Consider the following 57,671-nt stretch of genomic DNA (forward strand, 5'->3'; position numbering starts at 1 on the left):
CAGTTAAATAAATTGACTGATGATGATCAGTTAAGCTAATTTAAAAACGGCTCTACAAAATGATAAATCAAGTGATCAAAGCTGATGAGAATCGGTGATCAAAGTCATGAGAATGCGCACCTTGCGCAAAGGAAACGCACTCACTGTGTTCGCCATCGTTAACCCTTTGCACGATAAGTCCCTCTGCGATTGTTAAAATAACTCATTGCACCTTGCGCAAATGGAATGTAAGCGCTGCGCGCTTTGTCATTAGACATTTGCACTATATGCACCTTGCGCAAATGGAATATAAACGCTGCGCGTTTTGTCATTAGACATTTGCACTATATTCTCTTTGCTCGTGTCTTAACCTTTTACACTTAGAAGTATGCTTAACGCATTCGTGAATTTTTTATAACTAACTTGCATACAAAAAAGTGGTTTTGGTCATGTCGTTAGTTACCATTATGTGCAATATTGAGTATTTATCGTTACTATTGGGGCAGGTAAATAAAATAAGGGTTCTTGTGTCGTTTTACTTAATCTATTTATTGGTAATATTCTCTTTATTCGGTACGTCAGCGAGTTATTTTCTGCGCTTTTTATATTTTTATTTAGTAAAGAGACGTATAGAGATCCAGTATATATGGTATGCGGGGGGGTGTGCCCTATCGGTTGTAGTTATTTCGGTAATAGGGCAATGGTTTTTAACTAAATAGGCTATGGTCTATAGGTTTGGCACTGCTGCTTTATACATAGAGGTGTAACAGGAATGACTGGTTTGCACATTTTTTGCGCAGATGGTTTTTTGTTATTAAGGCGTTCTTGGGTTGTTATTTTTGTAGCTATATCGTCCAATGCTTGCTTATCACTATGTTTCGTTGAGTAAATTACGTATTGGCTAGGGCCTTCACAAGCAGGTCGCTCACCCAGCGCTAGTACTTTGCATTGATAGCTGGCATCACACTGTTTATTAGCAATAAGACTATTTAGAGTCTCAGCATGAGATGTTGCGAGTGTACTTTGCTGTGGTGTCCATGTTGTTTGACAGCCATTAAGTAATAATCCGCATAAAATGATAGATATAAGGCGCAGTTGCTGGGTCATGGTTGCTCTTTAGAACGTTTCTTGAGACGAATTTTCTAATTTAACACATTTACTTGCAACGCACTGTGCTGCTGGGCGTGTTAAATGCTGGCAAATACTAACCATATTGTTCTTGGCATTATAAGTGCTTTCGTATTGTGTGATTTTAGTTGTCACTTGCTTAACCGTTTCTGTCGCTGCTGACTTGCTTGAATATACCAAGTAGCTGCTTGGTCCACCACATGCGCGACTGCCAACTGCTTCCACTTGACACTGTGTACTGTTATCACAGCTTAAATCTTGGGTAAGTGTTTTCAGCTGGTCGTGCAATTTCTGAATGTCCAGCTGTGATACTTCACTGATAATTGATTTAGGTAGCTTTTCTGCTGGGGCAACCGGGTTACTCTGCTTTTTGTTTTCTTGTTTATTGATAACCGTAGTTTGATGAGAGTCTGTTTTACTGTTGTTTTTGGGACTTTCTTCACTACCGTTAGTAACTTGGTTACAGCTTATCAAAAGTATGGACATTGATAGTAGTAGTGTGTGTGTTAATTTGAACATATTTACTCCTTTCTTTTCGATTATTTTGCCCGTTAACTATACATGTTACAAGTGTTAACCTACATAACTTAAAAACAGTCATATTATGACAGGCCGCCTCGAGTGAGCTTTTCTGGGTCTAACAAAGTTTTTAATTCTTCTTCACTTAATTGTGTGTGCTCCTTTGCAACCTCTATAATTGGCCTGCCTTGTTGATACGCAAGTTTAGCAATTTTCGCCGCCTCTTCATAACCAATAATTGGGTTTAGTGCAGTGACCAAAATAGGGTTTTTGGCTAATGCTTTTTTGAGATTTTGCTCATTAATTTTGAAATTGGAAATGGCTTTATCAGCAAGTAAGTGGCTAATATTAGAGAGGATTTCAATGCTTTGTAATATATTATATGCAATGATAGGTAGCATCACGTTGAGTTCAAAGTTACCCGATTGACCTGCGATGGTAATTGTTGCGTCATTGCCGATAACTTGTGCACTCACCATAGCTGCAGCTTCTGGAACAACGGGGTTAACTTTACCAGGCATGATGGACGATCCTGGTTGTAATGCTTGCAGTTCTATTTCACCAAGACCAGCTAAGGGGCCTGAGTTCATCCACCTTAAGTCATTCGCTATTTTCATAATTGCGACTGCGAGTGTTTTTAATGTGCCTGATAAGTTAACTATACTGTCTTGACTGCCAATACTAAAAAAGAAGTTGCTTGACGGGCTAAATTCAATTCCCACACTATTACTTAACTCTTTGCTAAAAAGTTTAGCAAAATTAGGGTCGGCATTAATGCCTGTACCTACAGCTGTTCCCCCTTGAGCAAGCTTGCATACGCTTTTTAACTGTAATTGAATATTATGATATGCATGGTCTATTTGAGCCTGCCAACTACCAAGAGTTTGAGAAAATGTTATAGGCATTGCATCCATCAAATGTGTTCTCCCCGTTTTTACATGCTTACCTACAGCGTCACTTTTATCACTAATTGATTGAGATAAATGCTTAAGCGCAGGAAGTAGTTGATAAGTGATTTGCATTGCGCAACTGGCGTGTATTGCTGTTGGTATAACGTCATTGGAGCTTTGCCCCATATTGACATCATCATTAGCATGTATTGTTAAGTTACTTATTTGGCTTGCTAATGAGGCAATTACTTCATTGGTATTCATATTGGTACTAGTACCAGATCCTGTTTGAAAAACGTCTACAGGAAATTGATCTAGATGATTTCCATCAATAATCAGATGTGAGGCTTTTATGATTGCGTCTGCTTTATCAGCAGGTAAATGACCTAAGCTGCTGTTTGTTTGCGCTGCTGCCTGCTTGATATATGCCAGTGCATGAATAAATGAAGTTGGCAGTGTAAGGTTACTTATGGGGAAGTTGTTTATTGCACGTTGTGTTTGTGCTTTGTATAACGCATCTTTAGGTACTTCAAGTGTGCCCATACTGTCTTTTTCTAGACGTGTTTGTGACATTATTGCTCCTAGTTATTTTCTCAAAGTGCATGCTAAGGTAGCACAGTTGTATTGGGGTATTAATGAATTACGTCGCTAATTTTTGAGTTGACAGGCGCTTTTTTATGATGAAAAAAAGGTGTGTTTAATTGGTAAGTAATTTAATTTTCGCTAACTATGTAATGATAACGCATTACATAGTTAGCCACTAAGTAGGATAAAAACTTAGTGAAAAGTACACACTTGATTAGTTGTAACCAAGGACAAAAACTTGTGCCGTCTTCGGCGCATCTTCTTGCTCATTAGGAGTGAGAATATCTTGTACTTCTTTACGGTAATCATCGCTTTGTACGAATAAGTTATCATCATGGGCTTCAATAAGACCACTTTCACGAATAGGCATGTGAGTGATGGTAGAAATAAACATTATTAGGTCCTCGTGTGGCTATATGTCACTATAAATATAGCAGATGTCATGCCATCATAAAAAAGCTACACAAAAACAATGAACTAATATTTTTGTGTAGCTCTTTCTCGGTATGTTTTTAATGAGTTGCGTCAATATTGGGCAATAATGAGCAAAATAAGTGCAAGGAATTTAATGTGAGTAAACCCTTTTCTCAAGCATGCGAAAATAATAAGGCCCCTATACTGTCGAGGTTAAAGCCTTATCTACTGGATTATGACCATGTGTTAGAAGTTGGGTCAGGCACTGGACAGCATGCCGTTTACTTTGCGCAGCAGTTGTCGCATTTAATATGGCAAACGAGCGACAGAGCTCAAAATCATGCAGGTATTCAAAAGTGGTTGGATGATAGCCAAGTGAATAATGTAATAGCACCATTGCCACTTGACTTGAACGAGGGTTGGCCCATAGAGCAAGTACCAGTAATTTATACTGCAAATACCATGCATATAGTGAGTGTAGAATTAGTTAAAATGTTCTTTAAAGGGGTGGCAAAACACTTAGCTGTAGAGGGGCTTTTGTGTATTTATGGGCCATTTAATTATGAGGGTGAATTTACGAGTGATAGTAATGCACACTTTGATGCGCATTTAAAAATGAATGACCCACAAAGCGGTATTAGAGATTTTGAGTGGATTTGCTCACTGGCACAACATGTAGGACTCCGCTTACTTGAAGACTTTACAATGCCCGCAAATAATCGTTTATTGTTGTTTAAACGGTAATACAGATAAGCATTGTGCTTTGTATTGCTTTATGTGCATATGTTCGCGTTGCAAAAAATCTGCAATGGCATCGCGGAACATTGAGTTTGAAATATGATGAATAGAGTGAGTTGTGACAGGCTTAAAACCTCTCATTAGTTTATGTTCACCCTGTGCCCCTGCATCAAACTTTTCTATTTCAAACTCAATTGCATGTTCAATTCCTTGATAATAGCAAAGTTCAAAATGTAGTGATTGGTAATCCTCTAAAGCTCCCCAGTAACGGCCATACAAGGTGTGTTTATCGCATAAATAAAGACTGGCTGCGACCAATTGTTGGGCATTGAATGCACAACAAAGGTGAACCGCTTTTGGTAGTGCTAAAAGTAGCTGCTGAAAAAATGCTAGATTAAGATATCCTTGGTGACCTGAACGTTTGAGGTAGGTTGCTTGATAGCATTGGTAGAAACTGACTAGTGTATCGGTATCAATTTCATCAGCGGTTAACCATTTTATTGTTAGTGCATTACTTTGCGCTTGTTGACGTTCTTTCTTTATCATTTTGCGCCGTCTTGAGGTGAGTGTATTTAAAAAGTCGTTAAAGTTTAGATAGCTATTGTTATGCCAATGAAATTGCACCCCTTGGCGCGAGAGAAAGTCATCATTAGCGGGGAGGTGTTCTGTAAAAAAGTTGATATGTGCGCCAGACCAATTATTGATATTACAGCTATGCTTGAGCGTTTGAAAAATATACTCAGCTAACGGTTCAGTAAGCGCTTTACATAGTATGCGGTTGCCCGTAATAGGTGAAAAAGGCACTCCACAGAGCCATTTAGGATAATAGTCCAGCCCGTATCGCTGGTATGCGTCAGCCCAAGCCCAATCAAAAACATATTCACCATACGAGTGGCTTTTAAGATACCCGGGTAAAATTGCTACGAGAACTTTCTCAGTATAAATCAGTAAATGCTGGGGCTGCCATCCGGTTTCACTATTTACACAGCCACTTTCTTCCAGTGTATGCATCCATGGGTAACTACAAAATAAGTTATCTCCTGCAAGCTCTTGCCAAGTTTGCAAAGAAATAGCGTTGATAGATGAGATAAATTTATGGCTGAACATAGTTTGACATTGTGCTATTTAAAAAAGTGCTAAGTTGGCGTGTAAAGTCATCATAAGCAGGGTTAAATGTTAGTCTCTGCAAGGGAGCCGTATGGCGGGTGTTTTGTTCAGTGCGCTCGCCAAGCAAAGGTGCCGGGTGTTGTTTGCATGCTAAATACTTTGGAATGTCAGATAAATATCCGCTGCAGCTACGATATAAACCTTGCCATCCATAATAAGGATGCGAAGCTGGTTGCAAGATACCAATATGTGACATGTCTATGACTTTGTCACATGTGTGATGTGTGCACTGTGGTGTGATCAACGTATAGTCTTTTGGTAATTTGGCTGTTGCATTGTTGGCGTTGCCATAATAGTACAGTATATGTGTTTGAGGCTGTTTGCTGACAGAGTTAAAGCGACTTAGCATTGCTAAGTTAGCTATGCTATCAATCGTAGTATCTACCTCACTAAAAGCAGAAAATAGTGGCAAATGTGCAGGTAGTGAGTGCAACTTTAGTTCAGCCATAGCGTCATTAGCTAAAGCTGCCGCTTGCCATGGAAATGATTCATATTTGGCAAAGTCTAAGTCGGCATCCTTATCAACCCAATTGAAGAACGGTATTTTGGCGATCCATTTTGCTAACCAGCCGTGTTTATTGTGAGGTTCACTGGCAGGAGAGATTAACGCAAGCCCTTTTAAGTTGCTTGGTGCGTGTTGTGCAACGTGTGCAATGGCTAAAGCAGCGCCTGTGGAATAGCCAAGTATAGCGAATTGTTCAAAGTCTTTTGCCGTTCGTGTGATGGCGTATTCAACGGTGTCTTGCCAATCTTTTAGTGTGACATACTGTAAATCACTGGGTGCCGTTGCATGACCTGGTAGCAGCAGTGTACGTACGCTATATCCTTGTTGAAATAAGTCCTTAGCTAAGTAATGGAAAGTAAAAGGTGAATCTGTTAGGCCGTGAATAAGTAAAATGGCACGTTTTTGGTTATTTTGTTTTAGCTCAAACGGTGCAATAAGGTCAGAAACGGTGAGCTGTTCGGCATTATACCCAAGTTCTTTAGCCACTGGTGTGAGGATAGGGCAAGGCTGCCGTGCTCGGATATTACGATTTGCTATGAGCGACTTGGTTTGCGCTAGGTAATCGCGAAATGGAACATCGGCGTTGTTAGGTATGATGATTGGGTCTTGCTCGTGCGCGAAACGATATAACCCTTGTTGTTGTGTGTGTGGTATTTGTTGCCAATTTTGTACCACATCTAAACAAGTTTGTGTCATAACCTTATCTGACGAGGTCAGAATGCTAGCGCTGGCACACCAGCATATTAAAAGCAGAACAAATAATACTTTCATCGAGTTAACAGTAATTGGCTAAACATATTGCTAGCTTATCCCGCTCTAATGGTTTTGCAAGGTGTCTATTAAAACCAATGGCTAAAGCATGGGCTTTATCTTCAGGCATCACATCTGCAGTGAGCGCAATAATAGGGAGTTCGTCAGCATTTTTAAACTGACGTATTGCAGCTGTGGCTTGGTATCCATCCATAATCGGCATTTGGCAATCCATTAGAATAATATCGAAGTGGTGATGTTTAACAGCTTCGATGGCTTCTTGACCATTGGCGACAACGGTATGTTGAATATCAAATGATGATAACATCGCTTTGATCACTAATTGGTTCACTGGGTTATCTTCAGCCACTAAGACTTGCAGGCAATGTATTTTCGACGTATCAACGTGTTCTAACTGTGTACTTTGAGCACTTGAATTTAACAGTTTAATGGTTAAAGTGAATGTACTTCCTTGGCCAACTTGGCTTTTGAGACTAAGAGTCCCTTGCATAAGCTCTGAGAGCTCTTTTGCAATGGCTAAGCCCAATCCTGTACCGCCATATTTACGTGATGTTGAATTGTCAGCTTGGCTAAAGGCGTTGAATATAGCAAGCTGTTTATCTGCCTCTATTCCGATACCTGTGTCTGTCACATGAATAATCAAGGCCACTTGCTTTGTGCCATATTCAACTTCAACGTCAAGCATCACACTGCCTCGTTGAGTAAATTTAATCGCATTACTGCATAAATTGATCAACACCTGCTCTAGGCGCATTTCATCACCGATGACCCAAGTTGGGCCGGGCAAGTTGTGGATGATTTGCCATGCAATACCTTTTTGCTGGGCATTAGATGAAAACATCGTGTCTATTCGCGAAAATAGTGCTTGTAGGTCAAATGGATGAGCGTCTATTTGCAAATGGTTTGATTCAATTTTAGCAATATCAAGAATATCATTGACTAAATTGAGTAGTGTCTTTGAAGCTGAACCTATTTTCTCTATGTAGTCGCGAAGCTCCCAGCTATTTTGCGTAGCACTGGCCAATGAAGCAAAACCAATAACAGCATTCAGTGGTGTGCGTATTTCGTGGCTCATGTTGGCTAGAAAACGGCTTTTAGCCTGATTGGCGCGATCCGATTGCGACTTTGCTTGAGCGAGTGAGCGGGTACGTTGTTCAACAAGCGCATTTAAGGCGTGATGTTGGTAATTAAACAGTAGCAATATATAAACAATTAAAGCGGTAATACTGAGCTGTAATATTAGTAGCATGAGCGTTAGTTTGTGGTTCTGGCGTGAGGTGTACTCGTCTTTGGCGGAAAGTTCCATACGCCATTTTTTCCCTGCAAAAAATAAAGTGATGATTTTTTTATTGTGCTCATCTATGAGTTGATCTGAGCTAAAATTTTTATAAAACACATCATTGTTACTAATATCATAAAAGGCAATATTGAATAACTGTGCTTGAGCTTGTCTAAGTGCCTCGCCAAGCAGGGTCTCAACTTGCACAACGGCTGTGGCATAGCCTTTTATTTCATATTTGTCTGAGGAAGAACTAGGTTTAAAGACTGGTGAAAATAGCAAATATGCAGGTGAAGGACGGCTATCTTGTACTAAGTAAATAATATCACTGGCTTGTGGCTCGGTGGTTTTATCCGCTTTAATAATTGCTTGCTTACGATTGTTTTTAGAGAAAACATTAAAGCCTAATGCTCCTAAATTGCCATTCAGTGGTGTAATATATTTAACTACGACTAATGGATCGGATTGAATAAGAGGCTCTCCTTTAATATCAATATCGTCTCCATAGAGTTCTGCAAGTTGCTTGTTCAATTGAGCCCGTTGACTCAGATCAATGCGCTCATTCCACGACAATGCGCGTAAAAAGGTGTACTGAGTTTTGAGTGACTTTGCGATTTGTTCAAACTCTAGTCTCGAAAACTGTTCTCGAGCTTGCAGTTGATGCGCTAGAGCTTGTATTGCTAACATACTTTGATTTACATAGCGGTAAATTATATTTTCAATAATTTGTACTTCACGCTGAGCGTTGATGTGAGCGCTTTTAAGGTTATTTTGGTTATATAAAAATGTTGTTAGTGCAACCGACAAGCAAAGCACCGAGCACGCAGCAAAGGTGCTGGCTACATTGTGTAATTTTTTAGTTTTCGTAAGCCAAGGTTGTAACGCTATAAGCAGAACTGGTGTTGCTATCAATACACCCAAAGAGTCACCAAGCCACCAAGCAAGCATATTGTTCCAGTGGTTAGCAAAACTATATTCAGGGTGGTAAAAACTTAATGCAAATACCCCAACATTGGCAGATATCAAGTTAATCGCAATACCAATTAAGCCAATAAAATAACCAATATGTAAACGGCTTTGTAGGTGTAACGGGTGGCCAAGCCATGCTCGTAGTAAGTATCCTCCTACTAGCGCTTGTAAAACGGCGCCAAAAGCAATCACGCATACTTCAATGGCATTTGGTAAAGACAGAGCAACTACACTCCAGCCATGAGCGGTAGTCCAATTAAATGCTGCTGATGCTAGCGCTAAGCCGGGCACAAAGCGCCAACCCCAAATAAACACGCCGACCAATGCGGCACCTGCTGGTAGCCAAATGGGTAAAACTTGATCTTGAAAAGCAAATACGGTTAGTAATTTGCCAAATATAAAGTAACTCGATGCGAGCAATAAGTAACAGAGCTGAGATTGCCATTTTTGCTTAAAATTCATAATCCACTTACTCAGTTAATCTATGTGGTTGCAAGCAATTATCATAGTCTAGATTGTATACGAAATGTGAGTGTATTGTTTCTAGCATGGGCAAAGAGCTTTTTTAACTTATATTTAAGTCGATGATCTAATGTGAATTATTTGAATTAAGAAGTAAAGAGTTGGTGGCTATATTTTAGTGATGGGCGAAAAAATAGCTATAAAAAAACCGCTCATAAGAGCGGTTTCTCAAAAGAAATGGCGGAGAAGGAGGGATTCGAACCCTCGATAGGGCTACAAACCCTATACTCCCTTAGCAGGGGAGCGCCTTCAGCCACTCGGCCACCTCTCCGGCGCAAAACTGTAAAATATGGCGGAGAGATAGGGATTTGAACCCTAGAAGGGCTATAAACCCTTGCCGGTTTTCAAGACCGGTGCTTTCGACCACTCAGCCATCTCTCCATGGGCCAAGATAATACTTAGCGAAATTGCTGCTGTAAACTGTTTTTCTACTGATCGGCTAAAATTTAAACTAAAATCATTGAATTTATTAGTTAAGGGCTAAAAGTGAAGTAAATTTAAACAGTTGGAAGGGGCCATTGAATTAAAAAGGCAAAGCGCTGCAGGTTGGGAGGTGCAGCACTTTTAGTAAGGTTTTACTTATAAAGCGTTACATGACTTAACGCGAGCAATTTACCAAGTCGGTTTAAAAACGACATCCAGTCAAAAGATTTTTTTGCTGGTACGGTATGTGTGGTGTTGACTTGCGTGTTGCTGCACGCAGCAGCTGAATTAAGCATGTTGACTCCTGCTTTATAATGTTGACTGAAAACAAGGCTATTTTGCGCGCTAATTGGATAAAAATAAAACGATATTTTTTGTCTCTTTCGGATAAGATTATCTAATGTATTTTTAATTTGCGAGATGGTTTTTTACATGCTTAATGTGGTTTTATTCACTTATTTAAAGTTGTAATTTATTTTTTGTTATTATTTTTCAGTGTGTTGATGGTTTTTTTCTTGGTCTCTTTGTTTTTTGTTGAATAGTTATTCAGGTTAATTAATTTTATTTTTAAAGGGTTTCTATGCTGGTGGTGGTCAAGCCTAGTCGTGCAAAAAGCACGTCGGCACATATTGCGTGGTTAAAAACGCAAATAGCATGTAAAAAAATATCATGTGATTGGTTTTACACAAGCGGTCATTATGAACTGGATGTCGAAAAGCTGCGAACTTTGATGTGTCGGCATGACTTGCTTGTGGCGATCGGGGGTGATGGTACAATTAACATAGCTGTGAATGCCATTGTAGGTTTAGATTGTCAGCTTGCTATTTTGCCTGCAGGCACAGGCAATGACTTTACTCGACAGTTTAAACGCACCACAAAGCAGTGGCGACAGAGCCTATTTCTAGATAGAACAAGGTCAATTGATGTAGGGCAGGTAAATCAGCGTTACTTCATAAACGTGATGGGGCTGGGTTATAGTGCTTATGTTGTTAAAAAAATTGAGCGCAATGAGACGAGGCATCGCTTTCGTTATTTATGGGCTGGTTTAAGCGCATTATTGTCTTATGAGGGTATAATCGTGCAATCTGCGATTGATAAAACACCACAAGCTTTGATGATGTTATTGTTTGCTAATGGGCAATACTTTGCTGCGGGAGTGTGTTGCTCTTCGAATGCGAGCCCTGATGATGGTTTATTGAGATGCATACAGTTTTCACCAAAAACACGTTGGGAAAGAGTTAAAGTTTTCTTATCGATGTTGTTTGCAAGGCATAAAAAGCAGCCAAGTGTATACAGCCGTAATTTGACACGTTTTGATATCATCACACCAGGCTTAGATATTGAAGCTGATGGAGAGATTATAGGAAAAACGCCTGCACAAGTGAGTATTCTCCATAGTGCTATTTCTTTAAGAGTATGAAAATGCCACGAATGTGGCATTTTAGTTTGACGCTGGTTAGCTATTTACTGGGGAAGGGACTAGCCAGGTTCGAAGCTTGTCAAAAGGAGTTAACACGATGGCATTACCTAACAGCACCAATAAGAACCCGATGAAAGTATTATTTTGCCATACGAACCCTTCAAAATATGTACTCAACATAACAGCAACTAACGGAAATAGTACAATGATATAACTCGCTCGCTCAGGTCCTATCCGTTTAAGTAATGAAAAATAGCTGGCAAAAGCGATTACAGTGCCAAAAATAGCTAGATATACCAAAGAAGCCCAGTATTGCCAGTTTGCAGTAATCCACACTGACAGCCCTGTTAGTTGAATATATATAAATAACAGTAATGCGCTGTATAACATGCCCCACGCATTACCCTGTAATACACCTATCTGGCGATTAGAGTTACGGACACTGATCATATTGCCAAATGAGGCAATCAAAGTACCGAGTAAGGCGAGTATTAATCCGCTGATCACTACATTTTCTAAATCAAAGTGGGCTAAATCTTGCCAAAACAGTGAAACAATCCCCATTAAACCCAGTGCGGCACCAAAGTAGATGCGTTTGGCGATTGGTTTGCCAAAAAACAAACGAGTATTGATGATATTGAATACTAATAGCAGCGAAAATGCGATTGAGGCCATAGCTGAGTTGAGGCTATTTTGCGCCCAGTATAAAAAGAGGTAATTTGCGCCAAAATTACAGATTGCTAATAAAATAAAAAAACCATGCTCTTTTAGGCTGTAGCGCATTGGCAACTTTTTAATTAAAACATAAATCCACATACAAATTGCCGCAAGTGCAAATCGTAAGTATAACGACACAACCTCATTCACATCACCAAGCTGAAATTCAATGGCTAACCATGTTGAACCCCATATCATTACCGTTATTATATAAAGTAATATGTCTTTCATTGTTTTGCCTGTAGAGTTTGTAAGTATAAACTTACAATTATTTTAAGGTTGGAATAGTTGCTATTTTAGAGTTATATTTTGTATATGCCATATACAGAATATAAAAAAATCAACCTATACAGATGGAGGGGGAGTGAGCGTTGTGATATCAAAACAGCAAAACGCATATTTATACCAGCAGGTAGTACAATTGGTATCAGATATGGCTGAACAAGGCGTGATTCGAGCGGGTGAAAAATTACCCTCTTTGCGAATGATGGCTCAAAAACTTGATGTCAGTATTCCAACTGTAAAGCAAGCTTACCAAGCGCTAGAAGCGCAGGGTAAAGTCACCGCTCGAGAAAAGTCTGGATACTTTTTACAAGCTGTACAGTTATCACATGCTATGCCAAAGCGTGTACGCTTATCGGCACAACCGATGGCAGTTAATAAACAGTATTTAATTGAGCAGGTATATCATGCGATTCATCAACCGAATGTTATACCGTTTGGTATTGCAAATCCTGTTGCAGTGGCCAGCACTGATAAGGTGCTTGCCAAGCTCATGCGCAGTGCTATGAATAAAGCAGGGCAAAGCATGGTTAACTATGGCGCAATGGATGGCTTGGCCGAGTTGAAACGGCAAATAGTCAAAAGATATCTTGATATTGGCCTTGTTGTTAGCCCTGAAGAGATTGTGATTACCAATGGCGCGCAAGAGGCATTAGCAATCGCCTTGCAATGCACGACGTCAGTTGGGGATGTTGTGGCCATTGAGTCACCATGTTATTTTGGAATTGTGGAGCTAATTGAGAGTTTGGGGCTTAAAGTTGTAGAGATCCCCTTGTGTCCTGAGGGTGGTTTATGGCTTGCGGACTTAGAGCGTGTTTTGAGCAAGCATGATATAAAAGCGTGCGTCTTTTCAACCAGTATAAATAATCCGCTTGGTTCATTTATGGGTGACCAAAAGCGAGCAACATTAGTACGACTGTTAGAAAGCCAGCAAGTGACATTAATTGAAGATGATGTGTATGGCGATTTACATTTTACAGAACATAGAGGAAAGCCCGCCCAGTGCTTTTCTCAAACCGGTAATGTAATCACTTGTTCATCATTTTCTAAAACAGCCGCCCCGAGCTACCGAATTGGGTGGTTGATTACACCAAAGCTAATAGGCCGAGCCAAGCGCTTAAAAAGAGCCTTGAGTTGCTCATCATCGTTAATGAACCAGTGGGTGTTAGCTGATTATTTGGCTGGTGGTGAATATGACCGCCATTTGAAGCTAATGCGCAAGCGCTTATTAGTGGCGAAAGATTATATGGTTATGGCATTGCGCAGATACTTCCCTCCATTTGTACGGGTAAGTGAACCAAGAGGTGGGTGTGTTTTATGGCTTGATTTAGGGCCGCAATACGATGGTACAAAACTATTTCAATTGGCTTTAGCTCAAGGAATAAGCATAGCACCAGGTATGCTATTTAGTGCCAGCAATAAGTTTAGCAGTTGTATTCGCTTGAGCTATGGTGTGCAGTGGAATGAACACACAGAGCAAGCAATCGCGACTCTTGGAAAGCTGGTGGAGCAAGCAAAAAAATAGTCGGCAGATGCCGACTATTTCAGGGAGATAGAATTAGTTTTTGTAGGTAAATAGTTGATAATCAGCGAACTGAGGGATCTGCTGTTGTAGTTGATTTTCAGTTTGAGCGATCACTTCAAACTGACCGCACAATGCATTTGCTTGTTGCTCAATATTTTTAGCTTGTATTTTCACTTTGTCTTCAATTTGTTGGCCCATGTTTTTCATGCGTTCTTCAAAGGCTGCCATATCGCCGCCAGAGCTGACCATTTTTGAGCCAACAGCCATGAGAATACTGCCAATTGATTCCATCATAGCGCCCTCTACTGCAGACTCAATACGAGTTTCAAATTGCTGTTCAAAGTTATGACCAAACTCATTAAAAGTTTGCTCTCCCATAACAAATGCACCTTGTTGATAAAAAGTCTCATTCACCTCAGTTTCTATTTCGCCAAGCAAAGTGTTTAATGAACTAAATTCTTTAAGCTCAAATGCTGCTGCGACTTCTTCCAGAGCAACACCCGCTATTTTTATCCCATCAAGTGCGATGTTTGCCACTTGTGGTAATTTTACCCTGAGTTCATCTGCATAGTTCACAACTGCCTGTTGTTGTTGGGGGCTTAATGAAATGGGCGTGCTATCTAAAAAAACTAAACCAGTGTCAGTGATGCGTAACTTACGATTGTTCTCACTATTAGTAATGAATAGTTCATCAGGTGTGATGCGAACATCATTTTTAAAGTTCACCGCACATTCATCTGAGCTAAATTGGAAATGAGAGCCATCTATTTGCGAGTGTGCAAAAGAAGCGGAACTGAATGTAATTGTTGCTGCCAAGATTAATTTTTTCATGTGATAAAGCCTTGCTGATGAATGATATGTATATAACTATTCAAAACTAATGCCAAAAAAATAAATATATAAATATTAGTGCTTTACGGATTTTCTCTGTTGTTGCATGCGGAAGTTACATTATGTTTTTGACCATTATTTAGCTTCTTTGACCAAAATAAAAACAATGATAAAAATTATTTATTAAAACGATAAAAAACTCTCACTTTTCAGATTCGCATTTTCCAGCTAAATAATCATTTAGGTGAAGAATTAATGCTAGTGATTGGCGCTTCACCAAGTAACTAATATTAACACTTATTTGGAGTGGGTTGTGGGTAAGACATTTTCTTATGATGCGCTTGATGATGATTTTGTAGATGACGAGTATGAGAACCTCGGTCGTAATCAGCATGATAAGCAAAAGCGAAAGGTGAAGAGAAAGCTTGATGATTATCTTGAGCAAAAACGTTTGCGCAAAAATTTAGGTGAAGATGATTTTGATTATCTTGACTAATTAAAAAGGAGGCAGCAGCCTCCTTTTTAATTCGGTAATTTTAAGTGTGCTTAAGGGCATTTTCAATTGCAGTAGTTAGTTTACTTGGTTTTGTGGTTGGCGCAAAGCGCTGCAATGGTGTACCGTCACGACCAACCAAGAACTTGGTAAAGTTCCACTTAACACGATTGCCAAATAGTCCTGGTAAGGCACTTTTGAGAAAGTGGAAAATTGGATGAGTGTGTTCGCCATTGACCTCAATTTTTTCCATTATAGTAAAGTCAACTCCGTAGTTAATTAAGCATCCTTGTTGGATTTGTTGAGCGTCTCCAGGCTCTTGTCCGCCAAACTGGTTACATGGAAAGCCGATAATAACTAAATCTTGATCCTTATATTGTTCATGTAATTCTTGTAGCCCTTGATACTGGGGTGTTAAACCACATTGACTCGCAGTATTTACTATTAATACTACTTTGCCTCTAAGTACTTCAAAGTCAAACGCTTGACCTTGTAAAGTGTTAGCAGCAAGCTGATATAACTGTGACATAATTGTCTCCTTTAATACGTTGCTTTAAAAAGAACGTATTACTTTTTTGCAAAGCCATTGAGTAAAAACTCAATAAGTAAACGTACGCGGTAAGGCATGAGATCTTTTCGCGGGTAAACTAACCAAGTTGCCCCATCATTTACTTGGAAAGGTTCTAGTATATACGTGAGTTGCCCTTGTTCAACATAAGGTTGCACGATGTCTTTAGCCAAATGCGCAACGCCTAACCCCGCTAAGCAAGCATTAATTAATGCAAAAGAGTTGTTACTTCTCCAATTGCCGGAGACTTTTACTTCCTCTTGCTGTTGGCAAATGACAAATCGCCAGCGGCCGTGGGTTGCAGACAAGCAATTATGTTGGTGTAGTTCGTATGGGTGGTGAATATCTCCATGCTGACTTTGATAATCTTTGCTGACGACCCAGGTCATAGGGCGGGTACACAGTTTACGAGCCACTAAGTTGGAGTCTTGAAGTTGGCCAAAACGTATGGCTAAGTCAAAGCCTTCTTCTACTAAATCCACATTACGGTTGTTAAAATCAAGATCAACAGTAACTTCTGGGTATAGCTTCAAAAAGTCAGCTATACGAGGCGCTACTTGGTTTGCAACAAAATCACCGGCCGCCGCTATTTTTATTAATCCTTTAGGCGTATTTTGTACACCTTGTGCTTGATTGGTCGCATCAATTAACTCTTGCTGTATAACCTTCAGCTTGGCTGCGTATTGGCGGCCAGCATCTGTTAAGTTTTGGGTGCGAGTTGTGCGCTGTATTAACACTGTGCCAAGGCGTTGCTCTAATTGTAGCACTTGCCGACTTACGTAAGATGTGGACACTTCAAGCTTTTCTGCTGCCTTGCTAAAGCTGCCTTGCTCTACTACTGCTAAGAATACTTCGAGGCCTTGCCAAATCATCATCACTTTACCCGCTTTTCATACAATAATAATATTATAAATACTTTATTTTTGCTGTGTAGCAAAAGTGATTTGTATTTCAGATATGTTTGTTATGGCTAACTTTGACTAGACTGGACATAAATAATTACGAGTTTACCAATTTAATTGAAGTATTGATCATTTTAGTGAGCTAATGACTTATTTACTACGTTAAAAATGACTCATGTAGAATAACGATATACCGGAGTTTTTGCTTTGTTACTAAGTCATTTATCTATCGCAATATCTGATCATTTATTTAGGGCATGTTAATCTTTGCTATGTGTTTTTGCAGCAGTCATTGGGGTGTTTTCTCAAGGCAGAACTTGCGTTGTCATAGGCTATTTACCTAGATTACTATGCAAAATAGCTCTTTCCTAGTATTGAAAGCCTTTGATTTGCAAAAATTTATATCTCAAAGATCAACACGCCCTAATGTAATTGGTATTAAACATAAGTTTTAAATTGAAATAAATAACCACGGAGCACAGTATGCTAAATTTCAGCTTTGCAAATTCAACGCAAATACATTTTGGTGAGCAACAAATATCAACTTTAAGTTCAAATATACCTACTGATGCAAAAGTGCTGGTGGTATACGGTGGCGGTAGCATTAAAAAAAATGGCGTTTATGATCAAGTCTGTGAGGCCTTAAGTGCCCACTCATGGGGAGAGTTCTCGGGTATTGAGCCAAACCCAAGTTATCAAACCTGTATGCAGGCTGTTGAGCTTGTTAAGAGGGATAATTATGACTTTATATTGGCTGTAGGCGGCGGCTCAGTCATTGATGGGTGCAAATTTATTGCCGCAGCAGCATGTTTTGAAGGTGAGCCTTGGGATATTCTTGCCAAAGGCGCAGAGGTTAACTCTGCTCTACCGCTGGGGGTGGTGTTGACGTTGCCAGCAACAGGTTCAGAGTCAAATAGTTTTAGTGTTGTATCTAACAAAGAAACGAATGATAAACTGCCATTTGCAACCCCTTTAGTTCAGCCTAAATTTGCCGTACTTGATCCAAATGTTATGACTACGCTTCCAAAGCGTCAATTAACAAATGGAGTAGTTGATGCATTCGTACATACGATGGAGCAATACCTTACTTACCCTGTGGATGCCAAAGTACAAGATCGATTTGCAGAGGGGCTACTTTTGACACTAATGGAAGAAGGGCCAAAAGTACTGGCAGATGATGCATCCTATGAAGTGCGCGCAAATGTGATGTGGTCTGCAACAATGGCATTAAATGGCTTGATTGGCGCCGGAGTACCTCAAGATTGGGGGACGCATATGATTGGTCATGAGGTAACCGCTGTATATGGCCTTGATCATGCGCAAACATTAGCAATTGTGTTACCACGTATGATGGCAGAGCAAAAAGAAGCTAAACGAGAAAAGATACTTCAGTATGCGCAGCGGGTACTTAAATTAGATGTTTCTAAACCTGAAATAGCTATTGAGCAAGCGATTGAAAAAACAGAGTTGTTCTTCCATAGTGTGCAAATGCCTACCCGTTTTCGAGATTACCAATTAGGTGAAGAAGTTGCTGATGCAATTGTTACACAGCTAGAGCGCCATGGCATGACAGCGCTAGGAGAGCACCAAGCTGTGACACTTGAAAAAAGTCATCGTATCCTTTTACAAAGTGTCTAACATACCTCATTGGGGTTTGCCGTAAACGGGTAAACTCCTTCTTACTATTTTAAACATCCGAAGCCACAATCAAAACCATACGACTAAATACATAATTTTGGTCAATCATAGCCTTTTATCTGTCTTTCAAATGAACATTTGATATTGTAGGGGCATCTGTTATTGATTTAGAGGGTAGAAATGACAAAAGTGTGGGATGGGTTTATTCGAGGCTTTCATTGGCTACTAGTAATTGCTATTGCAGCGCTATATATCAGTGGAGAAGAGGGCTGGTTGGACGTTCATTTTGTTGTGGGTTTTACGTTATTAGCTTTGATGCTGACGCGCCTTATTTGGGGTGTAATTGGTAGTGATACGGCTAAGTTGACAGCATTATTACACTCGCCTAAGGCCGCACTATCTGCAATACGTAAAAGTGAATCAACGGTTGGACATAACCCTGCAGGCAGTTACATGGTGTTAGTATTTTTTGTGCTGATCATAGTGCAATTACTCACTGGCTTAATGAGCACAGATGATATTCTTATTGAAGGGCCATTAGTTGCTTACGTACCATACTCTTGGAGTGAGCTTGCTTCAGAGTTTCACCATGATAACTTTGATATACTGCTTATTGCTATTGCATTGCATATCGTGGCAATCACTGTCTATCGAATGAAAGGCAAAAATTTAGCTAAAACGCTTATTACAGGCAAAGATCAAGATGCGACTCATGCGCCAGTTATGCGCTCGGGCAAATGGGCGTATTTAATTTTTATTGGACTGACGGTGCTCATACTGAGCACATGGGGTATTCAGCCATTGACGGCATTATTTGGCTAAATGTAGTAAAGACCTAAATACAATAATTGTTTAGGTCTTTACTTAAATAGTATCAATCTTTGAAAGATTTATGGCAGTCTTTACAGCCTTTTGCCCAGTTTTTAAATGCTGGACCAATCACGGCCTTATCTGCGGTACGTGCTGCTACTGCAAGCTCTTGAGCATATTGAGAAAAAGCTTGCGCTTTTTTATCGAATGTTGCCTTGTCTGACCATATTGCAGGCAATGCGTCAGTATTGCCTTTATCTGAGCCAGCAATGAACGCTTCCCAAGGGATTGTAGATAATTGTGCTGCATTATTTGCGCGTTGCTCAAAACGTTTTGCGTCAAAGGGGATTTTTCCTTTTAACATGTCACCCATATCACCAATTTGATAACGAATAAGTTGAAATGCGGCTTTGCGGTATTCTATTGCGTCTTCACTTGATTCAAACAAACTGTTTGCGGCGATGTTTGTACTAAAACCTATAGTGGCCAACGCCATTATCAGTACCTTTTTCATTTACTTACTCCATTAAATGCTATTTTAAAAATTCAGTGTTACGGAAAAAGCCTGCATAGGCAAGTGCTATGAGATAGGGGCGTCTAAAATTACAATCTCACCCAGAGTAGGCTTCTTGATTCATGAAATTATGACATTATTTATAGGCGTTTACTTTTCTTTACATTTTTTTGTGCTTAGTAAACAGTGGTTTAGGGTTGTTTATTGTTTTTTTGTGAATTAGGCTCTTATTTTGTGTCTCAGGTGTGTTGCTTGTACCTACACATTTACATTATATTAAATGTCCGTTCGCTTTAAAAATAACAGCAACACATAATAAACAATAAGTCCTAGGGGAAAAAATGTCTAATATGATTAAGAAGACTGCGATTGCCGCTGCGGTAGGTGGTGTTATCCTATCAGCTAGTGTTTCTGCACAAACAGCGCAGTTAGTTAACCAGTACGCAAGCATAAAAACTGACAAAATTGATGTTAGTAACATTCAAAAGCAAAAACCGACTTCATATATGGTTGTTTTAAAAGCAACCTCTTCAGCTGATTTATTTGCACAGGGCACATATCAAGCTGGTGATGCACGAGCTACAATTGCACAAATTGAACGTATTCAGAACGCTGTAAGCCTAGAACTTAGTAATTTAGAACTTAATGCTAAAGTAATTGGTAGTACTAAAGTGTTGGCACCTACGTTAATCATCGAAGCGTCAGCAAAAACAATTGCAAAATTACAAAATGATCCGCGCGTATCTAAGATTTTACCAATGTTTGATTCTGAGTTGCACATTGCAGAGTCTTCAGATTATGTAAAAGCGACTCCAGTTAGAACTGCTGGTCTAGCAACAGGTATGGGCCAAAAAGTAGCTGTATTAGATACGGGTATAGATTATACCCATGCTATTTTTGATGGCGCAGGCACAGTTGAAGCGTATGAAGCTGCGCAAATTGACCCAACAAGTGTTTCATGGCCTCAGGGTCAAGTGAAAGGCGGTTACGATTATATGCGCGACGATGCGGATCCAATTGAAAATGATCCTTCAATCGGTCCTGCAGAAGGTGACCCTACAGGTCATGGAACGTCAGTTTCTCACTCGGTAACAGGTATCGCGCCTGATGTTGAATTATATGTTTACTCAGTATGTGGTGGTGGTTGTCCAGGTGCGGCTCAAGCAGCAGCATTAGAAGCAGCCATGGACCCTAACGGTGACGGTGATATCAGTGATCGTGTCGATGTTATCAATATGTCGCTTGGTGGAGAGTACGGTGATACTTCTACGGCTAGCGGCACTCAATACTTAATCCAACGTGCTGTGGACTTAGGTGTTAACATGGTTATCTCAGCGGGTAACGATGGCGATAATCCTTTCCGTATTGGCGGGCCAAGTACTACGCCGAATGCACTATCTGTCGGTGCGATGACGCACCCAGCGCTTCCTGAGCCTATCGCTTCTGGTAGCGTTGCAGGTACTGATACTGTTATTCAAGGTGCAAGTTTCGGTCCTCAAGGTGCTTTTGAAATGAACAGTGATACAGCACCACTTGTTTACCCTAAGGCAAATCAAAATGGCTGTGAAGCATTTGCAGACGATGTAGACTTTACTGGTAAAGCAGTATTGATCGACCGTGGCGCATGTTCATTTGTAAGTAAAGTTCTTAATGCACAAGCTAAAGGTGCGGTGTTTGTTTTAATTGCTAACAACAACAATGATGGCTCACCAGCTCCAATGGGTGGTGGTTCTAATGATGTAACAATCCGCTCAGTAGGTATTAACTTTGAGGCAGGCGCTGCATTAAAAGAGCAACTAGCTTCTGGTGCCGCGACATATAGTGTTGCAGTTGAAATGAAAAATCTTGCAGGTGCGGTTGCTGACTTCTCCTCACGTGGCCCTTCAATGGATGGTCTATTGAAGCCTGAAATCACAGCTCCTGGTACCAATATCATGGTGGCTGCAACAGGTACTCAAGATGGTGTTGCTGGAGCGACTGGTACTTCATTCTCAGGTCCTATGACAGCAGGAGCGGTTGCGCTAGTTAGAGAAGCATTACCAGAACGTAATGCTTATGAAATTAAAGCGACATTAATGAACACGGCTAACCTAAACGTGACAAATGAAGCATTGACGGTTAACCCTGATAGTGAATTAGCGCCTATTAGTATGATTGGTGCCGGTTTAGTAGATGTTGAAAAAGCAGTCAATTCACCGGTAGCAGCCTGGGTTCATCAAGCACAATACGACACAAACCAAGCAGCATTATCGTTTGGTTTAGTTAAAGTCAGTGGTACAGCCGAGTACACTAAAACGGTTACACTGAAAAACTTCTCTGCTCAAGAGAAAACATATAACCTTCGCACAGAAGCTCGCTATGCAAATGACACAGAAACTGGTGCAATTAGCTGGACTATTCCTGAGTCAGTAACTGTACCTGCTGGTCAAACTGTTGAGTTTGATGTAACACTTGCTGTTGACTCTACTAAGCTACCAGAGTGGAAACTTGGTAACCCACAAGACGCGGATGATTTAGCTGCATTTAGCCCTGCTCTTACGCTAGCTGAGTTTGATGGTGCATTGGTATTCGATGACCCATCTACAGAGGGTGATCATGATCTACACTTGGTATATCACGTACTACCTAAAGCGGAGCACGGTATTAAGCTTGGTTATGAGTTAGTAAATGGCAAGGTAATGGTAACTGTTGAAAACAATGGTGCTGAAGAGTTCATGCCAATGACTGAGCAACTGGTTGCACAACGTGATGCGATGTCAAAAGAAGAGAAAGCATCAAACCTAGTGGCTACAACTTTCAATGTATATGAAAACGAAAATTGTGACTCAGGTCTATGGTTTACTTCTTCATTAGTTTTACGTGATAGTCAATCACATCAGCGTCAAGTTGGTGGTTACGAAACGCGTTTGGATATTGACAGTGATGGTGTACATGACTTCATGCTTGCTCAATATAGTGATGTAGGTCGTTCTGCGGCAATTCCTGGTCGTACGCGTACAGCAATTGCGCCTTTAGTAGATGGTGTTCCAAACTGGGGTGAAGCTTATGTGACAGCAATGGTTCATGAAGGTGGTTCTAATACCGTGACCTTTACTGGTTGTTCACAAATGATTGGTTTGACATCTGACAATCTGGGTCAGGATATTGCTTTTGAATCTCGTGTAGGTTTTGGCTATGACTTAGCTATGTACGGAGATTTCGATGATGAGTTGTCTGGTTCAGCTAAGTTCTCGACGTCAAGTGCTAAGCTAGTAACTGCTTCAGGTGAAGCTGTGACAAAACTAGCAGCAGGTGAAAAAGCGTATGTCAGCGCTGATGCACCATTTGCGTTAACCGATGGTGACTTATCTGGTGTGGTAGCGCCAATGACAGACGCGGTGCTAAATAACCCTATGCCATTTAACGCACCAGTACTTAATGGTGTTGAAGTAAGTGTTGCGGAAAATACAGAGACAGGTACTGTAATTGCTACACTTGCGGCGGAAGAGGTTGAAAATTCACTAGATATTGCTGAGTTTTACCTTCAATCTTCAACACATGCAGGCTTGTCAGTGAATGCTGCAGGTGAAATTGTTGTAGCAAATGGTGAACTGCTTGACTTTGAAGCGGGTAACAATGAAGCAAAATTAATTGTTACTGCCATTGACTTGATGGGTAATACCTCAAGCCCAGCAGAAGTAATGGTTAACATTACTAATCTCGTTGATACAGATGCTGAACAGCCGCCAGTTGTTGATGTAACACCAGCGCCTAAAAAGAGCTCTTCAGGTTCATTAGCATGGTTAGTGCTTCTTGCAGCTCCATTTGCAGCACTACGTCGTCGCAAGCAAAAGTAAGCTTTAATACTTAAACTAAAAACGCCAGTCATTTGACTGGCGTTTTTGTTTGTAAATTTAAATACTACCAATTCAGCTCATCAATAATGTTAGGTTGTTCGCCAATCAGTGTTTTGACCACATTATTGCTCTTATCTAATAAAATCAGTCTTGGAATACCAGCATTAGCATATTGGCTATATATTTCTCTGCTTGGGTCTGCAACTAGCGCAAATGGCAAATTATATTCTTGATTAAATTCCTCTAAGGTTTCGCGTTGCTCATTGCGACCAATAGCAATAATCTGTATGGTTGGGTCGTTAATAAGTGGTGAGGCTTGTAACTCTTTTAGTGTTCTTTGTGAGTCGCTGCACCAAGTGGCAAATAGAATGATGAGTTTACGTGTATCGCCAAGCTCTACAATATCATTATTTATGGTTGAGAATGAACTGTGCTTAAACTGCTCACCAGGGGTGATATAAGTTTCATAGCCCTTCGGATGTTGAGTGTTAGCTTGAACCAATGAACAACCTGAAACATGTAGTAAAATGGCTGATGCAAATATGAGCTGATTAATCTTTTTTATCATTGTTATCTTCCTTTTAAATGGCCAAAATCGGCGTACAGAATAACCCATTTTGATGTAGGGGCTATAAAAATTATGTGGCTGTATAGTAGCTTGTTTATATCTGCATTGAGTTCTGCAACATTATTACCAGGCTCTTCAGAGATTTTGCTCTCGAGCCTAGCGCTCGAAAATCAAGTTAATTTGATATCGCTTTGGCTCGTCGCAACAATGGGTAATGTGTTAGGGAGTTGTATTAACTATTGGCTTGGCATGAATTTAATGCGCTTTAAACATCGGCGTTGGTTTCCTGTATCAATCGAGCAAATTAATAAGGCACAGTTGCATTACAAACGTTATGGTAGTTATAGCCTCTTATTAGCCTGGTTACCGATTATCGGCGATCCACTTACGGTATTTGCAGGTGTATTTGCAATGAAAAAACGCTTATTTCTACTATTAATAACAATTGGAAAAGGCGTGAGATACGCCATGGTGATAGCGGTTGCAGTGAAAGTTGAGCAGCTAATTTAGCTGCTCATTGAGACCAATCTAACGTCAGAGACACAGAATCAGCAAAGCGTAATGCGTGTGGTTTATCTACTCTGACTTTGGCGTAAGTCACTGAACAGTGGTTGTGACATTCAGTTAGAATATCCGAGACCAATTTTTCTAGTAATAGAAAGTGACCATCTTCGACAAGCTTTATCACAGCCTTAGTGACTGTTTTGTAATTCAGTGCATGCTCTATTTCATCATGACTCACACAGGCAGTATCCGCAGGATAGTGGATTTCGATATTAACCACGACATCTTGTTTTTTTTCACGTTCTTCAGGATTAAAACCAATAAAGGTACGCAAGCGCAGGTTGGTAATATTAATAATGGCATTTTGCATAGGCTATCCTTAGTTCTTAACCAATTGCATGAACTCATTACGTGTTTTAGGATCTTCTCTGAAATTACCTAACATAACGGATGTACGCATTTTTGAGTTTTGTTTTTCTACGCCACGCATCATCATGCACATATGCTTGGCTTCGACAATCACGCCTACGCCTTTAGCGCCAGTTACTTGCTCGACTGCTTTGGCAATTTGATGTGTTAACTGTTCTTGAATTTGAAAGCGACGCGCATACATATCAACGATACGAGCAAATTTAGATAAGCCGAGCACTTTTCCATTCGGAATGTAAGCAATATGACAACGACCAACAAATGGTAGTAAGTGGTGCTCACACATTGAGTACAGCTCAATATCTTGAATTAATACCATGTCGTCTGCATCTGAAGTAAATACCGCATTATTGGTAATTTTCTCAAGTGTTTCATGGTAACCTTTGGTTAAGTATTCCATGGCTTTTGCGGCACGTTTAGGTGTGTCTAGTAAGCCTTCTCGGCTTCCATCTTCCCCAACTGCGGCAATGATTTGTTTGTAACTATCTTTTAAGTTGTCGTGCATAATATTCTCTGTTTACTTTAAGTGACGTCCGCCATCAACAGGGATAGTACGCCCTGTAATGTAATTGCTTCTAAGGAGTAGCTCTATACTGTTAATGATCTCTTCACAGCCAGGTTCAATACCCATTAAAGATTTGCTCAGCGTTTTAGCTTTATACTGTTCATCATCGTGTTCATTAAAAATGATTAGGCTAGGTGCAATGGCGTTTACTTTAATCTTGGGGGCAAACTTAGTTGCAAAGGAACGGGTTAAATTGTCTAGTGCCGCTTTACTTGCTGCGTATGCAATGTGTTTTGGGCTCCCAGTTTCGACTACATAATCAGTCAAATGAATAATATCTGACGTAGAACTAGAAGCTTGTAACAAATTAGCAAGTGCTAGGTTCAGCTGATAAGGTATTTTTGCATGAATTCGCATCATGTTATCGAATAGAGTATCAAAGTTTGGGTTGTTTGCTTCACAGTCCCAACTGGAGGCGTTATGTATAACTGCTCTGAGTGCCGAGTAATGAGTGTGTAATTTAGCCTGAAGTCTGGTAACCGAATCTGGCTCATTAAAGTCGATTTGCATGCAATGCACACCTAATTGCTCTAATTCATCTATTACACTGTGTCGGGTACGGAAGGTCATAACTACAGGTTGGTTATTAGCAACAAAGTGCTGTACTATCGCCAATCCAATACGCTGCCCAGCGCCAGTGATCAATATTGGTGCAGTCATTAAAAACGCTTATCCTCTGAAAAGTATCAATAAGTTAACTATAACGTAATTTTTACGTCATGTTATGGTTTATCGATCATATCAATGAAGACTAATCATTAGAAAATATTGAGGTTTATCTTTTAGATGGCGGGCACAACGCCATATTAAGTGTTGCGATGTGCCCAATATCAATAACAAAAAAAGAATTAGAGCATGAACTTAAAGTAAGTCATAAACCGTAGGAATAGGTTGACGCTTGTGCTGAGTGCGTTGATATATAGCTATCAGTTTATCGGCCACTTCTGGGGTTACCTGTCGACCTTCTAAGAAATCATCAATTTGATCATAACTCAAACCTAGTGCTTCTTCATCTGTGAGCCCTGGCCTGTCGCACTCAAGATCAGCGGTAGGTGCTTTAATTACCAGATCTGTAGGGGCATTTAAGTGTGCGGCTAAAGCGCGTACTTGACGCTTGGATAAGCCAAATAAAGGGGCGAGATCACATGCGCCGTCACCAAACTTAGTGTAAAAACCTGTAATGTTTTCTGCGCTATGATCTGTGCCTACAACCAAGCCATTAGTTAATCCGGCTACTTCATACTGGGCTACCATACGCTGGCGAGCTTTGACGTTACCTTTAACAAAATCAACCGCTGTTGATTCTGGCATAGATAATCGTGCGGATAATATTGCTTGTGTTGCTTGCTCATGCATAGCATCTACTGCAGGCTTGATGTTTACTGTGATACGTTGTGAAGGCTTAATAAAGTCAAGTGCAAGTTGGGCTTCATCTTCATCTGCCTGAACACCATACGGTAAGCGCATTGCAATAAATTGGTAACGGTTTGTATCTTGTTCTTCATTGAGTGCTTGGACGGCTAGTTGACACAATCTGCCGCATGTCGATGAGTCAACGCCACCGCTTATGCCTAGCACGAGTGTTTGACAGTGTGCCGACATAAGGCGCTGTTTGATAAAGTTGACTCTACGAGTAATCTCAAAGGCTACATCAATCTGTGGTTGTACTTGCATTTCTGCCAGTATCGCTTGGCGCATTTTATGCTCCTCATTGCCAATACTATTTGGGGTTATTATGTTTTGAATAGCAGCTAATTTAAAGCCCTAAATGTTGTTTGATGTTTGCGAGATCTTTTTTCAACTGCTCTATTTCATTCAGCAGTGCATCTAACTCACTACTGTCTAACTTCTGCGGCGACATTTGTGAAGTGCTAACTTGCTGGACTATATCTTGAAACAGATGCACATAACGGCTTTCTCGCTTGCCAGGCTCTCGAGCTAGCTTTTTTACCAAGCTTTGAGCTTGTAAATCTTCAAGCGCGGACTCCACTTCGCTTACTTGACTAAAAGCGGCTAGTCTAGCGCAACGTGTTCTAAGCTCACCGGGTGTTTGTGCGCCTCTTAGTAGCAATACACATATGATGGCTCTTTGCTGCTCGCTAAACTGCAATTGACTAAATTCGGTATTGCAAAATCGATGACCATATTTATTAACGCGGCCAGACAATCCTTCATCGACAATTACAATGTGTTTTGTATTTAATGTTGCTAACGTGTCTAGAATATCTGATTCCGTCACAGTCATGACGGGGTCGCGATTCGACTTTTGATTGCATGCGTTTGTTAGTGCATTGAGAGACAATGGGTAGTGTTCAGGTGTGGTGGTTTGTTTTTCTAGCAGGCAGCCAACGATGCGTTGCTCAACTTCATTTAATTCCATATGCAGACTCACAATAGTTTTTTATCACTGTACGCTATTGGCGACGCTTTGTTTAGTTTCATTGTTCCATTGTCTTAATTTTGCCTCTAGTTCATCCACTTTGACCGGCTTAGATATATAATCATCCATACCTGCAGCCAAACACTTTTGTTTGTCTCCTTGCATAGCGTTTGCGGTAAGTGCAATGATTGGTGTGTGCTTATGTTGCTTTCCAACCCCCCCACTTCGTATTAAGTTTGTGGTTTGATATCCATCGAGTTCAGGCATTAAACAATCCATAAGAATAATATCATATGCAGTAGCCGTACTTTTTAAGTGTTCAGCGGCTTGTTGACCATCATCTTTGCTTATTGCTGTTATCCCAAACCTAGATAACAGTTTAAGGGCAACGGTTTGATTGATTTTATTATCTTCTACAAGTAATACGTTTAAGTGACTAATATCTAAAGTAGTTTCATTTTGTTTAGAGTCAGGAAGTTCAATTTGACACAGTTTCAGCATATCAGCAGGTGTTAAAGGTCGCAGTAATGATAAGTCGGGTTTTAAAGGTGGATACTCTTGATTACTTGTCAATTCATTACCTAGTACCGCTAAGCTACTAGTAGATTGCTTGATTAAAGCTTGCAATCGTTTAAGTGCCTGTGGCGTTGCATCGGAAATTTGCGCACACGATATAATGAAGTCAGGATTGGTGACTTGGTGGCTTTCTATATACTCTAATGCTTTTACTATAGAGTCTGTATGAACGACGTTAATACCCCATGCATCAAACAAGTTATGTTGCTGAGCCTCTTTATTGAGCATGGTGTCTATAATCATTAATGCCCCACAGTTACACTCTATAGGTTGGATTGATTGTGGTTCATGAAGTTCAATATAAAAACTAAACGTACTGCCAACATCAATTTTGCTGTAGGCATTCAAAGAGCCCCCTAGCAGTTCACATAATTGACGAGCAATGGTGAGTCCAAGCCCTGTGCCACCAAACTTACGTGTGGTTGAGGGGTCTGCTTGTGTAAAGGAGTCAAATATTTTACCGAGTTGAGACTTACTAATACCGACACCTGTGTCTTCTATATTACACCATAATCGCGTGTGTTTAGCCTGTTGTTCGGTATAACAAGTTAGAGTAACCGTACCATGTTTGGTAAATTTTATGGCATTGCTGAGTAGATTATTGAGTACTTGTTTAAGTCGGTTAGGATCTGTTTTAGCCCATTGAACTTGTAATTTATGTGTATCCAAGATCAGGCGAGTATGCTGTTCTAGTGCACGAGGCGCAAAGTTGCTAATACTGTCGCTTATCACCTGTACAAGATCGCAGTCAATCGTTTCAACATGCAGCTTGCCTGCTTCAATTTTTGAAAAGTCTAATATGTCATTAATAATGGTTAATAAAGAGTCTGCAGAATTTTGAGCTAGTTGCAGATGGTGCTTTTGCGAAGGAGATAAGTTGGAGTTTGTGACAATCTCTAACATACCTAATACGCCATTAAGGGGGGTGCGAATTTCATGGCTCATACTAGCAAGAAACTCAGCTTTTATTTTTGCCGATTGTTGTGCAAGTTCTTTTTCCATAACGGCTTGCTGACGAGCTTGTTGTTGCTCTTGGCTAGCGAATAAACTGCCTAAAGTGGCGGCGACCGCTTTGATGAGCTTTTCATCTGTAATATCCCACTCTAAGTGAGGGTGCTGATATTCGGCACATAACAGGCCGATGGCATGTCCTTTATAAGAAATACTACAACCAAGTATTGCGTTCACTTCGTATGGGCTGAGATAGTTATCTTTAAGTTCTTGGGTGCATGGATGTGTATGCGCGAAATTAGCCGATATTAACTCTTGTTTATAAACAGCAGAGAAAAGTTCAGGTAACTGTTTTTTCCGCCATGGTGGAAAGTGCTGTAGGTTCTCATCTCGAGTATTACTAAAACCTGAGGGTATAAGCTGCGAACCATCGGAGTTTAGCAGCCAAATACTTGCACGCTGTGCTTTAAGGCCCTCGCAAATAACTTGTATCGCAACATTTTGCGCTGGGTCTAAATTTAAATTTAAAACGGCTTCATGGCTACTTAACCTTGCTAGTAACTCGTTGTTTTTAGCAACTTTATTTCGTTCTATTTCTAAGCATTTACGGGTATGAATATTTTGTACTGAGCCATATAGCTGACTAGTATACTTACCATGTCGAATCGCTCTGCCTTTAACTAATAGCCAGCGCTCTTTTCCTGTTTCTGTTTTTATCAACATTTCTTGTTCAAAGTCAATGCCTTGCTTAATTGCATTATCAAATGTTTCTTGTATTAATCGGCGATGATGGCCTGCTACAAAAAACTCAGTTGTGGCTATCCAAGATGGTTGATAGTGATTAGGTACTTCAAAGATTTGCTTAGTCACCTCTGACCATGAAATGTTTCTGCTTTTAAGGTTAATCGTCCATGCTCCCACCTCTGCGAGCGCTCCCATACTACTTAAGGAGTGGGCATTATCTTGTAGCTGTTTTAATAAGCGGTTAAAGAATACAAAAGCACCGATAAAGAGCAGAATAATCGTGATTAATGCTAGTCGAAATGGCCAGATTGTGGCGCTTTGAGGTTGCCAACCCTCAGTTGGGTATACATACAACTGCCATTTTCCTGATGCAACAGAGATACTTAAAGACAGTGGTTGCTCTAATAAAATATTGCTGTCACCATAAAAAAACTCACCTTGCTTGCCTAGGCCATCCTTACCTTGAATCGCAACATAATAATGGTTTTTCAGGTCTTCCATTCTAGCCATTGAGAATAGCTTCTCAGTATCAATGACCACAGATAAGAGTCCCCAAAAATTGTTATTTCTATCTAAAACGGGCACGCGGGCTATTAATGCTTGCCCTCCTTGCAATAAATCTAGTGGCCCTGCTAACACGATTTCTCCAGAGTCTTTAGCTTGTATGGCCTCAGTACTTTGTGTGGGATGGGTTAAATAGTTAAGACCTAACGCTTGTTCATTACCAGAGAGAGGATAGATGTATTGCAATACCATATCAGGTGCAGCGCCTATATTTCTTAATACGCCGCTGGATTGAAATAAAGGTTCGGCAATACGTTCAAATGAGTTTTGTGTTAATTTTTTATCTTGAGCGATGGCAACAGCCAAGCCTCTGAGTAGCTGAATATTGGTCGCAAGAATACCTTCAATTTGTGTGCGATAAACATTCACAGTTTCATATGCTCTGCTTTTTTCTTCTTGAACGAGGCGGTTGTAATTAACCGTATCAACGTACCAGCCAAAAACGACAATCCCACCTAACAGCAACCAAAAGCTGATTTTGATGGAGCGTGTCTTCCTTGGTGCATTGGACAGATTTTCAAACATTACTTTTTGAGCGTTGTTGAGCATTTTTTAACTATAGACTACAGTGCGTTTTATCAAAAGGTATGTTCTACAATAAAAAAATAGCCTTTTTAAAGAGTATTTATATTAAAAGATGTACCTCTTAAATTCGCACTCTAATGCAATATATAGGTTGTAATGGCGAACCATCAGCTAACTGTCATAAAGAGTTGCTTAAATTAAAGGCTAAAAATTCTGCGAGGAAAAGGATATGTTCAAGTTACTGAAGTGGCTAATTACAGTTGTTATTATCGGTTTTTTAGTACTTACTGCCGCCCTATATGGCTTACTCTCTCTAAGCTTACCAAAGCTAGATGGCAAACACGCTAGTGACGCAGTTGCTGCTGATGTAAGTATTGCTCGGGATGCGTTGGGGCAAGTGGTGATTGATGCTAAAACGAGAGCTGATGCGGCTTATGCCTTAGGGTTTGCACATGGCCAAGATCGCTTGTTTCAAATGGATCTGCTGCGGCGCAGTGCTGCAGGTGAGCTCAGCGAGTTATTTGGTAAGGCGGCACTTAACCTTGATAGGCGTATGCGCTTTCATCAATTTAGAGCGCGTAGCGAAAGTATTGTAGAGCAACTTCCTGAGCACCATAAGTATGCTTTGCAGGCATACAGTAAAGGCGTTAATGAAGCGCGTTCTCAAATAAGTTTTGACAGTTTTGAATATCAACTAACGGGTGCGCCAATCGTACCTTGGCAACCCGCAGACAGTATACTTGTGATTTTTGCTATGTACTTGGACTTGCAAGCGGGTAATTTTCAACGTGATCAAGTGCTTATTCAATTAGATAGCTTATTTGGTGCACCAATGCGTTTGTTTTTAACGCAGCCCAGTCAGTATCAAGCTGCTTTAGATGGCTCTAAGTTACCACAAATAGATATGATACCACCCAACCTAGAAGGCATGGTTAAGCAAGTGCGAGCACAAGCTATTTCCTCGCAACCTCAATATGGTAGTAATAACTGGGCCGTAACCGGTGAATTAACACACAGTAATAAGGCCATGCTTTCGGATGATATGCATTTAGGGTTGAATGTTCCTGCAATATGGTATCGAGCACAGCTAAATTACCAGCACAATGATCAGCCGTATCAAGTGACAGGGGTATCTTTGCCAGGTGCACCAGCTATTGTTGTGGGGAGTAATAATCAAGTTGCTTGGGGGTTTACTAACGGTTACTTAGATACTGCAGATTGGATTGAACTTAATGAGCAAACCCGCACTTGGCAAGTGACTGAGCACATTGCTTTACCAGATGGGCAATCAGAACAATACAAATTATTGATGAGTGACTATGGCCCTGTCAAAAGCTTTAATGGGATGCAATATGCCTTAAGTTGGGTGGCGCATCAACCCTATGCTGTGAACTTAAACTTACTGGAATTTGAGCGCGCGTCTTCTGTCGATGACGCGATGAGGCTAGCACCAGAGGTAGGTATACCAGTACAAAACTTGATGATAGTCGATGCATTAGGTCATGCTGGGTGGCAACCGATAGGGGCAATTCCGAGTCGTACTACCCCCTCTGATATTGCCGTAAAAGAAGCAGATTACTCGCCATTATGGCAAAAAAATGAGTTGCGTCGGCCTCGAGTTGCTAACCCGGAACAACACCGTCTTTGGACCGCTAATGCTAGGGTTGTGTCGACTTCTGAACATTTGCGCTTTGGTGATGGAGGTTACGCATTAGGTGCAAGGGCGCAGCAAATTAGAGATAGATTATATGCTAAGCAGCAATTTACAGAGCAAGACTTTAATCAGTTGCAACAAGATAATGAAGCGCGCTTTTTGACGCCTTGGCATTCGCATTTAACACAGCTTCTCAGTCAGGCACCACAAAGTCAATATAGCAATGAATTAGCGTTTTTAGAAAGTTGGCAAGGCTGTGCATGCCCTGAATCTGTTGGTTACACCTTAGTAAAGCATTTTCGAGCAGCATTAATAGATGAGGTGTTTGCGCCGGTTGAAGCTATGATGCTGCAACATGATACATCGTTGAGCCATATTAAAAGATATTTTGAGCCTGCACTTTGGCAATTATTAAAGCATAAACCACCCAGTTGGCTAAATGGACATGAAAGCTGGCAAGCATTGCAGCTTCATGCATTTGAACAAGCAACATTAGAGCTGACTAATAAACATGGTTCTGACATAGCTGCTTGGCAGTGGGGGAAAGTTAATGCCTTAAAGGTACGCCACCCATTTAGTCAGCAAATACCCATTTTAAGTGGTTTTTTAGATATGCCCACTATGCCCGCATTTGGTGATACTTTTATGCCAGCGGTACAAAAGCCAAGCTTTGGTGCATCACAGCGCTTTGTTGCACAACCAGGGGCACTCGAAAATGCAATTATGACCATCGCTGGTGGACAAAGTGGGCACCCTCTATCTTCGTTTTATCGAACGGGTTTTAAAGCCTATGCACAAGGGGAGGCAACGCCTCTATTGCCCATGACGACAATACATAAACTGGTTATCACAGCAAAAAAATAACAGCATTTAATGAGAGTTAGGGGCTGATGTGATGGTATTTCGGCCCTTATGCTTGCTTTTATATAATGCAATATCGGCTTGCTTTAACACAGTCTCAAAGTCACATTTTGCTTGCCATTGTGCGACACCAAAGCTCATGGTGATTTGCAACGCTGCATTAGTAAATGTCATAGCTTCAATGGCTTGGCGAATAATTTCTAAGTGTTTTTGGGCCTTTAGCATTGAATAACCAGGTAAGACGAGTAAAAACTCTTCGCCGCCCCAGCGTACTGCAATATCGGCGTTATTTAAGTGCTGGGTTAAGCATTGTGCTACACGCTCAATGATTTCGTCACCTTGTTCATGACCATACTGATCATTCACACGCTTAAAATGGTCAATATCTGCCATTACCACACAAATAGGCTGTTGGTTGTTCATGCAACTTCTATAGGCTTGTTGAATTAAATTATGTGCGTAACGCCGGTTGAACAGGTGAGTTAAGGAGTCATGGGCGGCTAGCATTTCTAATTCATCTTGCTGGCCAATGGTAATTTCTCTGATTAAGCCAATGGTATATATCATTGGAATACCGCAAACAACCACATTGAGAAAATGTAAATAGGGTGCAAACTGATCATAATTAATGTGCTGGGTAGGCTGTTCAAAGACTAAATAAGTGCAAGCAAACATGATGATTATCATTGTGCACCATAATACCGCTTGCTTTAATTTTAGCTGCGTATCCAGCAGCAGCAAGCATGAAGCAGCCCACAAATAAAACTGAAACCCATAGTCTATACCTATAATTGCACAGACTAAAATAGAGTGAATTGTGACTTCTAAGCTAAAAATGCGTAAAGCCAGTGACTGCTGTGCTCGCTCCAACAGTTTAATACCGAACCACCAAGTGGCAACACTCATTATGTTAACAATAGCCAGTAGCTCTACACCGACATATAAAAAGGTAATAATTAAACATGCATGTAATCCCATGCAGTACCACGCAACCTGTTTAAGTAATTGGTTTTTTAATTGCTCTACTTCATTGGGCTGTTTATGTGGATGATCCAAATACGGCTCCTTACGTTCATAGTTGGTTACCAGCTTTATCATTTGGTGCAAAATATAATGTAACGCTAAGTATAGATGGTTCTATTACGTTTTATTTTAAGTCAGTATTAATATTATGTTTGTTGATGACTTATTAATACAAGATATTGATAAAACTGGTACTCGTATAAAGCGAGTGATAATGTAACCTTTTCAAAGGCCTATACTTTTGATAATGAGGCACAGAAGAAACGAACTAAACTAGGAGGGAGTATGTCGATAGAAAAAGCGCGTATTACGCTATGTAATATCAACAAAGCAGATTATCCACAAATTAAAACCTTAATGGATGAGGCATACCCTGATTTAGGTGGCGCATGGCCAACCCATACAATATTTAGGTTGATAGACCAATTCCCAGAAGGTCAAATAGGTATTTTAGACGAAGGCCGTTTAGTTGGTTTAGCGTTGAGTGTACAAGTAGATTATCAGCGTTTTTCTAATCCACATACCTACGATGAAATTGTGGATGCACACAACCGAGTGTTTAGTGACGGTAATGGCGATGCGTTGTATGGGTTAGATGTGGTGATTGCAAAAAGCCATCGGGGCATGCGTTTGGGCCGACGCTTGTATGATGCTCGAAAAGAGCTATGCCGACAGTATAATCTGCGCGCTATTTTAGCGGGTGGACGTATTCCTCGCTATACCAATCATTGTGATGAAATGACCCCCATGGAATATATTGACAAGGTTGATCACAAAGAGATTTATGACCCTATTTTAAGCTTTCAGTTGGCGAATGACTTTCAAGTAAAGCGACTATTAAAGCAGTACTTACCAGAGGATGAAAATTCAGAGGGCTATGCTACGCTGCTTGAGTGGAATAATATTTTGTTCCAGCCAACAGATACTGTTATTGACACTAAAAAAACCATTGTGCGAGTTGGTGCTGTGCAGTGGCAAATGCGTGAAGTCTCCTCAGTTGAAGAACTTATGCGCCAAGTAGAGTATTTTGTTGATACAGTCTCTGAGTATCAAAGCGATTTTATTATCTTTCCAGAGTTTTTTAATGCGCCGCTGATGGGCCTACAAGAACATCGAAATCAAACCGAAGCAATCCGCTTTCTAGCTGATTATACTGACCAATTTAGAGAAGCTATGTCGACCATGGCGATTGAGTATAATGCGAACATTATAACGGGGTCGATGCCGTTGATGGAAGATGAAAAAATTTATAATGTCAGTTATTTATGTCATCGAAGCGGAAAGGTTGATGAACAGCGTAAAATTCATATCACACCGCATGAAGCTTATGATTGGGTAATCGAAGGTGGCGATGAAATTGGCGTGTTTGAAACCGATGCCGGGCGAGTAGGTATTCAAATATGTTATGACGTGGAGTTTCCTGAGTTGAGTCGAATTATGGCCCAGCGCGGTTTAGATATTTTATTTGTACCATTTTGGACGGACACTAAAAATAGCTATTTACGAGTACGTCATTGTGCTCAGGCCAGAGCGGTTGAAAATGAGTGTTATGTAGTTATTGCAGGCAGCGTGGGTAACTTACCTCAAGTTGATTCATTAGATGTGCAATATGCGCAGTCAGCAGTACTTACGCCATCAGACTTTGCGTTTCCACATGATGCAGCACTTAATGAAGCAACACCCAATACCGAAATGCTGTTATTCAGTGACTTAGACCTTGATAAATTGAAGTTACTGCATAGTGAAGGCACTGTGCGCAACCTCAAAGACCGACGAACTGATTTATATCAAGTGACACTAAAGAAAAAAGTTAACTAAGCATCACTAAAGCAGCGGCAATACCAATTAGGGCTAAACCCAAATTGTCGCTTGCTTTTACAGGTTGTTTTAACCAAAAAATAGCAATGAGCATGGTAAAGAACACTTCTATTTGACCCAGCGTTTTAACATAGGCGACATGTTGTAAGCTCATGGCGCTAAACCAACCCACAGACCCTATAAAGCTTGTTAAGCTAGTGGCACATGTGAGATTGCGCTTTTGCCATAGAGCTTGCCAAGTGTGGGCTTCTTTAAGGGTAATATACAGGCTTAAAATGATAGTTTGGGTACACAGAACAAGCAACAGCACCCATGCTGCACTGTGTAAAAATGGTAACCCGGTTACTAAACTGGCTTCTCTGACTGAAAGTGAGGTCAGGGCAAATGCACTGCCACAAGTCAGACCAAGCAAAACTGTTTTAGCTTGTATTTGCTTTAAGTTAAAACCACTGAGTAACAATACTGCGATGGCGCCAATGGCAACACCTAGCCAGCCAATCAAGGATAGTGTTGAGCCAAACAGCAGCATGCCTAATATTGCTGCCATCAGCGCTTCGCTTTTTGCTAAACCCGCACCAACCGCGTAATTATTTTGTTTAAACAACAGTACCATGAGTCCGGTAGCAATAATTTGCATAACACTGGCGCTTGCGATGTAGCCAATAAGTGAGTTACTAAAGGTGAGAAGGGGCGCGTTTTGAAACTGATATAGACACAGTAAATACATCAAAGCCAAAGGCACAGCCAGTAAAAATCGAGCTAGTGTGACTCCCGCGATACTCACGGTTTGACTCAATTGGCTTTGCAGCGCATTGCGCCATGCTTGAGAAAATGCTGCTAAAATAGTAAAAGCAATCCAAGCCATTGTCTATCCAAATTATTTTCTTTGAGTGTAACAACGTCTGGTATTTGCTGCTATTGCATTTTACTCATTCATTGAGTGTGAGCTTATACACTGCGACAATCTGTCGCAGTGTATTTGTACTGAATTGATCGTATTATTTTGTTGGATGCTACACGACTTAGCCGCCTGAGAATTTTGGGCGGCTTTTTTATTTGTGGCATGATAGAGTGAACATTGAAAAACTAAATCACTCAAGGACTTGGCATGACGACTATTCTAATCTGCGCGTTAATCGCGGTTATTCTTCCTTACCTTGCAAAAGCCCCACTGGCAATTGCCATGAATAAACTTGGGGGTTACGACAATCAACACCCTAGAGCGCAGCAAACACAGTTAACAGGCTTTGGCGCTAGAGCGCTGGCAGCGCACCAAAACTGTTTTGAATCATTAGCGGTTTTTGCGGTTGCTGTGGCCGTGGTATTAGGCACCAATACAATAGGTGCAACTGTGCAGTATTTGGCGATAACACATATTGTTGCGCGCATACTCTACTGTTTATTCTACTATTTGAACTTACATGTATTGCGTTCACTCGTTTGGGCGGTGGGCACAGGCTGTGCCATTGCGATGATAGTGGTGAGCTTGTAAAAAGAATAAGCCAGCATGCAGCGCTGGCTTTGGTTTTTTAATGTGAGACACTGATCCGCTCATGGTTTACTTTTTTCTTGTCAGCTTTCGATTGTGGGCTTAATGCATAATCTAGCTGGACTATATGGCGTTCGCTGGTATGAGTGGCGCCACTATACTGCCACTGTCTTAATGCGTTGATGGCACTTTTCTCAAATACCGCGTTTGGCTGAGCATCGATTACTTCAATGTTGTTGGTATGGCCACGCTCATCAATGGTAAATTGTAATGTGACATACCCTGATATGCCCGCATTGGCAGCTTCAATTGGATAAAGCGGCTCAATACGCATAATGGGATGGGGTTCATTAACCTGTTTGTTCGCTTGAATTTCATTGGGCTTTGACAGTGCCATCGCGCTTAGTGAACAGCAAGCTAAAGCAATAACTAAGCATTTAGCGCCCAGTGATGTATTTTTTAAATTTTGTAAGTGTGTCAGTCTTTGTTTCATCGTGCTCTTATCTCCATAGAACGAGTATGCTAAGGCGCTATTGCGATTGTTTTTTGCGCAATGTACGAGCGCTTTTGCATACATAAGTTGTTGATGTGTTGTTTTTTGTTGTAATACAGTTTCATCACATGCCAGCTCTTGTGTACGGCGAAAGCTTTGATAGCCAAGCCATAGCAGTGGATTAAACCAGCAACTGATACAAAGTAGCAGTAAGGCCATATTCGCTAAATTATCGTAGCGCTGGATATGCGTGTGTTCGTGTTCAAGCAACAGTTTGAGCGTGTCTGGCGCAAATTGCTTTTGGTAGTCTTTTGGTAAAACGATACAAGGCTGCCACAAGCCCACTGCCATTGGCGTGCTCAGCTTAGCGCTCACAAAGATAGGCGACTTATAATTCAGATCACCAGTAGGCTCTAGGTTGAGTGTTTTGACAAACTTGTAATGCTGCCAAAACACAAACATCAGTAATGAGATAGTCACTATTAAATACAACAAGGTTGCATTTAGCTGCCAAAACCCAGAAACCTGACTGGTTTGTGGCGTTACTTTAAAATAACTGATGGCCTGACTGGTGATTGGCTTTAATTCATTCGGTAAGCAAAGCGCAATAACACTCAATGGCACCATCCACCATAACGCGTAAACTAGCCGAGCGCTTAGCCAAGTCGTTGCATATTTTTGTAATAGCATTAAGGTGACCATGATTGCGCTGATAACAATTTGAGTATTGAAGTTAAGTAGCCACTCAGCGTAGAGATATAGCATATTACTTTCCTTGTTTTTGTTCCCACTGCTCGATGATCTGTTTTAACTCATCAATATCTTGCTGAGATAATTGCTCTGTTTTAGCAAAGCCACTGACCAGTGGGGCAATTCGGCCTCTAAAAAAGCGCTCTAAAAAACTGACGCTTTGCTTTAGTGTGTATGCCTCACGGCCAATAGCGGGGGTATAAATATATTCTCGGCCTTGCTTTTCAAAGCTCACGGCTTGTTTTTTAACTAAACGACCAACCAGTGTTTTAATGGTTTTTTCATGCCATTGGGTATCGTCACTTAAGCGCGCGATAATATCGCTGGCTTTGGCTGGGTGGCCCTGCCAAAGCGCTTCCATTACTGCAAATTCAGCTTTAGAAAGTTCAATCATATTTATTGCCTACAAGTGTAATCTTAATATTTAGATTACACCTGTAATCAAAACTGTCAAGGGTGTTTTTTAATCTAATTTCAACGCAGCGGGGGTAATGAGGTGATAGTGGCTTTCTAACAGTGTGTTGGGCAGGTTAAAGCTGGCAATACGCACGCGATGCAAGTCAACCACCCGATAGCCACAGTATTTCGCCATTTTACGAATTTGTCGGTTTAGCCCTTGTTTAAGCACAATCTTAAATTGCGTGTCACTGAGTAGGCTCACTTTACAAGGTAAAGTGAGTTGCCCATCAACAACAATACCCGAGGCCATTTTTTGGCAAAACTTGTCATCTAAGGAGCCATCAACCGTTACCCAGTATTCTTTTTCTACGTGATGATCTGGGTGAATAAGGCGCTGGCATAATTCACCATCGTTTGTAAGGAGTAACAAACCTCTAGAGTCTTTATCTAAGCGGCCAATGGGGTATGTTCGGGTGCCTGTTGGCAAATGGTGAATAAGGCTACTCGGGTCATTCTGATTGAGCTTGCAGTCTACGCCAATCGGTTTGTGATAGGCATACAGCACTTTTTTGGCTGGTCCTAGAACGGGCTTTCCCATGACCATAATGCAGTCTTGCTCGTTCACATGATCAATGTGATTGGCGGGGCGGCCATTGACCGTTACATCGCCAGAGTCAATGAGTCGTGATGCTTGGCGGCGAGAACAAATGCCAGCATGGCCAAGGTATTTGGCAAGGCGGGTAGGTTGGGTCATGTAATAAATGCTTTATCTAACGTAATGTTAAGTAGCATAATACATGCAAAGTTTATTGTAGTGATCAACAATCAATACACCTTAATAATTATGCGTTAAGATAATGATTCAAAATTAGGAACAAGGACGTTCGTTTGCAATGAAAAAAGCCATATTTACTCTCGCCATTGGCGATAATCCAATGTATCAAGCTGCAATTTTGAGCTTTAAGTATTACGCCGAAAAAGTGGGGCGGATTTGGTCGTTTCAGAGCAGTTACATTTCCCAATCAATATTTGTGACGCTAAATATGATGCAAACCCCGCTTGGGCTGAAAAACTCAGAATTGGTGAGTTACTCAAAGAGTACGACAGAGTACTGTACTTAGACGCTGATATTCTGGTTGCACCTAATGCTCAAAATATTTTTGAGCAATACCCTGATCCTGAAACCATATATATGCTTAATGAAGGCGCGGTGTGCGATCGTCAGCTAGAACGTCAACTAATTGAAGAGAAGCTAGGTCGCATCAGCTGGCCTGCAAGCAATGGCTGCTTCACTTATTATAACGTGGGCGTAATTTTAGCCTCTAAGCCATGTCAGTTATTTGATTATGCAGATCTCGACGGGTTGCAATCGGTATGTAATCACATTCGTTTTTATGAGCAAACACTCTTTAATTATCATATTTTTAAAAACAATTTGCAGCATAAAGAATTGGCAAGCAATTTTAATCGTATGGATATGTTTGGTCAAGAAGACTACTTTGAAGCAGACTTTATTCATTATGCAGGCAAAGGGTATGCTAAAAATAACCGCCGCCGTGATGTACAGTTCCTCAGAGACTTTGCTAAATTATACAGCGGTATTGTGCCCAACAAAGAGATTGCACAATTACAGACAAATGCGTGGGAACGCTTTTTAGATACTATCTATAAAAAATATCCATTTCCAAATTGGCTTATTAAGCTGTGCAGTGAGCGTTTTGTACCGCGCTAGCGTAAATAAGTGTGCTTGCTTACTAAGTTGCTAAGCAAGCACATCAGATTACGTTGCTACATTACGTAAAATTTTCCCTATCGCAACTTTAAAATCACGCTGATGTGTTATGCCCAAGTTATTCAATCGTGAGTCGGCCAAAGCACAGTTATGAGGTCGAGCGGCGCTTTGGCTTGGCTGATCAATCGGCTCTAGCAGTGTGCTTGAGTAACCTAAAATATTCGCCATAATATACGCCATCTGATATTTACTCATGGCTTGGGTATCAGAAATATGGAATATCCCCCCCAAGTTTGCTGGGTGTTTCAGTAAGTCCCTTAGCGTGAAGGCAATATCTTCGACATGCGTTGGGTAACGCACCGCCCAATTATCGTGTTGGGTTTTTTCTGTGGCACTGATTTGGGTGGCTATTACCGACACCGCTGACTCTGCGAGTTCTGCCACGTCACCATACAACACAGGGACGCGAATAATACTATGTTGCTTTGATTGTGTTATTACCGCTTGCTCGGCTTGCTGTTTAGTGCGCCCATATAAGTTTAAAGGCGCTGTTTGAGCAGATTCAAGATACGGCGGTGCTTTACCATCAAATACATAGTCGGTGCTGATAAATATAAAATGAATACCTCGCTGCGCGCATTGTTTAGCAAGAAACTCGCTTGCGGCAACATTAAGCGCAATGGTTTGCTCGGGAGCCGCTTCGCACACATCTGGTTTGCGTTCAGCCGCGGCATGAACGAGAGCGTCTGGTTTATGATGCTCTAAAAAATCGATAACAGCGTGTTGATTGCCTAAATCGAGTGAGTGCAGTGGCGCTTTGGCTCGACTAAAGCCGGTGCCAATCACTTCAAAATCATTGATGAGGGTGTTATACAGTGTGCGACCTAGCAATCCAGTAGCACCTGTGATCATAATCTTTTGCATAGCGGCTGCTCCATAATAGCTGCAAAATGGGTAAAGAACAGCCGTTAGCTTAACAACATTAAGCTATTGAAAAAACATAATTATGTGTTGGCTGGTTGTGAGGGGGTGGCCATTATTATTATTTTTTATGCCAGCCAAACTTTGTACGTTAAAGCCACAATGAATACCGCCGTTACGCGGCGGTATTAAACCGCCATATTATGCGTTATAGGATATTTAACTGTTTGATATTGCTTATTTCTATATCAGCGAGACCTTGGTACTGATATTGGCAGTCTTGGTTATTTAGCCAAACGCTATGGCATTTTGCATTATTCGCGCCCTGAACATCGGTATCCAGATTATCGCCAATATGAAGTATGTTTGAGTGCTTGACGTTTAATTGCCTAGCGGCGTTATCGAACAGGTCGGGGTAAGGTTTAGCACGACCATCTTTTCCTGCCTGTAGCACCAGTGAAAATACCCCTGCGAGGTTAAACTCATCGACTTCTACATTACCGTTGGTTATCGCTATTAAGGTATAGCGCTGTTTTAAATCAGTGAGCAGTGTTAAAACACTCGGGCATACTGTAATTTGGCTTCGAGCTTGAGCAAAGGCTGCATAGGCTTGCTGGGCATGCTTGGTAGCTTGAGTGTGATTAAAACCACATGCCAATAAACCAATATAAAGTGCCTGTTGCCGCCATGCCGTGACATCATGGGCAAGTTCAGGGGTTTGTTGTACTGCTTGGTTACGACAGCGAGACCAAAAAGCAGCATCTTGATGAGGCCATTTTGGGATTTGTAATAGATAATCGGCCTGTGCTTGCAGTGCTGCGCGAATAATAGGATGGTTGTTATATAAGGTATCGTCTAAATCAAAGCTGAGTACTTTAATTTTGCTAATAGCACGGTTAAATCGCATGGTTATTGGCCCGTTGTTATGTTGCTGTTTAATCTTTAGTTTGGCGCTTTTTCGCCCTAGGGTGTGCTTTATCATACACTTTAGCAAGGTGTTGAAAGTCAACATGGGTATACACTTGTGTTGCAGATAAGCTGGTATGGCCGAGCATTTCTTGTATAGCACGTAAGTCTGCGCTTGATTCAAGCATATGGCTGGCAAATGAATGGCGTAATTTATGTGGATGAATAGGCGTACTAATGCCTTGTTTAAGTCCCCATTCTTTCATTCTTTCGCGCACATGGCGAATAGAGATACGTTGCTTTCGCCGACTTAAAAATACCGCCACTTCACCTTCACTAGCAAATTGTGGTCTTACTTGTAACCAAGCTTCAAGTGCGCTCAGTGCTTTTGAGCCAACAGGAATAACCCGCTCTTTGTTGCCTTTGCCCAGTACGCGCACTTCACCTTCTCGCACATCGCCGATATTGACATTAACTAGTTCACTCACTCGAAGTCCACTTGAGTACATTAACTCCATCATGGCTTTATCTCTTATTGCCAGCGCATCATCAGCATTAATTGATAGCAATTGTGCCATCTGATCTACATCGAGGTTTTTCGGTAAGGGCTTATCAAATTTTGGGCCTTTTATGCCTTCGCCAGGGTTGGTGATTGGCGTTGCTTGTTCGTGCTTGGTTTTTAAAAATTTATATAAACTGCGAATACAACTGAGTTTAAGGTTTATACTGCGTGGATTATATTGTTGAGCACGTAGTTTCATACTAAAACGGCGGATCATGTCGCTACTGACCGTTAACCAGCTTGTTGTTTGCGTAGAAAAATAATCTGCTGCTTGTCGTAATTGCAGGCGGTATTGGCTGAGGGTATGCGCAGAGTATTGCTTTTCGTAGCGCAGGTGATCCATAAAGCTATCGATAGGTTGTAGCCATAGATTATCGAGTCTATCCGCTTCTGGCATTATCTGCTTTAAGCCAATGAACTTAGGCGAACATGTAAAGTCGTTACAAACTCTTTCATGAACAAATTATCGTTGTTTGGTGAAAAGTGTTCGGGGTTATCACTGGCAAAGGCAAGTAACGCGCTTGGTTTATTTATATCGCCAATGAGATAGAGCGCCACGGATTGAACATTGTTGTCATTTGGCCAAAGTGTACGCAGCTCATTTTTTGATAAACGACCCAAATAACTGGCATTTTTTTTAAGGCGAGCACTAACCAGTTCACTGAACTGTTCATGATATGGGAGTAATTGGCAGCTCATAATATTTGCAGGCCGACACAGTGTATCGGTGAGTTGCTTTGCAAGTTCATCAAAGCTTGTACAGTGCCAAAGTTGACGTTGACATTCACTCAATAGCTTAAATATTTGTTCGTTTTCTAGTGCGCTTTGCGCAATTTCATTGAGCTGCTTTTTTAATTCGTTATTTTGTTTTCTAAGCAAACGCTGTTGTTGCAATGCTAAATTAGGTAAGCCTTGGCTTTTGTCATGCAAGTTCATCTGGAGTAAAACATAAGGGTGTTTGAGTAAAAAGTCAGGGTAATGACTTAAATAATCACATACTAATTGTTCATTTAGGTCATTTATTTTACTCATGATATACCTTTTGTGTTGTTACAAAGAGATTTGTCCATCGAACACATGCTCAGCCGGGCCTGTCATTTTTACACTGTGTCCTTCACCTTGCCAGCGTACCTGTAAGGTGCCGCCCGGCAAATCGACACGAACGGTATTGGCTAATTTTTTTTGAGCAATACCAATGGCTACAGCAGCGCACGCGCCACTGCCGCAAGCTAGGGTTTCTTGCGCACCGCGCTCCCATACTCTGAGTTTTATATGCGCTTCATTGATGATTTGCATAAAACCTACATTAGCACGTTCAGGAAAGCGTTCGTGGTTTTCAAGTAAAGGTCCTAATGTTTCTACCTCGGCATCAGCAATATCGTCTACCTCAATTACACAATGGGGGTTACCCATTGAGACCACACCACAAAAAACGGTGTGTTCATCAGCGCGCATAATGTAGGTTAGTTCAGGTTTACTGGCTTTAAATGGAATACTACTGGGTGCAAAATGTGGGCTACCCATATTGACCGTTATTTGGCCGTCTTTTTCTGAATATAGCGTAATATTGCCAGATTTGGTGGAAACACAAACTTTATGGCGATTGGTTAGGCCTTTCATGCGTACGAATCTGGCAAAACAGCGTGCGCCGTTACCGCATTGCTCAACTTCGGTGCCATCGGCATTAAAAATACGGTAATGAAAGTCGAGCTCAGGTGAATAAGGTGCTTCAACCATTAGTAGTTGATCAAAACCCACACCAAAGTTTCTATCAGCTAGCTTTTTGATTTGATCTCGAGACAAAAATACATTTTGGGTGATGTTGTCAACCACCATAAAGTCATTGCCCAAGCCATGCATTTTAGAAAAATTTACAAACATAATGTTCTAATACAACTCCTAATGCGTTTACTTTGCCATGCTAAGGGCGCCGCGTCATTAATAAATTAAGGTAGCAGGTGTTCACCTTGCCATAATGACGACAGGGATTCTCTTTGTCTTATTACATAGCAAGTGTCACCATCTACCATCAGTTCAGCAACACGTGGGCGAGAATTATAATTTGAACTCATCGTAAAGCCATAAGCCCCAGCGCTGCGCTGCGCGAGTAAGTCACCTTCTTGGATGGCTAATAGGCGATTTTTACCAAGAAAATCACCTGTTTCACATACTGGCCCTACGACATCATAAGCATGTATTGGGGTATCGTCATCTCGCGGATTAACAGCGATAATACTTTGCCATGCTTGATATAATGAAGGTCTGAGCATATCGTTCATGCCCGCATCAACAATGGCAAAGTGTTTATCTTGAGAGCGTTTTAAGTATTCGACCTTGGTGACCAAAATGCCTGCATTAGCCGCAATTGCACGACCCGGCTCAAATACCAGCTCTAAGTGCGGGTATTGCGTGAGGCGTGCTTTTACTTGCGCGGCATAAGCGCTTGGATGTGGCGGCTTTTCGCTATCATAGGGTACGCCTAAGCCACCGCCAATGTCTAAGTGTTGTAATTCAATTCCAGCACTTTTGAGCTGTTCAATCAGTGCGATTACTTTGTCTAATGCCGCTAAAAATGGGTCTACCTCAGTTAACTGCGAGCCAATATGAAAATCAACACCAACCACATCAATACTTGGCAGCGCATAAGCAAGTTGGTAAACCTCAAAGGCTTGTTTTATATCAATACCAAATTTATTTTCTTTTAATCCAGTGGAAATATAGGGGTGGGTTTTGGCATCAATGTCGGGGTTTACACGAATAGAAACGCGGGCAGGCACTCCCATATCAGTTGCCACTTCACTAATGCGCTTTAGTTCAGGGGTTGACTCAACATTAAAGCATTTAATGTTGTGCTGAAGCGCAAACGCAATTTCATCCGCTGTTTTTGCAACGCCTGAAAATACCACTTTATCGGTATCTCCACCGGCCTCTATTACTCTTGCCAGTTCACCTTTAGAGACAATATCAAAACCAGCACCTAAGCGAGCCAACACGTTAAGTACGGCAATGTTTGAGTTAGCTTTTACGGCATAACAAACGAGGTGGGGGTGGCCTTTTGCTGCATCGGTAAATGCATGATAGTGTCGTTCTAAGGTTTTTCGTGAGTAGATATAACAAGGTGTGCCATGTTGTTTTACAATATCTGCGACACGCATTTGCTCTGCAAATAGCTGTTTATCTTGGTATTGAAAAAAATCCATCTAACCTTCCTGCTGCTTGATTTGGGTCTGGGTATCTTGTGTTGGCTCAGCGTTTGGCTTGGGTTGAACTTTATTGGTTTGCTTTGTACTTTGTTTGTCGGGCAAATAAAGAGGCCCGCTTTGTCCGCAGCCAGCTAACATAAGCGTAGTGAAAATTACGAAAAAGAATAAGCTAGATTGAGAGAGTGTCGCTTTCATTAGATTAATGGTGTCTGTGCCTTTATAATCGCAGAGTAACAGAATTCGCAAAAAAAGCAGCTATTGTGGGCAAGTATTTTCTTCCTTATATAGCTAAAACTTTGTACAAATGAGGGATACCGAATGACTGATTCCGAGTACCACGAACTGGCTGAAGCCTTGATGTTCACCATAGAAGAGCAAATTGACGATTGTGATGCTGACTTAGATTATGAGTCTGCAGCAGGTATTTTAGAAATAATTTTTGCTGATAAAAGTAAAATAGTGATCAATAAGCAAGCGCCTTTGCAACAGGTATGGGTGGCAACTAAGTTTAATGGTCATCATTTTGAACTTCATGGCGACAAATGGATTGATAACCGCTCAGGCGCAGAGTTTTGGCAGTTTATGTGTGATGCGGCGACCCGCCAAGCAGGCTCAACTATTGTATGGCAGCATAGCTAATGTTGCCATTTGTAGAGTACGCTGCAAAAGGCGAGCACACAGCCAGCATTATTTGGCTACATGGCCTTGGCGATTCAGGTGAAGGTTTTTTACCAATTGCCCAAGAGCTAAAATTGCCTGATGATTTGGGTGTGCGGTTTATTTTTCCTCATGCACCAGAGCAAGCAGTGACGATTAATGGCGGTATGGTTATGCGTGCGTGGTATGACATAAAATCATTAGATTTAGATAATCGTGCAGATGAAAGTGGTGTAAAAGCATCAGCTAAAGCGGTTGAAGCGCTGATTCAAGCTGAGTTGGATAAGGGGATTGCCGGCGAAAGAATTATTTTAGCTGGTTTTTCACAAGGGGGGGTTATTGCTCTGCATCTAGCGCCGCGCTTAGCATTTAAAGTGGGTGGTGTTATGGCATTATCAACCTATATGTGTGCACCACAAAAACTGGTTGATGAAGCAGTGCAACCCGATTTAAATATTTTTATGGCACATGGCAGTCACGATCCGGTGGTGAGCATGTCTGCTGGGCAGCTGGCTCGAGATACCTTGCAGCATCAAGGTTATCAGGTAAGCTGGCAAGATTACCCGATGGAACATCAAGTATGTTATGAAGAACTCGTCGCAATACGTGAATGGCTAATGGCGACACTGTCTTAATTAGGAGCTGCAACAATGACACAAAGGATCGTTATTAAAACGGCGGTAAATAGAGTCCCACAAACAAACGCTAAAGTAAGTTATCAATGGCATTGGCGGCGAATATTTATGGCTTCTAGTGTGGTGTTATTGTTTGCAGTTGCTGTAATGTACGGGCTGATGAATTCGGTTAATGCTGATGAAATACAACCTGAACAGACTAGCGTTAAGCCTAAGCTGCTTTCTCAAGTTCCAGTGCAAGTCAACTCTACTGCAATAAGTGACATAGTTGTACCGCTTGAGTCTGAGCAACAGACTGAGGTGTCACAGCAATTAGAACAACAATTTGTTGCGAAAACAACTCAGCCATTAATGTCGACTAATTTTGATGGGATAGACCAGTCATATTTGGAGTCAAGTGATGGATCAGAGAGAGCTATTGATGCTTCTACTGACGCTGACCAAGATGTGTTTGATGAGCAAAAAACAGAGAATGTCTTTGCAGAACATGCAACTATCACTAACGTGGCCTTAGGCGCACAGATTGATAGTAATTTGGTATCACGTGCCGTGTTGACAACAGGTGTGCTCAACAGAGAGCCCATTGATGTACTTAAAGATAATTTAGAGCGCGGAAAGTTTGCAGAAAAATTATTTTTCTTTACGGAAATTAATAATATGCAGGACCAAACCGTACAGCACTTGTGGTTTCATCAAGACCAGCTTATGGCTGAAATTCCACTGTCTATTAGTGCAATTCGTTTTCGTACATTCTCGAGTAAAAATATTATGCCAAGCCAAACAGGGCCATGGCGAGTGGAAGTAGTGACTGAGCAAGGGCAGCTTCTGGCACAAAAATCTTTTCGAATTATTTCATCGGCCGACTAATTGGCTAACAAAGGTTAATCATGACACAACAACATACTTTGCGTATCGCAACCAGAAAAAGTGCACTGGCATTATGGCAAGCTGAATTTGTAAAAGCGCAGTTGATGCATTTTCATCCAGAACTGAATGTAGAGTTGGTTCCTATGTCTACACAAGGCGATATTATTTTAGACACGCCGCTGGCAAAAATTGGCGGTAAAGGACTATTTGTTAAAGAGCTTGAGCAAGCCATGTTGGATGGTCGTGCGGATATTGCTGTGCACTCTATGAAAGACGTACCGGTTGAGTTTCCGCAAGGGCTTGAGCTATATACCATCTGTGAACGAGAAGACCCACGAGATGCATTTGTGTCTAATACTTATAAAGATATTGAATCGTTGCCACAGGGGGCTGTGGTGGGTACATCTAGCTTACGTCGCCAATGCCAAATTAAAGCGCTACGCCCAGATTTAGATATTCGCGACTTACGAGGCAATGTTAATACACGCTTGGCAAAGCTCGATAATGGTGACTATGATGCCATTATTCTAGCCGCCGCAGGCTTGATAAGATTAGAAATGCCAGAGCGTATTGCCAGTTTCATTGCGCCAGAGCAATCATTACCCGCCAATGGACAAGGTGCTGTGGGTATTGAATGTCGTAGTGATGATGCATTGACTAAACGCTTACTTACACCGCTTGAGCATACCGAAACACGTATACGCGTGCTTGCAGAGCGTGCGATGAATCGCCGTTTAGAAGGTGGTTGTCAGGTGCCAATTGGTGCTTTTGCGCAGGTTAATGGTGAGCAAGTCTTTTTACGCGGTTTGGTTGGGGCATTAGATGGTAGTGAAATATTACGAGCGCAAGTGACAGGTTCAAGTGAGCAGGCAGAGCAATTGGGTGTTGAACTTGCTGAAGAGCTGCTTAAGCAAGGGGCTGATAAAATTCTTGCCGAAGTTTATAAAAACGCCTAATGATGCGAATTGCTATTACTCGCCCTGAGGGTAAAGGACTGCAGCTTTCACAATTGCTGAATCAGCAAGATATTTACAATGTACACACTCCGGTGTTGCGTATTGTACCTTGTGAGCTCAGTCCCAATGAGTTAGCACCATTGCAAGAGGCTGACATCATTGTGTTTATTTCACAAGATGCGGTTAGGCAGTTGGCATTGCGAGTAAATACTTTACCACAAAGTGCGCAATTATTTGCTGTGGGCGAGCAAACAGCACTGGCTATTCACACACATTTTTCTCGCCATGCTATCACGCCAAAACAACAAGATTCAGAAGGGCTATTAGCGCTAGCTCAATTGCAACAGCTAGAGACAAAGCAAGTCGTGTTGGTAAAAGGGCAAGGTGGACGCGCACTATTAGCCAAAACAATGAAGCAGCGTGGAGCCATTTTAAATATGTGCGCTGTATACAAACGCGTTGCGCAACAAAGCACCTCCGATGTCTGGTTAGACCACTGGCGAAGTGAGCAGATTGACGGTATAGTCATAACCAGCAATGCAGCGATAGATGCAATATTTGATTGTCAGCATACTGAAAATTTAACGTGGTTGAAAACACGCCTCTTTTTTTTGGTAAGCCAGCGCAGTGCCAGCTATTTAGAAGACTCCTACGGGGTGGAATCGCAACACATTCATGTTGCCAGTGGGCCAGGTGATCTGGCGATATTTACCAGTATAGTGCCAAACCAACATCAGCAAGGTAGCCATATGAGCGAGCAAGACACGCAATCTGAACCTGTACAGCAACACGTTGAGCCACCAGCAACTCAACCAATTTTTAAACAAAAAGTCAGCAAATTAGCAGTGTTAGCTTTGCTGGTTGCCATGGTTGGCGGCGCTGCTACAACAGGGTTGATTATTCATGGCCAACAGATAAGTGATAAAACTTATGCTGCATTGGCTCAGCTTCGTGCTGATAATACACAGCTGAGTGAGCAATTAAAGCAAACTCAAGCGCAGTTGATTGGTTTAAAACAACAACAATTGCAAGTGAATAAAAATATTGAGCAACAACTGGCCTTACAAACGCAAACGGTTGATGCACAGTTGCAAGCGGCTCTATCACAAGCAAAACAGCAGATTAGCCCAGCATTAAACAGCGAAGTACACTACTTACAGCGTATGGCGCAGTTTAAAGCCAATGCAGAGCAAGACTACCAAGGTGCCATCGCGGTGTTACAACGTTTGTATCAAGTCGTACAAAACGAAGTGGATAATACAGCATTATTAAGCGCAATAGCGACAGACATTGCCACTTTACAAGCGCAGCCTAAACCTGCTTTTGAAGCGCTTTACATGCAACTACATGGGATGTTGCAGCAAGTTGATGATTTAGCTTTGAAAATGTTGCAATTGCCTGAGCTTAAGCCGCAAATTGATAATCAGCTATCCGGCGATGTGGGTGACTTTAAAAGTAATTTTAAGAAAACTTGGCAAGCTCTAGTGGATGATTTCATACAAGTGAGAACGCGAGAAATCGCTGTGATAGACCCGCTTTTAGATGCAGAGCAACAACAGCTGTTGAGAGCGCAACTGCGAAGCCACCTTTCACAAGCTCAAACCGCACTTATGGATAAACAAGCCAGTATTTTTTTTAGCGCATTAGAATCGGCTGAAGCAACCTTAGTACAGTTTTATAATCCACAAGACAGTGCTGTGCAATCAATGCAAACGAGTTTAGTAGCGCTACTGCAAGCACCACTGAAGTTCAGTTCGCAAATTAATTTACAATCGGCGACGGCAGTTAAGGAGTGGCTACAATGATTAAAGCACTCATGGTGATAGCCATCGTTGCTTTAGCTATGGCTGCGGGGCATTTGCTGATTGATGAAAAAGGCTATGTACTCATTGCCTTTAATGATACAACGATAGAGGGCACTATCGTTGCCTTTGTTATTATGCTGCTGATAACCGTGTTTGGCTCATGGCTGATACTTAAAGTACTAACATTTAGTTGGAGATTGTATCGTTCAACGACCGGGCACTTTAGTAATAAAAAGCACGCTAAGTCTGAGCAGGCGCTCACCGATGCTATTTGGGGAGTACTCAATGATGATGCGCATATGGTGCAAAGTGCTTTTGCGAAGGTGAATGCACCGACTCAGTGGCAAGATCACCAACATGGGTTGCTTGCTAAAGCTGCATTGCAATCTGGCGAACAAGCGCAAGCTTTACAACATTTGCAAGCTATGTCAGATGATGCACAAGCACAAGTGCCTAAATTATGGTTAAATGCCAACCAATCTGAGCAAGCTTTGGCATTGCTATCTCAGCCAATGCAACAGAAAAAGCCGAACGCTGCGGCGGTGAGTAATTACTTAGAAGGTTTATTGCATGAGCAGCAGTTAGCACAAGTAGTGAGTACTTTATCGAGTAAGCATAAGCAGCTGGATTTGAGTGAGCCCCAATGGCATGGCTTTTTTAAGCGCTTTTTCGACACAGCAAAGCAAGAAGCGACAAGTTTTTTTGCGCAATTACCTAAAGCTGTTCAAGCACACGCTCAGCTAGCTTATCTTCAGAGCGTCGCCAGTCAGGGCAAGTTATCTAATGTGCATGAGGTGCTGATCAAGTTACTTAAAAAGGGCCAATATAAGCAGTTAGCTCAGGTGTTATCCCATGCCAAAGGAGCGGATGTAAAATTGACGCAAGCAATTCAAACAAGTTTAAAAAAACAGCCAGAACACAGTGAATTGTTATTTTGCTTAGCTTGTATGGCGAATGCAGAAGGAGACTTTGAATTAGCTGCAAAAATATTTGCTAGTTTACCAGAGCAAGACTGGCAAAGTTACTGGATAGACCCTGCACTGCACAGTTTTGAGCAAACAGGGCAATTTAAGCGGGCCTATCAACTGGCCCGTCATCAATGGTAAATTATTTTTAAGCCAGCGAAATGCTGGCTTTTTTGTACTTGCATAAATAGCAAGCAGTGTTATACCAATCGACATAAATATTTAATCAATTTTTAGAATTAAATTTCACGCTAACTGCGTTAGGAATTTATCATTTAGAACAACTAAATAGCAAAATTTCTGCCTTGTTATCGAGCAAATTTTTTAGCTAAAAATAGACTCCTTTTTTAAGACGATTGGTATGAAAAATGGACATGTGTCCTTGATCTTTATCTATGGGTGCGTATGATCCCAAAAATTTTATCTGCAGCCGAGTGACCTATGATCAATAAAACTTTACCTTTGCTTGATTTACACCGCCACCTTGATGGAAATGTACGTGCTAGTACAATTTTAGAGCTTGGCCAGAAATTTAACTTACCCCTGCCAGCACATGATTTAGAAGGGCTACGTGAGCATGTGCAAGTCATAGATAATGCGCCCGATCTTATGTCGTTTTTGGCGAAGTTAGACTGGGGTGTCAAAGTACTGGGTGATTATGAAGCATGCCGGCGTATTGCTATGGAGAATGTGGCAGATGCACAGGCTCAAAATCTTGACTATACCGAGCTGCGTTTTAGCCCTTATTACATGGCACAAAGTCATAATTTACACCCACAAGGCGTGACGGAAGCGGTGATTGATGGCGTAAAAGCAGCCACTCAAGGCCAACATATTAAAGTAAATCTAATCGGCATAATGTCCAGAACCTATGGCGTAGAAAAGTGTCAGTATGAACTCGATGCACTCTTGGCATGTAAGAATGATTTGGTCGCTGTTGACCTTGCAGGTGATGAAATAGGTTATCCAGGGGAGCTGTTTGTTGAGCATTTTAAACAAGTGCACAATGCATACTTAGGGGCAACCATTCATGCAGGTGAAGCGCGTGGTGCTCAAAGTATTTGGCAAGCTATCAAAGAGCTGGGTGCAACCCGTATCGGTCATGGTGTTAAAGCCATTGAAGACCCTAAACTTATGGATTACTTACGCGATAGTTGTATTGGTATTGAATCATGCTTAACCAGTAATATTTTAACCAGTACAGTGAGCAGCTTAGAAACGCATCCGCTAAAGCAGTTTTTAACTCATAATATATTGGCATGTATAAATACTGACGACCCAGCTGTACAAGGTATTGAATTAGAATATGAATATCAAGTGGCAGCGCCCAAAGCAGGTTTAACGCAAGCGGATATTGAAAAAGCACAGCGTAATGCTCTAGAAATAGCTTATCTAAGTGACTGCGACAAGCAAGCGTTAATCGCACATTATTAGAGAAGTTAGGAACATATAAAAAACGCGCCAATTGGCGCGTTTTTTATATCGATGAGATTGTACCAATGTTATTAAATTATTGATTATTTAGCGGACTAAATGACTCATGCAGAATAACTATGTACTGAAATTTTGCCATGCTACTCGGTCATTTATCTATCAGTATTAGCTGATAATTTATTTAATAAACGCAAACGCGTCTGCATACATGTGCTCGCGCTCAGCACCGTGATTGATAAAGTCGTCACGTACAATGCCAATCATGTCAAAGCGACCAGCCATATAAATACAGTAAGGTTCAAGTGAAACAATGTCTTTCATTACGGCCTTATGAACATAGCCGGTATGACCACTCCAAGAGTCTGACGCATTTTCAACCACAGGAATAAACTGAAAGTTTTTACGGCTGGCAGCCCAAGCTTCCATTTCTTGCTTTGCATACAATGCCGATGCCTCTTTCACTCCCCAGTAAAATAGTACTGGTTGGTCAAAATTGATTTCAGCGAGGTGATCAGCCATTGATTTTACATAAGAGAAACCAGTACCTCCTGCAAGTAATACAATGGGGCGCTGCTTATCAATGCGTAGCTGAGATACACCTAAGCCAACTTCGAGTGTCACTGAGGCAGTGTTTGTATGTGCATCTCGTAAATGTTCTAGAGATTGCATGGCATATGAATCAGCGCCAGAGGCACCAATGTGTAACTCTAACTCATTGTGTAAAGAAGGACGGCTGGCGATAGAAAAAGCTCGCTTATCTTTTTCACCTAACACTAATTGTAAATAGTGGCCAGCTTCAAATGTCACAGCCACATCAGGCTTAAGTGTCACTTTGTGAACAAATTCTGTAAGTGGACTAATCGCGGTCACTTGCGCTTTTACTAATTGCATATTTTACCTTTCGCACGGCGGTTAATTTAATCACTGTATAAAGTATCGGCACTTTATCACAGCCTTTAAGGTTATCCTATTGCTTGACTTTAATGCCTAGGCTGTCCCAAATCTCGTCTACACGTTGTTTTGTGGTGTCATCCATTACAATAGGCTCTCCCCATTCTCGGTCGGTTTCTCCAGCCCATTTATTGGTTGCATCTAAACCCATTTTTGAACCTAGCCCTGAAACGGGTGAGGCGAAATCTAGATAATCTATTGGCGTATTATCAATTAGTGTTGTGTCTCGGGTTGGGTCCATTCTGGTGGTGATGGCCCAAATCACATCATTCCAATCTCGGGCATTGACATCATCATCACATACTATCACAAACTTGGTATACATAAATTGCCTAAGGAAAGACCAAACGCCCATCATTACACGTTTTGCATGACCTGGATATTGCTTCTTCATAGTCACTATCGCCATACGGTATGAGCACCCTTCAGGCGGTAAATAAAAATCTACAATTTCGGGGAACTGCTTTTGTAAAATTGGTACAAACACTTCGTTTAGTGCAACCCCTAAAATTGCAGGCTCGTCAGGTGGGCGGCCTGTGTAGGTGCTGTGATAAATAGGGTCTTTACGGTGGGTAAGGTGAGTGACTGTCATAACAGGAAAGTCATCCACTTCATTGTAGTACCCCGTGTGATCACCATATGGTCCCTCAGGTGCTACTTCACCGGGCATGATATACCCTTCAAGTACTATTTCTGCGTTAGCTGGTACTTGTAAATCGTTGGATAGAGACTTTACAACTTCAGTTTTAGCACCGCGCAACAGTCCTGCAAATGCATATTCGCTAAGGGTGTCAGGCACGGGGGTCACTGCGCCGAGAATAGTGGCAGGGTCAGCGCCTAATGCCACTGATACCGGGTACGGTTCACCAGGGTGTTCTTTACACCATTCTTGAAAGTCCAACGCACCACCGCGGTGAGATAACCAACGCATGATGATTTTATTTTTACCTAACAATTGTTGGCGATAGATGCCTAAGTTTTGACGTTTTTTGTAAGGTCCACGGGTAACGGTTAAACCCCAAGTAATCAGAGGGGCTGCATCACCTGGCCAGCAATGTTGAATAGGCAACTTCGTTAAATCGACATCTTCACCGCTAAGTACAACTTGCTGACAGGGCGCTTTGCGCACTTCTTTGGCTGGCATATTTAGCACTTGCTTATATGCCGGTAACTGACCAAGGGCTTCGCGAATACCTTTAGGGGGTTCTGGTTCTTTTAAAAAAGCCAGTAGTTTGCCAACTTCTCGTAAAGCGCTCACATCATCTTGGCCCATCCCCATGGCGACGCGCTTTGGTGTACCAAATAAATTGGCTAAAACGGGAATATCAAACCCAACTGGATTTTCAAATAGCAGAGCCGGGCCGCCAGCTCTGAGTGTGCGGTCGGCTATTTCGGTCATTTCTAGCTTGGTTGAAATAGGCTGAGAAATACGTACTAATTCGCCTTGCGCTTCTAAGCGCGAGATAAAATCTCGCAAGTCTTTATATTTCATTTGATTACTAGACATCTGAATTTGTCATAAGTATAACAAGATGACTTTGAAATGGCAGTAACCTGCGCTTTATTTGATGTTGTGCAATACTTGAAGCTGCCATATGTTTTAAAAGGGTGTGCTTTGCTCTATAGTCGGCCTCGAGCCTTAATTTTTGTGGTGGCTAGATTGAAAATTATAAAAACAATCACGTTGTATTTAGCTTTGTATTGTAGCAGTGTGGCTGCACTGTCTTCGCATGACCCCGTTTTTTTGCAACATAGTGCGGTGATGATGGTCATTCACCCTCAGTCGGGTCAGATTATTGCGGCAAACAATTCTGCTGCAAAGTTTTATGGTTACCCGCCTGACGAACTTACGCGCATGCGTATTCAAGATATTAATCAACTTAATGCAGAGCAAGTGGCACAAGAGCGAACGCAAGCATTGGCTGAGGGTCGCAATTATTTTATTTTTCGCCATGAATTAGCTGATGGCTCACTAAGAACCGTGAGTGTATATTCAACCCCATTTGTTGATGAGAATGGACGGTCACAGTTGTTATCTGTGATCCATGACATAAGCACCCAGCGGGAGTTGCAAGATTCACTCTGGTATTATCAAAATAACTTAGAAGAGCAAGTACAGGCTCAAACGCAAGAAATTCAGCAAATAAATAATATGCGTATGCTGTTATTAGCTTCGACCATCGTTATTTTGTTGGTCTCAATAGCGGTGTTGAGTGTTTTATTTTTACGCTTACGTACAGCCAAACTACGCTCAGAGGCACAAGGTGCAAGATTAGAAGCCATTTTTAATGGTATTGATGACCTGTTAATTTTTACAGATGAGCATGGCACAATTTTATCCACCAATAAGCGAGTTGCG

Annotated in this window: 54 protein-coding genes and 2 tRNA genes (1 of these 56 running past the window's edge); 20 read left to right on the forward strand and 36 right to left on the reverse strand. The window is 41.3% G+C overall.

Annotated features, from left to right (window positions below; all coding sequences use genetic code 11):
• Positions 1–699: 699 nt before the first annotated feature.
• The 4 genes from OCI93_RS18230 to OCI93_RS18245 form a co-directional block, all read right to left on the reverse strand.
• Positions 700–1,086, reverse strand: coding sequence for a hypothetical protein (locus OCI93_RS18230; RefSeq protein ID WP_261594999.1), 387 nt, complete (start codon positions 1,084–1,086; stop codon positions 700–702).
• A gap of 9 nt (positions 1,087–1,095) precedes the next feature.
• Positions 1,096–1,626 carry a hypothetical protein gene (locus tag OCI93_RS18235; RefSeq protein ID WP_261595000.1) on the reverse strand — a complete coding sequence of 177 codons (531 nt, stop codon included), beginning with the start codon at positions 1,624–1,626 and terminating at the stop codon, positions 1,096–1,098.
• An 83-nt stretch (positions 1,627–1,709) separates the two neighbouring features.
• The gene (locus OCI93_RS18240; protein WP_261626990.1) at positions 1,710–3,089 is read right to left on the reverse strand and encodes a class II fumarate hydratase; all 1,380 of its coding nucleotides are present in this window, start codon (positions 3,087–3,089) and stop codon (positions 1,710–1,712) included.
• A 226-nt stretch (positions 3,090–3,315) separates the two neighbouring features.
• Complete coding sequence (locus OCI93_RS18245; protein WP_261595002.1) at positions 3,316–3,495, reverse strand: hypothetical protein; 180 nt, start codon at positions 3,493–3,495, stop codon at positions 3,316–3,318.
• Between the two features lie 176 nt (positions 3,496–3,671).
• On the opposite strand from OCI93_RS18245, the gene OCI93_RS18250 reads away from it, so the two are divergent.
• A complete protein-coding gene (locus OCI93_RS18250; RefSeq protein WP_261626991.1) occupies positions 3,672–4,259 on the forward strand; it encodes a class I SAM-dependent methyltransferase in 588 nt (195 codons plus the stop codon).
• On the opposite strand, the gene OCI93_RS18255 is transcribed toward OCI93_RS18250, so the two are convergent.
• The 6 genes from OCI93_RS18255 to OCI93_RS18280 form a co-directional block, all read right to left on the reverse strand.
• Positions 4,239–5,360: a GNAT family N-acetyltransferase gene (locus OCI93_RS18255; RefSeq protein WP_261626992.1), complete on the reverse strand. Its 1,122-nt coding sequence runs from the start codon at positions 5,358–5,360 to the stop codon at positions 4,239–4,241. The two genes, OCI93_RS18250 and OCI93_RS18255, sit on opposite strands and share 21 nt — an antisense overlap.
• Positions 5,347–6,621: an alpha/beta hydrolase gene (locus OCI93_RS18260; protein WP_261626993.1), complete on the reverse strand. Its 1,275-nt coding sequence runs from the start codon at positions 6,619–6,621 to the stop codon at positions 5,347–5,349. Before OCI93_RS18260 ends, OCI93_RS18255 begins: the two co-directional genes overlap by 14 nt.
• Before the next feature lie 79 nt (positions 6,622–6,700).
• On the reverse strand, positions 6,701–9,406 hold the full coding sequence (locus tag OCI93_RS18265) for an ATP-binding protein (protein ID WP_261595010.1): 2,706 nt from the start codon (positions 9,404–9,406) through the stop codon (positions 6,701–6,703).
• A 238-nt stretch (positions 9,407–9,644) separates the two neighbouring features.
• Positions 9,645–9,737, reverse strand: a tRNA-Ser gene (locus tag OCI93_RS18270).
• 19 nt (positions 9,738–9,756) lie between these two features.
• Positions 9,757–9,847, reverse strand: a tRNA-Ser gene (locus OCI93_RS18275).
• Between the two features lie 194 nt (positions 9,848–10,041).
• Entirely contained in the window at positions 10,042–10,185 is a 144-nt protein-coding gene (locus OCI93_RS18280; RefSeq protein ID WP_261595011.1) for a hypothetical protein, read from the reverse strand.
• A 284-nt stretch (positions 10,186–10,469) separates the two neighbouring features.
• Between OCI93_RS18280 and OCI93_RS18285 the strand changes: the two genes are divergently transcribed.
• A complete protein-coding gene (locus OCI93_RS18285; protein ID WP_261595020.1) occupies positions 10,470–11,309 on the forward strand; it encodes a diacylglycerol/lipid kinase family protein in 840 nt (279 codons plus the stop codon).
• Between the two features lie 36 nt (positions 11,310–11,345).
• Here the strand turns inward: OCI93_RS18285 and OCI93_RS18290 are convergent, their stop codons facing one another.
• Positions 11,346–12,257 (reverse strand): DMT family transporter, encoded by a 912-nt coding sequence (locus tag OCI93_RS18290; protein ID WP_261626994.1) that lies wholly within the window; start codon positions 12,255–12,257, stop codon positions 11,346–11,348.
• A gap of 133 nt (positions 12,258–12,390) precedes the next feature.
• Between OCI93_RS18290 and OCI93_RS18295 the strand changes: the two genes are divergently transcribed.
• Positions 12,391–13,833: an aminotransferase-like domain-containing protein gene (locus OCI93_RS18295; protein ID WP_410007649.1), complete on the forward strand. Its 1,443-nt coding sequence runs from the start codon at positions 12,391–12,393 to the stop codon at positions 13,831–13,833.
• Positions 13,834–13,866: 33 nt separating this feature from the next.
• Here the strand turns inward: OCI93_RS18295 and OCI93_RS18300 are convergent, their stop codons facing one another.
• Positions 13,867–14,664 carry a YggN family protein gene (locus OCI93_RS18300; RefSeq protein ID WP_261595023.1) on the reverse strand — a complete coding sequence of 266 codons (798 nt, stop codon included), beginning with the start codon at positions 14,662–14,664 and terminating at the stop codon, positions 13,867–13,869.
• Positions 14,665–14,977: 313 nt separating this feature from the next.
• Here OCI93_RS18300 and OCI93_RS18305 point away from each other — a divergent pair, with 313 nt between their 5' ends.
• Positions 14,978–15,160, forward strand: coding sequence for a PA3496 family putative envelope integrity protein (locus OCI93_RS18305; RefSeq protein ID WP_261595024.1), 183 nt, complete (start codon positions 14,978–14,980; stop codon positions 15,158–15,160).
• 40 nt (positions 15,161–15,200) lie between these two features.
• On the opposite strand, the gene OCI93_RS18310 is transcribed toward OCI93_RS18305, so the two are convergent.
• Positions 15,201–15,686, reverse strand: a complete 486-nt coding sequence (locus OCI93_RS18310) for a glutathione peroxidase (protein WP_261595025.1) — start codon at positions 15,684–15,686, stop codon at positions 15,201–15,203.
• Positions 15,687–15,724: 38 nt separating this feature from the next.
• Positions 15,725–16,600, reverse strand: coding sequence for a LysR family transcriptional regulator (locus OCI93_RS18315; RefSeq protein ID WP_261595026.1), 876 nt, complete (start codon positions 16,598–16,600; stop codon positions 15,725–15,727).
• 510 nt (positions 16,601–17,110) lie between these two features.
• On the opposite strand from OCI93_RS18315, the gene OCI93_RS18320 reads away from it, so the two are divergent.
• The gene (locus OCI93_RS18320; RefSeq protein ID WP_261626995.1) at positions 17,111–18,265 is read left to right on the forward strand and encodes an iron-containing alcohol dehydrogenase; all 1,155 of its coding nucleotides are present in this window, start codon (positions 17,111–17,113) and stop codon (positions 18,263–18,265) included.
• A 180-nt stretch (positions 18,266–18,445) separates the two neighbouring features.
• A complete protein-coding gene (locus OCI93_RS18325) occupies positions 18,446–19,087 on the forward strand; it encodes a cytochrome b/b6 domain-containing protein (RefSeq protein WP_261595030.1) in 642 nt (213 codons plus the stop codon).
• Between the two features lie 52 nt (positions 19,088–19,139).
• Here OCI93_RS18325 and OCI93_RS18330 read toward each other — a convergent pair whose 3' ends face one another.
• Positions 19,140–19,589 (reverse strand): c-type cytochrome, encoded by a 450-nt coding sequence (locus OCI93_RS18330; RefSeq protein WP_261595031.1) that lies wholly within the window; start codon positions 19,587–19,589, stop codon positions 19,140–19,142.
• Positions 19,590–19,930: 341 nt separating this feature from the next.
• On the opposite strand from OCI93_RS18330, the gene OCI93_RS18335 reads away from it, so the two are divergent.
• Positions 19,931–23,425, forward strand: coding sequence for a S8 family serine peptidase (locus tag OCI93_RS18335; protein WP_261626996.1), 3,495 nt, complete (start codon positions 19,931–19,933; stop codon positions 23,423–23,425).
• A 64-nt stretch (positions 23,426–23,489) separates the two neighbouring features.
• On the opposite strand, the gene OCI93_RS18340 is transcribed toward OCI93_RS18335, so the two are convergent.
• A complete protein-coding gene (locus tag OCI93_RS18340; RefSeq protein WP_261595036.1) occupies positions 23,490–23,993 on the reverse strand; it encodes a TlpA family protein disulfide reductase in 504 nt (167 codons plus the stop codon).
• 72 nt (positions 23,994–24,065) lie between these two features.
• On the opposite strand from OCI93_RS18340, the gene OCI93_RS18345 reads away from it, so the two are divergent.
• Complete coding sequence (locus OCI93_RS18345) at positions 24,066–24,503, forward strand: YqaA family protein (RefSeq protein WP_261595037.1); 438 nt, start codon at positions 24,066–24,068, stop codon at positions 24,501–24,503.
• Between the two features lie 4 nt (positions 24,504–24,507).
• Here the strand turns inward: OCI93_RS18345 and folX are convergent, their stop codons facing one another.
• The 6 genes from folX to OCI93_RS18375 all read right to left on the reverse strand — a co-directional run bounded on the left by folX (position 24,508) and on the right by OCI93_RS18375 (position 31,255).
• Complete coding sequence (gene folX / locus OCI93_RS18350; RefSeq protein ID WP_261595039.1) at positions 24,508–24,867, reverse strand: dihydroneopterin triphosphate 2'-epimerase; 360 nt, start codon at positions 24,865–24,867, stop codon at positions 24,508–24,510.
• A gap of 9 nt (positions 24,868–24,876) precedes the next feature.
• A complete protein-coding gene (folE, locus tag OCI93_RS18355; RefSeq protein WP_261595042.1) occupies positions 24,877–25,431 on the reverse strand; it encodes a GTP cyclohydrolase I FolE in 555 nt (184 codons plus the stop codon).
• Positions 25,432–25,443: 12 nt separating this feature from the next.
• The gene (gene folM / locus OCI93_RS18360) at positions 25,444–26,151 is read right to left on the reverse strand and encodes a dihydromonapterin reductase (RefSeq protein ID WP_261626997.1); all 708 of its coding nucleotides are present in this window, start codon (positions 26,149–26,151) and stop codon (positions 25,444–25,446) included.
• Between the two features lie 201 nt (positions 26,152–26,352).
• A complete protein-coding gene (gene nadE, locus OCI93_RS18365) occupies positions 26,353–27,189 on the reverse strand; it encodes an ammonia-dependent NAD(+) synthetase (RefSeq protein ID WP_261595044.1) in 837 nt (278 codons plus the stop codon).
• Between the two features lie 58 nt (positions 27,190–27,247).
• The gene (locus tag OCI93_RS18370) at positions 27,248–27,871 is read right to left on the reverse strand and encodes a YceH family protein (protein WP_261595045.1); all 624 of its coding nucleotides are present in this window, start codon (positions 27,869–27,871) and stop codon (positions 27,248–27,250) included.
• 24 nt (positions 27,872–27,895) lie between these two features.
• Positions 27,896–31,255, reverse strand: a complete 3,360-nt coding sequence (locus OCI93_RS18375; RefSeq protein WP_261626998.1) for an ATP-binding protein — start codon at positions 31,253–31,255, stop codon at positions 27,896–27,898.
• A 205-nt stretch (positions 31,256–31,460) separates the two neighbouring features.
• Here OCI93_RS18375 and OCI93_RS18380 point away from each other — a divergent pair, with 205 nt between their 5' ends.
• Positions 31,461–33,749: a penicillin acylase family protein gene (locus OCI93_RS18380; RefSeq protein ID WP_261626999.1), complete on the forward strand. Its 2,289-nt coding sequence runs from the start codon at positions 31,461–31,463 to the stop codon at positions 33,747–33,749.
• 6 nt (positions 33,750–33,755) lie between these two features.
• On the opposite strand, the gene OCI93_RS18385 is transcribed toward OCI93_RS18380, so the two are convergent.
• Entirely contained in the window at positions 33,756–34,802 is a 1,047-nt protein-coding gene (locus tag OCI93_RS18385) for a GGDEF domain-containing protein (protein WP_261627000.1), read from the reverse strand.
• A gap of 252 nt (positions 34,803–35,054) precedes the next feature.
• Here OCI93_RS18385 and OCI93_RS18390 point away from each other — a divergent pair, with 252 nt between their 5' ends.
• The gene (locus tag OCI93_RS18390) at positions 35,055–36,587 is read left to right on the forward strand and encodes a carbon-nitrogen hydrolase family protein (protein ID WP_261595049.1); all 1,533 of its coding nucleotides are present in this window, start codon (positions 35,055–35,057) and stop codon (positions 36,585–36,587) included.
• On the opposite strand, the gene OCI93_RS18395 is transcribed toward OCI93_RS18390, so the two are convergent.
• Complete coding sequence (locus tag OCI93_RS18395; RefSeq protein WP_261627001.1) at positions 36,580–37,452, reverse strand: DMT family transporter; 873 nt, start codon at positions 37,450–37,452, stop codon at positions 36,580–36,582. The genes OCI93_RS18390 and OCI93_RS18395 overlap by 8 nt on opposite strands.
• A gap of 243 nt (positions 37,453–37,695) precedes the next feature.
• Between OCI93_RS18395 and OCI93_RS18400 the strand changes: the two genes are divergently transcribed.
• The gene (locus OCI93_RS18400; protein WP_261595051.1) at positions 37,696–38,079 is read left to right on the forward strand and encodes an MAPEG family protein; all 384 of its coding nucleotides are present in this window, start codon (positions 37,696–37,698) and stop codon (positions 38,077–38,079) included.
• A 37-nt stretch (positions 38,080–38,116) separates the two neighbouring features.
• On the opposite strand, the gene OCI93_RS18405 is transcribed toward OCI93_RS18400, so the two are convergent.
• The 3 genes from OCI93_RS18405 to OCI93_RS18415 form a co-directional block, all read right to left on the reverse strand.
• Positions 38,117–39,334: a M56 family metallopeptidase gene (locus tag OCI93_RS18405; protein WP_261627002.1), complete on the reverse strand. Its 1,218-nt coding sequence runs from the start codon at positions 39,332–39,334 to the stop codon at positions 38,117–38,119.
• Position 39,335: 1 nt separating this feature from the next.
• Positions 39,336–39,713 carry a BlaI/MecI/CopY family transcriptional regulator gene (locus OCI93_RS18410; RefSeq protein ID WP_261627003.1) on the reverse strand — a complete coding sequence of 126 codons (378 nt, stop codon included), beginning with the start codon at positions 39,711–39,713 and terminating at the stop codon, positions 39,336–39,338.
• Positions 39,714–39,782: 69 nt separating this feature from the next.
• Positions 39,783–40,472 (reverse strand): pseudouridine synthase, encoded by a 690-nt coding sequence (locus OCI93_RS18415; protein WP_261627004.1) that lies wholly within the window; start codon positions 40,470–40,472, stop codon positions 39,783–39,785.
• A gap of 237 nt (positions 40,473–40,709) precedes the next feature.
• On the opposite strand from OCI93_RS18415, the gene OCI93_RS18420 reads away from it, so the two are divergent.
• A complete protein-coding gene (locus OCI93_RS18420; protein WP_261627005.1) occupies positions 40,710–41,450 on the forward strand; it encodes a glycosyltransferase in 741 nt (246 codons plus the stop codon).
• A gap of 48 nt (positions 41,451–41,498) precedes the next feature.
• Here OCI93_RS18420 and OCI93_RS18425 read toward each other — a convergent pair whose 3' ends face one another.
• The 7 genes from OCI93_RS18425 to lptM form a co-directional block, all read right to left on the reverse strand.
• Positions 41,499–42,374 carry a dTDP-4-dehydrorhamnose reductase family protein gene (locus OCI93_RS18425; RefSeq protein ID WP_261627006.1) on the reverse strand — a complete coding sequence of 292 codons (876 nt, stop codon included), beginning with the start codon at positions 42,372–42,374 and terminating at the stop codon, positions 41,499–41,501.
• Positions 42,375–42,579: 205 nt separating this feature from the next.
• A complete protein-coding gene (locus tag OCI93_RS18430; RefSeq protein ID WP_261595058.1) occupies positions 42,580–43,278 on the reverse strand; it encodes an HAD-IA family hydrolase in 699 nt (232 codons plus the stop codon).
• A gap of 28 nt (positions 43,279–43,306) precedes the next feature.
• On the reverse strand, positions 43,307–44,236 hold the full coding sequence (gene xerC, locus OCI93_RS18435) for a tyrosine recombinase XerC (RefSeq protein WP_261595059.1): 930 nt from the start codon (positions 44,234–44,236) through the stop codon (positions 43,307–43,309).
• An 8-nt stretch (positions 44,237–44,244) separates the two neighbouring features.
• Positions 44,245–44,871: a DUF484 family protein gene (locus tag OCI93_RS18440; RefSeq protein ID WP_261595060.1), complete on the reverse strand. Its 627-nt coding sequence runs from the start codon at positions 44,869–44,871 to the stop codon at positions 44,245–44,247.
• 18 nt (positions 44,872–44,889) lie between these two features.
• Positions 44,890–45,720, reverse strand: coding sequence for a diaminopimelate epimerase (gene dapF / locus OCI93_RS18445; protein ID WP_261595061.1), 831 nt, complete (start codon positions 45,718–45,720; stop codon positions 44,890–44,892).
• Between the two features lie 65 nt (positions 45,721–45,785).
• Entirely contained in the window at positions 45,786–47,039 is a 1,254-nt protein-coding gene (gene lysA, locus OCI93_RS18450) for a diaminopimelate decarboxylase (RefSeq protein WP_261595062.1), read from the reverse strand.
• A complete protein-coding gene (gene lptM, locus OCI93_RS18455; RefSeq protein WP_261595083.1) occupies positions 47,040–47,237 on the reverse strand; it encodes an LPS translocon maturation chaperone LptM in 198 nt (65 codons plus the stop codon).
• A 123-nt stretch (positions 47,238–47,360) separates the two neighbouring features.
• Between lptM and cyaY the strand changes: the two genes are divergently transcribed.
• The 7 genes from cyaY (at position 47,361) to add (ending at position 54,361) form a co-directional block, all read left to right on the forward strand.
• Positions 47,361–47,681 (forward strand): iron donor protein CyaY, encoded by a 321-nt coding sequence (gene cyaY / locus OCI93_RS18460; protein WP_261627007.1) that lies wholly within the window; start codon positions 47,361–47,363, stop codon positions 47,679–47,681.
• Complete coding sequence (locus OCI93_RS18465; RefSeq protein WP_261595064.1) at positions 47,681–48,334, forward strand: alpha/beta hydrolase; 654 nt, start codon at positions 47,681–47,683, stop codon at positions 48,332–48,334. The genes cyaY and OCI93_RS18465 overlap by 1 nt, the downstream gene beginning before the upstream one ends.
• A 15-nt stretch (positions 48,335–48,349) precedes the next feature.
• Entirely contained in the window at positions 48,350–49,201 is an 852-nt protein-coding gene (locus OCI93_RS18470; RefSeq protein WP_261627008.1) for a DUF2914 domain-containing protein, read from the forward strand.
• A gap of 20 nt (positions 49,202–49,221) precedes the next feature.
• Positions 49,222–50,157: a hydroxymethylbilane synthase gene (hemC, locus tag OCI93_RS18475; protein WP_261595066.1), complete on the forward strand. Its 936-nt coding sequence runs from the start codon at positions 49,222–49,224 to the stop codon at positions 50,155–50,157.
• Positions 50,157–51,962: a uroporphyrinogen-III C-methyltransferase gene (locus OCI93_RS18480; RefSeq protein WP_261627009.1), complete on the forward strand. Its 1,806-nt coding sequence runs from the start codon at positions 50,157–50,159 to the stop codon at positions 51,960–51,962. Before hemC ends, OCI93_RS18480 begins: the two co-directional genes overlap by 1 nt.
• Positions 51,959–53,068, forward strand: coding sequence for a heme biosynthesis HemY N-terminal domain-containing protein (locus tag OCI93_RS18485; protein ID WP_261627010.1), 1,110 nt, complete (start codon positions 51,959–51,961; stop codon positions 53,066–53,068). Before OCI93_RS18480 ends, OCI93_RS18485 begins: the two co-directional genes overlap by 4 nt.
• Before the next feature lie 300 nt (positions 53,069–53,368).
• A complete protein-coding gene (gene add / locus OCI93_RS18490; protein WP_261627011.1) occupies positions 53,369–54,361 on the forward strand; it encodes an adenosine deaminase in 993 nt (330 codons plus the stop codon).
• A gap of 177 nt (positions 54,362–54,538) precedes the next feature.
• On the opposite strand, the gene fre is transcribed toward add, so the two are convergent.
• Positions 54,539–55,252 (reverse strand): NAD(P)H-flavin reductase, encoded by a 714-nt coding sequence (fre, locus tag OCI93_RS18495; RefSeq protein WP_261627012.1) that lies wholly within the window; start codon positions 55,250–55,252, stop codon positions 54,539–54,541.
• A 76-nt stretch (positions 55,253–55,328) separates the two neighbouring features.
• A complete protein-coding gene (gene ubiD, locus OCI93_RS18500) occupies positions 55,329–56,804 on the reverse strand; it encodes a 4-hydroxy-3-polyprenylbenzoate decarboxylase (protein WP_261595071.1) in 1,476 nt (491 codons plus the stop codon).
• A 168-nt stretch (positions 56,805–56,972) separates the two neighbouring features.
• On the opposite strand from ubiD, the gene OCI93_RS18505 reads away from it, so the two are divergent.
• Positions 56,973–57,671, forward strand: partial view of a sensor domain-containing protein gene (locus OCI93_RS18505; protein WP_261627013.1) — the 5' portion only. 1,902 nt of this gene lie beyond the right edge of the window; only the first 699 of its 2,601 coding nucleotides appear in the window; it begins with the start codon at positions 56,973–56,975; its stop codon lies off the right edge, out of view.

This window comes from Pseudoalteromonas holothuriae, from assembly GCF_945859825.1.
In the GTDB taxonomy this organism is placed as follows: Bacteria; Pseudomonadota; Gammaproteobacteria; order Enterobacterales; family Alteromonadaceae; genus Pseudoalteromonas; species Pseudoalteromonas holothuriae.

What these genes read in the sequence shown, in the direction of transcription:
- OCI93_RS18230 (WP_261594999.1), bottom strand. Translation starts at nt 1,086, where the DNA reads ATGACCCAGCAACTGCGCCTTATATCTATCATTTTATGCGGATTATTA.
- OCI93_RS18235 (WP_261595000.1), bottom strand. Translation starts at nt 1,626, where the DNA reads ATGTTCAAATTAACACACACACTACTACTATCAATGTCCATACTTTTG.
- OCI93_RS18240 (WP_261626990.1), bottom strand. Translation starts at nt 3,089, where the DNA reads ATGTCACAAACACGTCTAGAAAAAGACAGTATGGGCACACTTGAAGTA.
- OCI93_RS18245 (WP_261595002.1), bottom strand. Translation starts at nt 3,495, where the DNA reads ATGTTTATTTCTACCATCACTCACATGCCTATTCGTGAAAGTGGTCTT.
- OCI93_RS18255 (WP_261626992.1), bottom strand. Translation starts at nt 5,360, where the DNA reads ATGTTCAGCCATAAATTTATCTCATCTATCAACGCTATTTCTTTGCAA.
- OCI93_RS18260 (WP_261626993.1), bottom strand. Translation starts at nt 6,621, where the DNA reads ATGACACAAACTTGTTTAGATGTGGTACAAAATTGGCAACAAATACCA.
- OCI93_RS18265 (WP_261595010.1), bottom strand. Translation starts at nt 9,406, where the DNA reads ATGAATTTTAAGCAAAAATGGCAATCTCAGCTCTGTTACTTATTGCTC.
- OCI93_RS18280 (WP_261595011.1), bottom strand. Translation starts at nt 10,185, where the DNA reads ATGCTTAATTCAGCTGCTGCGTGCAGCAACACGCAAGTCAACACCACA.
- OCI93_RS18285 (WP_261595020.1), top strand. Translation starts at nt 10,470, where the DNA reads ATGCTGGTGGTGGTCAAGCCTAGTCGTGCAAAAAGCACGTCGGCACAT.
- OCI93_RS18290 (WP_261626994.1), bottom strand. Translation starts at nt 12,257, where the DNA reads ATGAAAGACATATTACTTTATATAATAACGGTAATGATATGGGGTTCA.
- OCI93_RS18300 (WP_261595023.1), bottom strand. Translation starts at nt 14,664, where the DNA reads ATGAAAAAATTAATCTTGGCAGCAACAATTACATTCAGTTCCGCTTCT.
- OCI93_RS18310 (WP_261595025.1), bottom strand. Translation starts at nt 15,686, where the DNA reads ATGTCACAGTTATATCAGCTTGCTGCTAACACTTTACAAGGTCAAGCG.
- OCI93_RS18315 (WP_261595026.1), bottom strand. Translation starts at nt 16,600, where the DNA reads ATGATGATTTGGCAAGGCCTCGAAGTATTCTTAGCAGTAGTAGAGCAA.
- OCI93_RS18320 (WP_261626995.1), top strand. Translation starts at nt 17,111, where the DNA reads ATGCTAAATTTCAGCTTTGCAAATTCAACGCAAATACATTTTGGTGAG.
- OCI93_RS18325 (WP_261595030.1), top strand. Translation starts at nt 18,446, where the DNA reads ATGACAAAAGTGTGGGATGGGTTTATTCGAGGCTTTCATTGGCTACTA.
- OCI93_RS18330 (WP_261595031.1), bottom strand. Translation starts at nt 19,589, where the DNA reads ATGAAAAAGGTACTGATAATGGCGTTGGCCACTATAGGTTTTAGTACA.
- OCI93_RS18335 (WP_261626996.1), top strand. Translation starts at nt 19,931, where the DNA reads ATGTCTAATATGATTAAGAAGACTGCGATTGCCGCTGCGGTAGGTGGT.
- OCI93_RS18340 (WP_261595036.1), bottom strand. Translation starts at nt 23,993, where the DNA reads ATGATAAAAAAGATTAATCAGCTCATATTTGCATCAGCCATTTTACTA.
- OCI93_RS18345 (WP_261595037.1), top strand. Translation starts at nt 24,066, where the DNA reads ATGTGGCTGTATAGTAGCTTGTTTATATCTGCATTGAGTTCTGCAACA.
- folX (WP_261595039.1), bottom strand. Translation starts at nt 24,867, where the DNA reads ATGCAAAATGCCATTATTAATATTACCAACCTGCGCTTGCGTACCTTT.
- folE (WP_261595042.1), bottom strand. Translation starts at nt 25,431, where the DNA reads ATGCACGACAACTTAAAAGATAGTTACAAACAAATCATTGCCGCAGTT.
- folM (WP_261626997.1), bottom strand. Translation starts at nt 26,151, where the DNA reads ATGACTGCACCAATATTGATCACTGGCGCTGGGCAGCGTATTGGATTG.
- nadE (WP_261595044.1), bottom strand. Translation starts at nt 27,189, where the DNA reads ATGCGCCAAGCGATACTGGCAGAAATGCAAGTACAACCACAGATTGAT.
- OCI93_RS18370 (WP_261595045.1), bottom strand. Translation starts at nt 27,871, where the DNA reads ATGGAATTAAATGAAGTTGAGCAACGCATCGTTGGCTGCCTGCTAGAA.
- OCI93_RS18375 (WP_261626998.1), bottom strand. Translation starts at nt 31,255, where the DNA reads ATGCTCAACAACGCTCAAAAAGTAATGTTTGAAAATCTGTCCAATGCA.
- OCI93_RS18380 (WP_261626999.1), top strand. Translation starts at nt 31,461, where the DNA reads ATGTTCAAGTTACTGAAGTGGCTAATTACAGTTGTTATTATCGGTTTT.
- OCI93_RS18390 (WP_261595049.1), top strand. Translation starts at nt 35,055, where the DNA reads ATGTCGATAGAAAAAGCGCGTATTACGCTATGTAATATCAACAAAGCA.
- OCI93_RS18395 (WP_261627001.1), bottom strand. Translation starts at nt 37,452, where the DNA reads ATGGCTTGGATTGCTTTTACTATTTTAGCAGCATTTTCTCAAGCATGG.
- OCI93_RS18400 (WP_261595051.1), top strand. Translation starts at nt 37,696, where the DNA reads ATGACGACTATTCTAATCTGCGCGTTAATCGCGGTTATTCTTCCTTAC.
- OCI93_RS18405 (WP_261627002.1), bottom strand. Translation starts at nt 39,334, where the DNA reads ATGCTATATCTCTACGCTGAGTGGCTACTTAACTTCAATACTCAAATT.
- OCI93_RS18410 (WP_261627003.1), bottom strand. Translation starts at nt 39,713, where the DNA reads ATGATTGAACTTTCTAAAGCTGAATTTGCAGTAATGGAAGCGCTTTGG.
- OCI93_RS18415 (WP_261627004.1), bottom strand. Translation starts at nt 40,472, where the DNA reads ATGACCCAACCTACCCGCCTTGCCAAATACCTTGGCCATGCTGGCATT.
- OCI93_RS18425 (WP_261627006.1), bottom strand. Translation starts at nt 42,374, where the DNA reads ATGCAAAAGATTATGATCACAGGTGCTACTGGATTGCTAGGTCGCACA.
- OCI93_RS18430 (WP_261595058.1), bottom strand. Translation starts at nt 43,278, where the DNA reads ATGCGATTTAACCGTGCTATTAGCAAAATTAAAGTACTCAGCTTTGAT.
- xerC (WP_261595059.1), bottom strand. Translation starts at nt 44,236, where the DNA reads ATGCCAGAAGCGGATAGACTCGATAATCTATGGCTACAACCTATCGAT.
- OCI93_RS18440 (WP_261595060.1), bottom strand. Translation starts at nt 44,871, where the DNA reads ATGAGTAAAATAAATGACCTAAATGAACAATTAGTATGTGATTATTTA.
- dapF (WP_261595061.1), bottom strand. Translation starts at nt 45,720, where the DNA reads ATGTTTGTAAATTTTTCTAAAATGCATGGCTTGGGCAATGACTTTATG.
- lysA (WP_261595062.1), bottom strand. Translation starts at nt 47,039, where the DNA reads ATGGATTTTTTTCAATACCAAGATAAACAGCTATTTGCAGAGCAAATG.
- lptM (WP_261595083.1), bottom strand. Translation starts at nt 47,237, where the DNA reads ATGAAAGCGACACTCTCTCAATCTAGCTTATTCTTTTTCGTAATTTTC.
- cyaY (WP_261627007.1), top strand. Translation starts at nt 47,361, where the DNA reads ATGACTGATTCCGAGTACCACGAACTGGCTGAAGCCTTGATGTTCACC.
- OCI93_RS18465 (WP_261595064.1), top strand. Translation starts at nt 47,681, where the DNA reads ATGTTGCCATTTGTAGAGTACGCTGCAAAAGGCGAGCACACAGCCAGC.
- OCI93_RS18470 (WP_261627008.1), top strand. Translation starts at nt 48,350, where the DNA reads ATGACACAAAGGATCGTTATTAAAACGGCGGTAAATAGAGTCCCACAA.
- hemC (WP_261595066.1), top strand. Translation starts at nt 49,222, where the DNA reads ATGACACAACAACATACTTTGCGTATCGCAACCAGAAAAAGTGCACTG.
- OCI93_RS18480 (WP_261627009.1), top strand. Translation starts at nt 50,157, where the DNA reads ATGATGCGAATTGCTATTACTCGCCCTGAGGGTAAAGGACTGCAGCTT.
- OCI93_RS18485 (WP_261627010.1), top strand. Translation starts at nt 51,959, where the DNA reads ATGATTAAAGCACTCATGGTGATAGCCATCGTTGCTTTAGCTATGGCT.
- add (WP_261627011.1), top strand. Translation starts at nt 53,369, where the DNA reads ATGATCAATAAAACTTTACCTTTGCTTGATTTACACCGCCACCTTGAT.
- fre (WP_261627012.1), bottom strand. Translation starts at nt 55,252, where the DNA reads ATGCAATTAGTAAAAGCGCAAGTGACCGCGATTAGTCCACTTACAGAA.
- ubiD (WP_261595071.1), bottom strand. Translation starts at nt 56,804, where the DNA reads ATGAAATATAAAGACTTGCGAGATTTTATCTCGCGCTTAGAAGCGCAA.